The organism is Nostoc flagelliforme FACHB-838, assembly GCF_014698065.1.
Taxonomy (GTDB): Bacteria; Cyanobacteriota; Cyanobacteriia; order Cyanobacteriales; family Nostocaceae; genus Nostoc; species Nostoc flagelliforme_B.
The window spans coordinates 1-57,671 of the sequence record NZ_JACJSI010000031.1; the positions used below are offsets into that span (position 1 = coordinate 1).

The following is a 57,671-nucleotide window of genomic DNA, read 5'->3' on the forward strand; positions in this document are numbered from 1 at the left end:
TAATGCTTGATAATCTCCAGTGCTGGCTTTTCGTTGCAGCCATAGGTTGATTGTGTTTCGACTGATTTGAAAAACTTGCGCTGCTTCCGTTTTGTTCATCCCGTCTAACTCTATTGCCTGAATTACCTTCTGGCGTAAGTCGTAACTGTAAGGTTTTGGCATGAGCTTTCCTTGAGCTGAACGCTTCATCTGTATCTAGTTTTACTTTACTCACTAATTATACTGTTTGTCCTAACCGCCTTGGCGCTTGCTATACTACAAATAATCTGAAATTAGAGCCAGCATTGGCATATAAATTACAGAGTATGGGGCTAATTAATTTAGAAGGCGATGTCTACGACGGGCTACGCCTACGCAGTACTGTTGCGTGTGAATTATATCGTTTATATTTTCGAGAATATCTGAATAAAAGTGAGAGTTTAAATAATAATTGTATTGAACAGTTGTTTTAACGTAAAATTAAACCTGGTAGCACAACGCGAGATTTCATGGCCATAAAGTTTATTCTGAGCGACTATGTTGACCGAGCGATCGCCCAGGCAATTTATGACAAGTTAGAAGATGGTACATTTACAGGTAGAATTCCTGTTTGCAAAGGAGTGATAGCCTTTGCATCGACTTTGCGTGAGTGTGAGAATGAATTACGCTCAACGCTGGAAGACTGGATTTTGCTTGGGTTAAAGCTGGGACATTCTTTACCAATAATTGATAATATTGACCTCAACAAGGAGCCGACTCTTGAGCCGATGGACACCCTGTAAGCGTCGGGATTTTGTGAATAAATTACGACGGATTGGGTTTGAGGGGCCTTACTCTGGAACAAGGCACCAATTTATGGTTTACGCGCAACATCGGCTAACTATTCCCTCTAATGATGAGTATTCTGTACCACAATTGCGGCTGATGATTCGGGAAATTGAGGTTATTCTAGAGCGGGAAATCACGCTAGAAGAATGGAATAGCCTTTAAGATTTGCCTAGAAGCGATGTCTGACGATAACAGCGATCGCTTGTCGATTTACACTTTAAAGTAGAGCCATGTCTCCGACGGGCTACGCCTACGCCAGCTTTTGGCTCAATGATATACCAAAATGAATGCGTGAATTACTCAAATGAGTAAGCAAACTGGGGTTTAAGAAAGTAAAAGCTGCTTTTGTTTGCGGAAAACACCAAAATGCGAGATTAAAAGCTGCTTTTGTTTGCGGAAAACACTAAAATGCGAGATTAAAAGCTGCTTTTGAAGAAGTAAAAGCTGCTTTTGCTTGCGGAAAACACTAAAATGTGAGATAAAAAGCTGCTTTGAAAGAAGTAAAAGCTGCTTTTGTTTGTGGAAAACACTAAAATGTGAGATAAAAAGCTGCTTTTGAAGAAGTAAAAGCTGCTTTTGAATAGTAATCAGGCATTTTTGCTTAATTAAATATGAATTTTAGTCTGGGCGATCGCTCTTTTCAGTTTTATTACGGTACGCTTTGCACAAAACTAGCTTATTCTGGATTTGGGGGAGGCGATCGCTTATGGGTTTACAATCAGAAATAGAGCGCTAGGCTTTACAATATCATCATTGCACCTTAGAGCGATGAAAAAGATTTTGGAGCGATCGTTTATGTTAGGTCTGGAGAGAATTACATTTGACCCTAGCATTATGGCTGGACAAGCTTGCATTCGGGGAATGCGAATTCCAGTTTCTTTAGTGGTAAATTTGGTAGCTCATGGAAAGCTTATAGAAGAAATTTTAAAAGAATATCCTGATTTAGAAGCAGAAGATATTCGTCAATCTCTTCTTTATGCAGCGTGGTTGACTCAAGAACGGGTTTATACCTTCAAAATTGCTTAACAAGTAATAATGAAGTTTTTGGCAGATATGGGAATTTCACTACGCACTGTAACTTGGTTGCGTGGTGCTGGTTATGATATAGTGCATTTGCGCGATGAAGGTTTGCAAAGACTACCAGATAATGAGATTTTAATTAAAGCCCGTACAGAAGGAAGAATTTTATTAACTATAGATTTAGATTTTGCCCAGCTTTTAGCCGTGAGTGGGGATAGTTTACCCAGTGTGATTTTGTTTAGGTTGGGGAACGAAAATTATGATGCAATTAATGAACGGTTGACTCAAGTTTTGAGTGAATGCCAGGAAGATTTAGAGTTAGGGGCAATTATTTCTGTAAGTAATGAAACTTTCCGAGTGAGGCGATTGCCTATATAAAAATAGGCTTGGGTTAAGGCTAAAAACTAAAACTGGCGTAGGTTGGGAAACCTCATTTTACCTCAGAGTTTAGAACACGAAAGTCCGAGTTAAAGCGATCGTGCTTTTCAGTTTTATCACGGTAAACTCTGCACAAAACCTGTAAATTCATATCCCTCTGTAGTCTATTCTTGATTTGGGGAAAGGCGATCGCGCAAATCTGCTAAATTTTCACGCACAGCAATAGTATTGGGATGATTCACGCCTAACCTCTGCTCAAAAATATCTAAAGCTTGGATGTAAAGGGGTTCAGCTTCGCTGTATCTGCCTTGGAAGTAGTAGAGTAACGCTAGGTTGTTGAGGCTAAGTGCGACAGAGGGATGTTCTTCTCCCCGCAGCAGGCGCAATAGTGCTAAAGCTTGGATGTAAAGGGGTTCGGCTTCGCTGTATCTGCCTTGGGAACGGTATAGTTCTGCTAGGTTGTTGAGGCTAAGTGCGACAGAGGGATGTTCTTCTCCCAGCAGCAGGTGCCTGAGTCCTAAGGCTTGGATGCAAAGGGGTTCGGCTTCGCTGTATCTGCCTTGGAAGTAGTAGAGTTCTGCTAAGTTGTTCAGGCTAGTGGCGACAGATGGATGTTCATCTCCCAGCAGCTTGCGGTAGAGTGCTAAAGCTTGGATGTAAAGGGGTTCGGCTTCGCTGTATTTGCCTTGGGAGTTGTAGAGATGCGCTAGGTTGTTGAGGTTAGTGGCGACAGATGGATGTTCTTCTCCCAATCGCTTTTTAGCGACTTCTAGACATTGTTCATACCAGGGTAAAGCTAGGTTATATAATCCCTGACCTTTATAAAATGTAGCGTTGCCGTAGAAAGGCCAAAGTAAATCATCATCGCTGACGTATTCAATGAGATGATTCGCTACTTCAGCTATATGAGGAATGGCGGGAGAAACGGCGGTGATTTGCTGAAGGGTGGGTGTTTCAGGAATATCTTGGCCAACTCTTACCATTACCCGACAAAGCGATCGCTTTAATTCCTCTGCTTGCTCTAAACCTGTAAGCTTATATTGAAAAAACTCCCTCAGCAGTGGATGTAGTTGATAAACTCCCTCATCTTTGCGCTGAAGTAAATGCAAATTCAACAACTTATCATCTCTAATTTCCTCTAACTCTCCCTCGTATTCCTCTATTACAGACTGTTCCACCAACTTCCAAGGTATAGGTGCGGCGGCAAATAAACTCAGCAAACAACCAAGCTGCTTATCGCCGTCCTCTAATTCCTGCCAACTCAACTCAAAGGCTGCTAACACACCCCGTTGTGCTGTCATATCGGCTTCGGGTTTAACAAGTCCGAGTTGTTCTAGTCGTTTGTTCTCCAAACGCCGCAACATTTCTGTGAAAGATAAATCCTGTTTTCGCGCCAAATATCGCCCGACTAATTCCAAACCTAAAGGCAAATATCCCAACCACTCACACAACTGATTTGCAACAGCCAATTCTTGCTCAATTCGCTGTGGTGTTTCTTTAAAAAATGACTTTAATAACTCCAGCGCTGCTTCTGGTTGCAATACATCTAGAGATAATTCCTTTATAGATGCTCCTAAGTGTTGGCGTGTGGTAATCAACACTTTAAACCGGGAAGATAACGAGGGTAAGTAAGGCTTAACTTGTTGATATTCTCCAACATCGTCTAAAACTAGCAGCACATCACCTTCGCGCCAAAGCCGAAAGCAGTATTGCACTTGGGTGAGTAAATCGAAATCTTCTAGTGGGTTTAAGTCAAGCTGCGTTCTGGCAAACTGCACAATTTGAATGCCCACATCTCCAGCCTTTGCCAACAACCAGCAAATTCCACCCTTGTAAGTTTCATGGTGAGCCTTTGCATATTGTAAAGCCAGTTCTGTTTTACCCAGTCCACCCATGCCAGCGATCGCAGCAATTGCCACCTGATTATTTTCCTGCAACATCTGGTAGAGGTTTTGCAATTCAGCTTCACGCCCGACAAATTTCACCACCCTACTCAAGGGTAAATTTTGCGGTGTTTCAGTAGAGGGATTTAACTTTACCTGTTCCTCAACAGGCGGGTACAGTCAGAAGTTATTAGTACCAGTGAAAGTATTTCCCTGAAAGACGTTTTTAATAGAGTCAGCTAACTTTGTAGAATTGATGACGGTTGCGGGTTGCAAGTTTAGTCCATTGGCTAACGCCTGGACTTTAGGCGCTTGGGGATCAGCATTTGCGGCTGCTTCCACTTCTCGCACAGATTGAGCAATTTCGGTATCTGCATCTGCTGCTGCTTTTAACTCCAGCACTGCTTGCCCATAATCTAACGGCTGCTGTAGATTTTGCTGTGTTGCATCCGCTAACAAAGGTAACTTATTTTTATTATGTAGCTGTTCGATTAACTCACGACTTTTGTCTAATGCAACTTCCCCAAGCTTTTCGCCAGTTTTTTCTAGAGCTTTAGTTAAAACTATAGTAGCGATCGCTGTTGCAACTGCTGTTAATGTTACAGGTTCCATAATTTAGTAATAAAATATGACATCGCACAGGGAGATACAAATGCAGTTCTGTATATTCGGAAATATATCACACATATTTAGTTGATATTTTGCACTCTAACAAACCCCTACCCCTTTCCATTCCTTACAATGAAAAGGGGTTTTATTCACTTTCCTTCTTGAGGGAATCTCAAAGTCAACACACCAACTGATGCATGATACCCAACTGCTACCACGCATTAATGCCACAGCCAAAAGAGAAAATGGTAAACAATATTATGTAGATGCCAAAGGAAATCGCTTTCCCAGCGTAACTACAATACTTAATGCCACCAAATCACAAGCAGACAGAGACAGATTATTAAACTGGAAAACGCGTGTTGGTACAGAAGAAGCTACCCGCATTACTACAAGTGCTAGTCGGCGGGGAACCCAAACACACAAACAAATTGAGCGCTACCTTCTTGGACAAAACCCAGTTTGTCCCGAAGTGAGTCGCCCTTATTGGGAGAGTATCAAGCCAGTTTTAGAACAAATCGACACAGTTAGACTGGTGGAAGGCTCTGTTTTTCATCATAATTTGAGCTATTCTGGCAAAGTTGATTGTATTGCCAGTTATCAAGGTATACCCTGTATTTGTGAGTGGAAAACAGCAGACAAACCCAAAGGTTCAATTGAGCATTTATATGAACATCCACTGCAACTTACGGCGTACATAGGAGCAGCTAACGAGTATTATCAAGATTATGGCATTCAGCTAAACCACGCTCTCTTGGTAGTAGCGATTCCAGAAATGCCAGCAGAAGTATTTTGGTTTGAATCAGCAGTCATTAAAGATTACTGGGAGCAGTGGGAAAAAAGAGTTGCTGAATATTGGGAACGCAGAAGCGTTTGGGGTTAATCAGTAGGATTGCATAATTACCAAAAGATTGCATTTCGTAACGTGAAGTAAATTTTCACGAGTAGTAACAATAAGCAATCTAACCTACGCGATATGCAACCTATTATTGGAACCCCTCTCCAAACCTCTCCCCGAAACGGAGAGAGGCTTTTTTTCTTGCTCCCCTTCCCTTGTAGAGAAGGGGCTGGGGGTTAGGTTTGAGATAAAGTCGCACACGGCGTTAACCTTATAATGGCAAGACAGTAATTAACCCAGAAAATCTAGCAAAATCACTTGTGTTGTGAGTGAGTAACTGAGGAATGCCATAAACTAGCATTGTGGCGACAATATTTGCATCATGAACTTGCTTACCACCAATAGTAATTTGCTCCATAAGCGTCAGTAACCTTTTTGTAACTTGAGAACTATCTTCAGCCACCCGAAAGCGGTTATAGAAATAGCGGAGATCCTGAATTACTACTGCAATGGGTAGTGGGTTGACAAACTGTTGCGGACGGGTAAGGGTAGCCAAATATTCCCGCAATATTTGTCGGCTAATCCACAACTCAACCCCTGCATCATAAAAATCTTGGATAGCCTCCATAGCAGCTTGGTGAAATGGAGACTGAATCTGACTAGCGTACACCAAGATATTTGTGTCTAGAAAAACAGGATCACCGTCCCCAATCACCATACATATCCTCACGTCTTAAAGAAAGATTTTCAGGCCAAGGGCCATAATTATGCACAGGAAAGTTTAGAGGAGGACGCTTTTCTTTCTTCTCTGCTTTCTCTGCCAAAGGCTTTTCATCAATTACTATTACCACTTGATGTTCACCCTCTGGAATATCCAATGGTAATTGTGCAGTAATCTTACCATCTTTTGTAACCGTGGCAATTGTTTCTATACTTTTCATACTTACTATTTATATTCGATTAATACATCACTAATTGGTGAAAGATTTGGACACATTTGCATAAACGAAAATATTCGTATAGATAAATACACGATTATTAGTCGTTTGTATAAAGGTCTTCTCTACGGAAAGTTAAACTTTCCGAGACTAATCCTACAGGATAGGCGTAAAATTGGAGATGCGCTTTCTTTTCTTTATTCTCTGTTTTCTCAGTTAAAAGGTTTTCATCAATTACTATTACCACCTGATGCTCACCCTCTGCAATATCCAATGGTAATTGCGCTGTAATCTTACCATCTTTGGTAACTGTAGCAATTGTTTCTATACTTTTCATCTTATTCCTCCTTATTCAAAGTAACTGGGGGACTGGGGATTAGGGACTAGTGATTGGGCTGAAGATGTAGAGGGACAGGAAGCAAGCAGAAGAATGAAAACTTCTTCTTTCCTCACCAGTACCCAGTACCCAGTCCCCAGTCCCCTTTTTCAATCCATTACAGCTAACACAGCTTTCGGCAATAACTTATCTTTAAACCAAACAATTCTGGCGGGGACATCATTTAATTTTACTCCCGCTTTTTCTAAATTAAGTCGCTCGGAAATTGCTAAAATTAAGTCATCACGTCCAGCCCGCCGTACCTGAGAAAACTTCTTTTGTAAATACTCTGGTCGCCAATAACCAACAATTTCTAATAAAAAGGTGCGTCCATCAGCATGAACTAAGCGAAAATCCGGAATCATCACACTACCAGGAATTGGTATCAAATCAACTTCTCGCTCTAACGCCCAACCACTTTTTAACGCATCCCACTTATCAGCAAAGGATGCTTCTAGCATACTATCGTAGGGCTTACCTGGTGGATAATGCGATACCAAACCACATTCGGAATTGAGAGTAAAACGTCCAGTTTTCCAAGTATTTGTATAAGCATCACGAGTTTGGAGAATCGACGAAAGACTCCATTTGGTAACGTGAAGTAAAGCCGGAATAAGTTTAGCGATCGCTAACCCATATCGCGTACTAGGATTAAACAAACTCGTCGGCCCATCTATCGTAATTGTAAACCCGTGGTCAGCATCACCCTCAATATAAGCCATCAATTGAAACAACTTCAAATAGCGAAATAACAGCTTATATTCTCCCGGAACATTCCGGTGAGCATTTAATACAAGTTGACTGGCTTTATAAAATACACCTTGTACCTGAGATAAATTATATCGATTTATCAAATCTGGCGCTGTTGGTGCATCAAATACTGTCAAAATTTTATTTTCAGATAAATCAGCATATAGCCCATTACGAACCTGTTCTAATAAAACTTCCCGTTCAAGTTCTTGAGTTAACTCATCAGCAACTTTGCTCAGAGTAACTTGTGTTGATTCTCGACTAGAAACCGATTTTGCAGCCAGAGAAAACACTCGTTCTCTTAACATTTGCGGTTCCAAAGGACTTACTACCTCAAAAGTGCAAAAACTGCTTTTTAGAATATAAGCTAACCCTCGCTTCACCCGATAATCTGTAGAATCTCCTTCAAAATCAGTCAATTGTCGCTCAAGCACACCTTGAGTCTTCCCCACTGCTGATTGAAAATAATTAATTAACTCAATCGCCAACTCCGAAGTTTTTTGATCAATCTTCAGTCTCTTCGGAATGATCTCCTCTCCGTTTTGGCGATGCATCAGTAAATCTGTCGGTAACATCTGAATTTTGGATTTTAGATTTTGAACTTCCGGTTGAATAATTAATTTCTAACTGTTCCGCAGCCTTCAAACTCCTTTCCTTCCCACTCCCATACACAACCTGTAACTTCCCCTTCTTCTCTTCTTCCTCTCCGCGTCCTCCGCGCCTCTGCGGTTCGTTATTCCTCTCCCCTCTCCGCCTAGCCGAAGTCCCTTCCTCACTCGTATCCTCCGCCACCACCTCATACAAAATTGCCTGCTTATTCTCAATATTCCCCTTCCGTAAAACCCTACCCAATCGCTGAGTATACTCCCTAGCCGAACCCGTTCCCGATAAAATAATCGCAACAGTTGCCGCCGGTACATCAACCCCTTCATTCAACACATGAGAAGCAACCAAAGTATTATATTTACCCTCTCGAAACTTTGTTAATATCTCATGGCGTTCTTTCACAGGAGTTTGATGAGTAATTGCCGGAATTAGTAACTCTTGAGAAATGCGATAAACCGTCGCATTATCAGCAGTAAAAATCAAAATTCTTGCCGGATAATGTTCTGCCAATAAATCAATCAAAATTCGCAACTTCCCATCAGTACCCAAAGCGATATCTTTCGCTTCCCGGTGCGCTAACATCGCCCTACGTCCCGATTGCGATCGCGCACTCATTTGCACGAACATTTGCCAACCTTGCAGACTCCCCAAAGAAATCCGGGATTGCTTTAAAAAATCATTGCGAGTTTGAATTAGTTGATTGTATCTTTCCCGCTCAAGTTGTGATAACTTTACCTTAATTTGGACAATCTCATGCTCTGCTAATGCCTTACCCGCCAAATCTTCAGCGCGTTTGCGATATACTTCTTGACCAATGAGGATATTTAACTCAGCGTGTTTACCATCGCTGCGTTCTGGTGTAGCGGAGAGTCCCAGGCGATAAGGTGCGATCGCATATTCAGCAATCACCCGATTAAAATCTGTCGGTAAATGATGACATTCATCAAAAACAATCAACGCATATTGATTTCCCAACGTCTCAGCGTGAATTGCGGCACTATCGTAAGTTGCAACGAGAATTGCCGTTCTATCCCGCGAACCACCTCCCAGCAATCCCACCTCAGCATCCGGGAAAGCCGCTACCAAGTGTGCATACCATTGATGCATTAAATCTAAAGTTGGCACCACAATTAGCGTTGTGCGTGGCGTTGACTGCATCGCCATTTGCGCCAAATAAGTCTTTCCTGCCGCCGTAGGAAGCACAACGACCCCCTGTCTACCCGCCAGTTTCCAAGCTGCTAAGGCCTCAGTCTGGTGGGGATATGGTTCCATTTCCAGACTGGGAACCAAATCTACAGGATAAAATTGCTTTGCCTCATCGATAAAATTCACATCTTCCGCTTGTAGTGCTTCCACTAGCGATCGGTATCTAATTGCGGGAATGCGGAATTTTTCGACTCTATCATCCCATGTAGCATAATCCATCCAACCTTTGCCGCGTGGCGGTGGATGCAAAATTAATGTGCCGCGATCAAAATTTAGTGTAGGAGTACGAGCCATGAGTATTGGGTATTGGGCATGGGGCATTGGGCATGGGGCATTGTTATTCCCCTCATCTTTCTTATTCCCTTGATTACTAATAACGCGTTCTTAAGCTGAGAAAATGTTTACTCTGATTAAGAAGTGTAAAGTTATGTTACACTCATTTACGAGTCAGAAGTCAATCGTAACTGACATCTGAACAACAGACTAATTTATCAAATATTCCCACAGAACTCACAAAATGACTCTATCGATTCGTCCTGATCTAACTTCTGCCGATCAGGTACTGTCATCTTTAGCGACTGAGCAACAGCAAACTGTAACAGAAGCTGAAATGATGCAAGCTGTGCGTACTTTGCTGATTGGATTAGGAGAAAATCCAGACCGCGAAGGATTAAAAGATACTCCAAAAAGGGTGATGAAAGCTTTACAGTTTCTCACAAAAGGATATCATGAATCATTGGATGAACTGCTAAACGGAGCAGTATTTACAGAAGATGCCAATGAAATGGTTTTGGTTCGGGACATCGACATATTCAGCTCCTGTGAACATCATATTTTACCGATTATTGGTCGCGCTCATGTTGCTTACATTCCCAATGGCAAAGTAATCGGATTATCCAAGATTGCCCGTGTTTGCGAAATGTATGCACGACGTTTGCAAGTTCAAGAACGTTTGACTGTGCAAATTGCTGACGCATTACAAGGATTACTCAAACCTCAAGGAGTTGCAGTGGTAATAGAAGCAACCCACATGTGTATGGTAATGCGCGGTGTGCAGAAACCCGGTTCTTGGACTGTTACTAGTGCAATGCGCGGTATTTTTGCAAAAGATGTCCGGACTCGTGAGGAATTTATGAATTTGATCCGGCACAATTCTAATTTCCATTAAATAGCCTTGAATAAGCTTTATCAAAACAGAATTCAGGAGTCAGGAGTCAGAATTCAGTATGAATTCTGTACGACTGGTGGATGAATCTAGGGGTTTAAGACCCCCGCTAAATCTTCTCTTTCAGAGACGCACTTGCGTTCATTTAGCGGTCTACAATGAGTGGCGGGTCTGAATCCCCCACTCATTGATTCTGACTCCTGGATTCTGGCTTCTGGGTTCTTCTTCAACGAAAAGAAATCACTAATTTATTCAATGCAGCTATGTCAATTAAAAGTGCATGATTTCCGTGGGTTGACTTCAGCCACGCCAGTTGAACATTAGGTATTAAATTGGCCAATTTTTGTTTTTTAACTGGAGGATATAGTATATCAGAATCAATGGCGACGACTAAAGTCTGTTGTTGGATGCTTTGCAGGATAGATTCATAATCTAACAAATTAGGGCTTGTGCGATCGCGTCAACTAATTACACAATGTCATTGCGAGCGTTCGCGGAGCGTCTTGTAGAGAAGCGAAGCAATCGTAGGGGCTGGGATTGCTTCGCTTTATTCGCAATAACTGTAAATATTTTTGTCCGATTACTTATAATAATGCCCACTCCAATGCTTGCATCTCAGCAAGTGAATCGCTAATCACTAACCGCAGAGATTGAACGCCCAAGTAAGTATTCTAATAGTGCAGCTTGCAGATGAACCATATTTTAATTGTAATCTTAGGAAAAGATACACCATAAGGGTTGCCTATTATAGAGTGTTCCTTTCTAATTCGGATTGAGAAGGTGATCAAGAGCGAAGCCGAAAAATCTCAGCAATTAGTTGAAAAGACCTCAAAATCAAAAGAAAAACGTAGTCGAGGTCTATTCCCAAGCCTCGGAAATTGGCAAGTTATTGATATAATAATCAATGAAACTTTTAAATAAATATTAGCACTCAATGCTTGCAAGTGCTAATTTATGACTAACATTTAATGCCTATGACATAGACCAAAACTACACTTTTTGTAGATGTTTTAGTTCCTTTCCAGACGTTAATTTATAAAAATTACATCTTTCTTGTAACTAATTTAAAACTGGGAGTACTGGCATGAAATACACTTTTGATATTGTAGGAGTATCTCCACTTTTGCAGTTTTTTAATCACCAACAGCAAAATGAACAAAAACCATCTCACCAAGGTGTCGAATACTTGGGAATGCATACGTGTACACTAGATACGTTTCTACAATCGGTGGAATCAGTTCCAGAGAAGTGTGGTTGGAATCTGGATCAAGTGGTAGATACCGTTATTAAGTTTTGGTTGAATAACTCAGACAGTATTAGTTATTGGAAAGTATGTTTAAGTAATGCTGGTAAGGATAATTTACTAGTCACAAGATTGGCAGACATAACCGCCTTACAAACTGAATTTGAATCCCTACTACATAAGAAGTGGTGAAGAGATAGGTAGAGCTGAACTGGGGATTGGGGACTAGGACAATTTTCATGGGGATGCAAGCCCCAACCAAATTGGGAAATAGACTCTTTCCAAGTCCCCAGTACCGGAGTAACCCCTGCTTTGCTCAAAATCAATGCTTTTCTGTGTTATTCTCATTTTCAAGTGCTTTGAGAACTTTTAAATACAACTTTTCTACTCTTTTAAAGGGAATCCCAACTCTTTAGCATAATAGAATCCCTCATCTATATTTCTGGCATTAGCTATTTCTTCACATAATTCTTCAGTATAAAATGTTTTTCCTTCAGAAATCTTATAGCTAAATCTACTTAAAAAAAGCTCGAAACCCCTTTATCCTTAGCTATTGCTACTGAGCCAGAAGAATTAAGACTAAATCTGGTATTACGAAAAAAGGTTTTATAGCGGTTTTCGTTTACGTGAGGTACACCCGTAGGGGCACGGCACTGCCATGCCCCTACACATTGTCATGTAATGTTGTACCGTATCTGAATGGGAACTGCTATATTGCCATTTTTAAACGTAATAAGTCCCACGAAAGTGCGCTATATTGCCATTTTTAAACGTAATAAGTCCCACGAAAGTGCATTCTGGATCTACTAAAACTACTGCTCCTATCTCATTTGCTAATTTTTAAATTATAGATGTTATATCATGTTCGGCAAATCACTTATAATATGTCATTGCGAATGCAACGAAGTGGAATGAAGCAATCGCAAAGGTTTGGGATTGCCGCGCTACGCTCGCAATGACATAAGTATTAAGTCGAACATGATATTACAAATGGTTTTTGCATGATCATAAATATCAATCTACCGGAAAAATATTAACTATTTTATAGCAATTAGTTAAGATACTTTAAAACTCAAAAATTGCACTACATATTTATTTATAAACTTATAGTACAAACCTGATAAAAACTTATTTTTATATCTAAAGAAATTATTAAAATTCCACTTTTATAAACTAACTATAAAAAACGCAAATGTTCGCAATACAGCTTTAGCGTAGGCGTGTAGCCTGCCATAGGCATCGCACTATAAAAAATTAAGAGTTTGTAGTTTGTCCTTGCTGATTAATTCTATACAGATTATTGTTGCTTTTTGTCTTTTGAGCTTTTAATAGTATTTTTTAAGACATTTCTATTAATTTACCCACTGATACGGTCTTTACTTATGTGTATGCATACAAATAATGCAAACCCAACAATTGCCAAACTTTCTGCTTGAGGATTATTGTGTCCTGGAAACATCTGCAAATTAAGGCTTTGAGATTCATAGACACTTGAAAATTACAACTTAGTTGGTCTTAAAGAGAGCGCTAAGTGTTGACAATTTATAAATAATCGAATAACAAGGTGGCAGCAGGATAAAAAAAAGCGTTAGTGCATTCTTACCTAGAAATTAATTAGCGCCCTTGATTAAACTTCATACGGATAACATCATTATGCCAGAAAATACGGATAACAAAGCTTCTAAATCAGACAATCAGACTATTGCTTATAAAGAACGCCTCAATTCTTGGGCGATCGCTCGTCTACTTCCTAATACGCAACGGGAAATTGTTGCTCGTTTCCGCAGCCGATCTGATGCTGATGGCTATATGCGGCATCTTCCTCAAGAAATACCCAATGCTTCATACATGGTTGTTTTTGATTGTCAACACCATGAAGCTGTGATTTAAAGTATAAGTATAGGCAATAGACCTATCTTGAAAATAGGGAACAGCTTAAAGATGACAGGGAAAGAGATTTTATTCTCTTGTGCTTGTATAGTGGGTGCTTTCTGCTAACTCTGTTGATAAGCGTCTTTAAGGGACTTTTGAACTTTTGCGATGAAAAGGGAATATTTCAATGAGCTACACAGGTAGGGTGGCACATCTGTGCTACCCTACGAAAATAAATGTTCTCTATAGTTAATTTTTTTATCTGTATCTCACTTGTGCAGGAACCGCTATATTTGATTTGCTCTCCACCCAAAGGTTCAGATTCCCAACTTATTGAAGAAATCGGGGAATTTTAGACATTTGGTGAAATTAAATATGCCTCGTCCAGAAACCTTTTAGAGACGTAGCACTGCTACGTCTCTACATTCATTTCTACCAGATGTCTTTTGTGTTCGTAGTACCTTTGATTTAACCAGACAAGTAAAATTTTGCCACAGTGTACTAGTACCGCAAGGCGGAAGTCAAAAATCAAAAGTCAAAAGTCAAAATGAATACAGTGTAAGCGTTTCCTTGATTTGGAATGGGTAGCTTGTTTATGCCGTGTTGTACTAGTGCTAAAAATTTGCGGCTCTCAAAAAAGCGGTAATTATAATTATAAGTTATTAAGTTTTTTCGCCAATATTGTATACAAATATTTTACTTAAAAACAAATTACGTAATTGCCCTCTTGCTATTGATATTTTAGATTACTTAAAAGTAAAAGTTAGCACAATACAATAAGTCCTAAAAGTGCTAGAGGTTTAATAAGTGGTTAAACAGCACCAATATGACTGGTTAAAAACTGTAATATTTTTCCGTCAAAGAGAATTCCTAACGTTATTGTTGGGGATTTTCTTCTCAATCTCTGTAGTCCTATTTTGCCAGAGACTTTTAATCCCAAATCCGGGGTTATCAACACAAGTAGTATTGATTGTAGGGTTATTAGTTGTCGATGCCCTAATATTATCAATCTATTTTGCCCTAGCGATGAAAGTAAGCAACCAACAGATAACAGCAATAAATCAGGATTTAACCTACAAAATTGTTGAACAAAAACAGGTAGAAATTGCTCTTTGCGCCAGTGAAAATCGTTGGCGACAGTTGTTGGAAACTGTCAAAGTCATCCCTTGGGAATTAGACTTGAAGACTCAGCGATTTATCTATGTTGGGCCGCAAGCGGTAGATTTGTTAAATTATGCGATCGCAGAGTGGTACGAAGAAAATTTTTGGGTTAATCATCTACATCCAGATGACCGAGAAAAGTCTGTTCGTTTTTGCCAAGAAGCAACTGCTAGGTGCGAAAATCACGAATTGGAATACCGGATGTTAGCAGCTGATGGGCGAGTTGTTTGGCTGCGAGACATTGTTAGTGTAGTTCAAGAAGCAGAAACTCCGATCATGCTCAGGGGGTTTATGTTTGACATTACTGATTTGAAACTGCTTGAAGAAACCTTAAGACTGCGGGAGAGAGCACTTGCTGCTGCCGGTAATGGAATCATTATTGCCGACGCCAGACTTGCTTCCCATCCAGTTATTTACGTCAACCATGCCTTTGAGCAAATAACAGGCTACAGTGCTACCGAAATAATTGGCCAAAACTGTAGATTTTTGCAACGCACAGATACCCAGCAACCAGTACTCAATGAATTGCGGTCATCTATTAAAGCTGGAACTAATTGCAAAGTTGTTCTCCGCAACTATCGCAAAGACGGTACATTATTCTGGAATGAATTGAGCATTTCTCCTATCGATGACGAAAATGGCAAGTTAAGTCATTTCATAGGCATTCAGGCAGATATTAGCGATGTCTACGACGAGCTTCGCTTACGTAAGCTTGCCGAAGCTCGTCTGCGTCGGCAAGCCCTCACCTTTGAAAATATGCATGATGGCGTAATTATCACAGATTTAACTGGAAATATTATTGATTGGAATCCTGCTGCCGAAAGTATGTATGGTTATAGCAAAGCAGAGGTTTTAGCTCAAAATACCAGTATTTTGCTACAGCCGGAAGTAGGCGCAATCTTAAGCACCAAAATTAGCGAAACAATCAAGCAGCAAGGACGCTGGTCAGGGGAAATAAACTTTGTTCGCAAAGATGGTAGTGAGGGAATTTCTGAAACAACCATAGTCGCTTTACAAGATGAACAGGGAGAAACTGTTGCCACTGTTGGCATCAATCACGACATTACCGAAAACAAACGAGCTAAAGAGGCTTTACAGCGGCAATTGCATCGAACCCTACTACTTGAACGAATTACTCAAGAAATTCGTCAAAGTCTCGATACCAGCAAAATCTTTGAGACGGCTGCTACCCAAATTGGACAAGCATTTGCAGCTGAACGCTGTCTGATTCACTCTTATATTAACGACCCTACACCCCGAATTCCCCTAGTAGCAGAGTATAGTACACTCCCTATTTACTGCTCCAGCTTGAAATTGGAAATTCCCATGGCCAACAATCCCCATGCCGAGCAGATGATGGCACGAGAAAGTGCGATCGCTTCTCCAAATGTGTATGTTGATCCTTTACTCCAAAAGGCTGAACCTATTTGCCGAGAAATTGGGCTGAAGTCTATGCTATCAATCCGCACCTCTTATCAAGGAGAACCCAATGGTGCGATCGGCTTACACCAGTGCAGCTATTTTCGCCAATGGACACAAGACGAAATTGAATTACTAGAAGCAGTAGCGGCTCAACTAGGTATTGCTCTAGCACAAGCTCACTTACTGGAACAAGAAACGCGCCAACGTGAAGAACTTACCTTGAAAAACTTTGCCTTGGAGCAGGCGAAACGTCAGGCAGAAGCGGCAAATCGGGCAAAGAGTGAGTTTTTGGCGATGATGAGTCACGAAATTCGGACTCCGATGAATGCTGTTATTGCTATGACAGGTCTATTGCTAGATACTGACCTCACGCCTCAACAGCAAGACTTTGTGGAAACAGTTCGCCATAGCGGCGATGCTTTGCTTACCATCATCAACGATATTCTAGATTTCTCCAAAATTGAGTCGGGCAAACTGGAATTAGAAGAGCAACCTTTTGATTTGAGAGCTTGTGTGGAGCAGGCTATTTCTTTTTTAGCTCCTAAAGCTGCCCAAAAGGATATCGAGCTAGTTTACCAAATCCAACCCCAAGTTCCCACTCAGATCGTCGGTGATTTTAATCGTCTGCGCCAAGTCTTAATGAATCTCCTCAACAACGCCATTAAGTTTACTGAAAACGGAGAAGTGGTACTCTCTGTAGAACTGGGTATAAGAGCTAATGGGCGATTGAATCAAGAAACTTCTGCCCAATCCCCAGCCCCTCTTAGAAAAGAACAATTTTTCTACGAAATTCAATTTGCCATCAAAGATACAGGTATTGGCATCGCACCAGAGAAAATAGAGCGGTTATTTCAACCCTTCACTCAGGCTGATGTCTCCATGACTCGACGATATGGTGGCACTGGGCTGGGACTAGTCATCTGCAAACGGCTCAGTAAGATGATGGGCGGCACCCTTTGGGTAGAAAGTCAGGGGTTTATCGGTGGGAATCCTAGCCCTAGATGGGAAAATAAAAAATTATTATCGACGAAGGCAGGAGGAATGCCCTCAGCCTCCAGCTATGTCCAGAAAAAGCAAGAGTTTAAGACTCCCACTGAACTCTCAGTTAGGGCTGCCAAATCATTTGAAGTTGAATCCGCAAGTGAAAAGCTCCTCCTGGCTTCTTCAACTCTTGATTCCCAAGGTTCAACATTCTACTTCACCATTACGACCAAAGTAGCTGCTCAGTCAAAAGAAGCTGAATTAAGCACTTCGCCAGTCCAGCTTGCGCCCAAACGAATCTTGATTGTCGATGACAATTTTACCAGCCGTCAAATTCTTAGTTTGCAAGCAGAGTGTTGGAAGATGGAAACTTATGCTGCTAAATCTGGTAAAGAAGCTTTAGCTGTACTTGCTCAGGGAACGCAGTTTGATATTGCCATTTTAGATATGCAGATGCCAGAAATGGATGGCATTACCCTAGCTCGTCAAATCCGCAAGCAATCTGGTTGTCAAAATCTGCCTTTGGTGATTATGACCTCTTTGGGTAAAATAGAAACTTCGTCTGAGTTTAATGATGTCCAGTTTGCTGCCTCATTGAGTAAACCCATCAAACAGTCTCAACTCTATGATGTTATTACCCGTATTTTGGAAAATCAGGCAATCCCAGCCAGTATTGCTCATTTTCCCGCGGTTGATCGGAATTTAGCCCATCGACTGCCACTGCGGATTCTTCTGGCAGAGGATACGGTTGTTAATCAGAAAGTTGCTCTCCTGATGCTAAAGAAAATGGGTTATGGGGCAGATGTCGTAACTAATGGGCTTGAAGTGCTTAAGGCTTTGCAAAAACAGCCATTCGACGTAGTGTTAATGGATATCAATATGCCTGAAATGGATGGATTAGAAGCAACTCGGAGAATCTGTCAAGAATGGGAAGTGGGTTTTCGTCCCCATATCATCGCTATAACTGCCAATGCAATGCGGGGCGATCGCGAAGTTTGTCTTGCTGCCGGTATGGATGACTATCTTAGCAAACCTATTCAGCTTAAAGAGTTAGCCCAGGCACTCAGCAAATGCCCTCCCCTAAGAAGTTCTGAATTCATTTCTGGCGGAAAACAAGGTAAAATTATCCGCCCAGAATTACAACCTTCCACAAATATTCAACAAAGCAGCAAAATTGATGCCAAAATTCTTCAATCCTTGCGGGATATCGTCAAAGGAGATCGCGTGGTATTTGCTGAATTAATTACATGTTATCTTACAGAAGCACCGAGACTGGTACAAAATATTAGTACAGCTATTACAACTCAGGATATCCAGGCTATATGGAAGACAGCACACCAACTCAAGTCCAGCAGTGCTTCTGTTGGAGCGATCGCCTTGGCGCAGATTTGCAGGGTGTTAGAAGCACAGGGACGCACCAATAAATTAGAAAACAGCCTAGAATTGCTTTCACAACTATATCAGGAATATGAACAAGTTAAAACTGCCTTAGAACAAGAACTTGCGAAGGAAGTACCATGAAAGCCACTGCTCAAGAAAGCCAATCTTTAGTTCTAATTGTTGATGATGAACCTTTTATTCGCCTGATACTACGGCATTTCTTGGAGCGGGAAGGTTATCAAATAGCAGAGGCTCAAAACGGCATAGAGGCAATAAAAGCTTTTAACCAACTGCATCCTGATATCATACTTCTTGATGCCATAATGCCGGATATGGATGGGTTTGAGTGTTGCAGTCAGTTAGAACTTCTTGATTGTAACAAGCACACTCCAGTTTTAATGATTACAGGACTTGAAGATCAAGAGTCAGTTGACCGTGCATTTGCAGTCGGGGCAATAGACTATGTTACCAAACCAATTCACTGGCCAGTATTGCGACAACGGGTAAAACGCTTGATTCAGCAATCTCAGTTACAGCAAAAACTGGAAACTGTGAATCTGGAATTGCAGCGATTAGTTACAATCGATGGATTAACTCAAGTAGCTAACCGCCGACGGTTTGAAGAATATTTTAATCAAGAATGGCAGCGGATGAAACGCGAACAACAGTCTCTCTCACTGATTCTTTGCGATGTTGATTTCTTCAAATTATATAACGATACTTATGGGCATCGGATAGGCGATCGCTGTCTTCAGAAAATTGCTCAAGCCATCAAAGATATTATTAAGCGTCCTGGAGATTTAGTTGCCCGCTATGGTGGGGAAGAATTTGCTGTGATTTTACCAAACACAGACACCGAGGGGGCAACTCATGTTGCCGACAATATTTGCCATGCTGTCCGCACACTAGCAATTCCTCATATAAATTCCCAAGTTAGCCCTTATGTAACCTTGAGTGCCGGGTTTACGACAGAAATTCCTCAGTCAGATTCTGACATGGAAGAAATGATTGCCGCAGCAGATTGGGCGTTGTATCAAGCAAAGGCAGCAGGACGCGATCGCTTTGTGCAAAATATTCTACTACCCAAAAATAAAACTTCCCGCTAGAACTTAAACTTCACATATTTCAACCCTATGTTCAACATATTGACTTATATTTATTCATTTTTGCAGGAAATTTGATTTTGCGGTAAATAAGAAGAACCAGATTATATTTGAATGAAGCTCAAGCCGAAAATCACGATTGCTGCCACTTTTTGGCAATACAAAATCCCCGCATAGATCGGACTAAACGATTAATTATCTAATATTGTCTGATATTCAGTCTCGATAAAAAAACACTCAAGCGCCAAAAGTCCGTGCTTTGGTTGAGCAACATATTAGGCTTAGGTGATTTTTGATGAAAAAAATACCTATGTTGACGAATTTCGACTTACTTCGGCTCCGCTCGGCACGAGTTGCTCAACTCTCGATTATTCAGTTGATTGAGCGAACTTGTACTGAGCGAAGTCGAAGTAGTCGAAACCAACAACTATGGTAATTTTATTACTAGAATTCACCTTACATATAACTTGATGGATGGGCTAAGGTTCGAAGCCCATCCTACTGCGCTTGAGTGCAAAGGACATTCTTATCTCAGTTTGCAGCTTGCGGTAAGTTCTATATTGTAGAAAGTCCCTGGTTTGGGATTAATTGAACGCAACTCCTGGACAAAAGCATTAAATCTTGTATTGCTTATGCCGAAGCCAGCTTCAGCACAAGCAGATAAACCCCCTTCAATGGGAATAGGAGACCCGGCCCTGGGACTATATACAATAAATTTATCAACGGTGCTAGTGCCGACTGCAAACCCGATAACCTGGCGAATTGTTCGCAAAGCGGCATTATCTAAGGCACCACCAATACTGCCAACACTGATATTAACCGCACGATTTTCAGCAAATGCTGGCGCACTAATCGACAATACTGCCCCGACAATCATCAAACAGGTAAACTTCTTCATTTTCCTCTTCTCCAAAAAATTGAAAAACTAATAATTAGGTTTCGATATGAATGAAGTACATCAAAAACTTTGCTATGCAAGTTTTTCAGATATTGTATTGTACCTCACTCGACTGAAAACTTATGTAGGTAAAAAACATGGAATAAGTATTTATTATACTGTTATGCGTTAGTTCTAGTATTATTTTGGGTGAAACACTATTTTATTTACACTCTGTGTTTTAACCTAAAAAGCAAAGGACTATTATGCTCTGTCAAAAAGTCAGATGGTTCATTCCCATAGCCTTAAGTTTACTTAGTTTTGGAGCGAATGTACAAAAAGCAACTGCACAGAGTACGGAGAATAGTTATGAATTCAGTATTACTTACGACGCACTAGCTATCTTTGGCCCAGTCTTTAATGAAGAAAAAAACATTTTAGATGTAGCCGTACTAGGTGAAAGTATTGGTGATGCCCCTTTCGGATTAACTAACTTTGATAGCAGAACTTACGGGCAATTTGACGAGCGCGGAACCCAAATATTCAGTAGATTTGATGCAGATCCATCCGTATTTGGCATAGAAGGCAACCTTCGTGGCGATCGCTATTTTGGTGGTTCTAACGAGTTATTTGGAAGAGCAAGCGATAGCGCTGTCATCGATCTGGTTCAACAGACTATTGTCGGTGGTGGCATTATAAATATCACTGGTGGAACTGGTATATTCGAGAACGCTACAGGCTTAGTAACTTTCACTCAAGAAGACAGGCTGACTCCAGGTTCACCTGATGGTCCCTTAACTTCTAGGGGTGTCGCTGTACTAGATTTCTCTATACGGACTCCTCAAAGAGTTCCAGAGCCAGGAGCGACAACAACGTTACTTGGCTTAGGTTTTACTGGAGCAGCTTTGTTGCTACATCAATATCGTCGTCGGCTTAATAATTTTTAAAGTGAGTTCGACGGGTTGAAAGAACGCCCTTACACAGGAAGCATTAGCGAGTTTTCGGTAATGGTTTCGGTAATATGGGTACAAATCAAGGACGCTGGGCGCGGTAAATATGGTTATATCGATAAAACAGGCAAGTTTGTGATTAGGTTTGACCAGCGAAAGTTATATGGAGGTTCTAAGTTTTCTGAAGGACTGACTGCGGCTGGAGGTAACAGTAAGCTAGGCTACATCGACAAAACAGGAAAGTTTGTAATTAAACCACAATTCGATTATGCCTTTAAATTCGCCGAAGGAATGGCGTGGATCGGCATTGGTGAGAAGTCTGGTTATATCAACAAAACAGGGAAAATTGTCATCCCGCCAAAGTTTACCAGTGCTTCCGATTTTTCTGAAGGACTAGCATCAGTCAGTATTGACAATCAAAGAGGCTACATTGACAAGACAGGAAAAATGCTTATCTCCCCACAGTTTGATTACACTGCTAAGTTTTCTGAAGGGTTAGCATTAGTTAGCGTTGGTAACAATTGTGGTTATATCGACAAGACCGGAAAAATGATAATTCAGCTAAACCAGAGTTTGGCTTCCATGATTCGGGATTCTGCTAGATGTAGAGTCAATTGGCAATAGAGAGTTCGCTTTTAGATCACGTAGTATTGGAAATGGGAAAAAAGCACAAAGTGAATGGAAGGACGATGGATTGTGGTGGCGATCGCTCCAAAATCCAGTAGTAGTGCTAACTGGGCTACTCCCTCTATTGTAAACTCGCAGGGTAGCTTCCGCTGCAACAACTCTAGGAACTTGCTACCTTGCTTTTGCCTAAGACTAAATTGATACTCTTGATCAGTAACGTCTAAAAATCTACCCCTCTTTTGAGTTCTACACCTTGATTTGCATAGTGTTTGTGGCAATAAACCTCTGAGTGGACGCTAGCCAAGTCGAAGTATGCGGGTGGATTTTGGCAGCGGCCAGTGATAATGATTTCGGTGTCGCGGGGTTTGCGGAGTAAAGCTTGCACAATAGGTTCAACCGGGAGTAGTTCTAAATCAACGGTAGGATTTAGTTCATCAAGAATAATAGTTTTATACAACCCAGAGGCGATCGCAACTTTTGCAATTTCCCAACCCCGTTCGGCTTCTACATAATCTAATTCTTGCCGGGAATTTCGCCAGACGATGGCATCTCCACCACAGCGTTGATGATCCACTACTTCTGGATATGACTGCTGCAAAGCAGCGATCGCTGCATCTTCTGTGTAGCCACTACCACCTTTAAGCCACTGCATAATCAGCACACGCGTAGATCCTGGATGATTGATTCCCCTACCAATTGCTTGTAAGGCTTTGCCCAAAGCACTAGTAGACTTACCTTTACCAGCACCAGTATAAATTTCAATCCCTTCCAGGAAAAGAGCTTTAGCTGTTGGGTGGTGATGAGGTTTCATTTCTGAGTGCAAATCTGCAATATCCAGCAACTTTTGCGGTGCGGCGCGTCCGGTGGCGATGATTTCCAACTCTTGAGGTTTGGATTTTAATGTCTTTACCACTTCATCCACTGGTAGCAAACCCAAATCCAGAACGGGGTTAATTTCATCTAAGACGACAACTGAATATAGTCCGCTAGCGATCGCACCTTTGGCTACATCCCAACCCCGCATCGCCTCATCTCGGTCAAAGGTGGTAATTTCTTCTGGGCCAAAAAATTCGGCTCTTCCAGTGCGAACCTGGTCTATTAAATGGGGAAACCCGCGCTGCAAAGCTGCGATCGCCCCATCTTCATCATAATCACGTTCTGGCCCTTTTAAAAACCGCAGCAGTAAAACGCGGTTAGAATTGCTAGGCGCATTTATTCCCAAGCCAATGGAGCGCAAAACTACTCCCAAAGCCGCTTGAGACTTACCTTTACCCAGACCATCATAGACGTGAATTTGACCAATGAGCCGTTCCTGACGCACTTGCGCCGTGCGAATACCGATACCGTTCCTTATCATCTCTTGAAAAGCTATAACGTGGCAGTCTTTAATCTTACCTAACGTCTTGTACTCTCAAATAGAAAAACTGCTCCTCTAGTGCAACCGTACAATGTTCAGTTTGATGTATTAATAATATCAATATGAAATACTGTTACACCAGCATAGTAAAAAACAAGAACAATGGCATAATTTCTCCCATTACCCTCAATATCCTTCGGTTAATGAATTTGTTGGTTGAGGCAGGCAGGGGCTAAGAAGAATCACTAAACAATACTTCTCTTTCTTCCCCTGCTTATCCAAACTGTATTGCCATCACCCTCACTATCCCAGTTATACTCACTACAGTTAACCCTTACCCTTGACGATTTATGCCTGAAGATTGGATGCTTCCTACGATTTTTCCCATTGGTGGGATTCTGTTTGACTTTTTATTTGTACTAATAGCCATCCCCATCGAAGCTTATGTTTTACACTCTCGACTAAAATTTGACAAAAAAACCAGTATTTTTTATGCCATTTCTATCAATCTGTTTTCTAGCGTAATTGGTTGGTTAATATTTTTTTTCTCAGAACCAATATTGCCAATACAGGTGAAATCAGAGTTAATTAATTATATGCTTTTTAATAGTTTTAAATTGGCAAATACACAAGTTTTAATTATTTTAACTGCCTGTATAATTTTCTTTGCGACTTTTTTGATGAAATATTTCATTTTAAAAATTTTACTATTATCCTTACATGAGCCAGTTGCTAAAAAACCAGATGAGCCTAAAATATCACCGCGGCAACTAAGGCGTCGTTTTAGCAGAATTACTTTCCAAAATACTAATTTAGTTACCACTATATTAATAGCAAATTCTCTAAGCTATACTGCAATAACTATTATTTTATTATTTCGCTCAAAATAGTAATAAGTTAGTTGTTGAAGTTAGATAAAAATTAGTGATTATTAATCAGTTTTAGGGAGGAATATGAATACGCTACTTAAAGATGTATTTGGGCTTTTTAAATTTGCTGAAGGGTTTTATGCGGGAATTAGGAAAGTATTAGTTCCACCCAAAGCATATTCTTGGCAGACATTTATATATACGAGTGTTTTTTCTTGGGTACTTTCATATTTTGCTACAGGTTATATTAAAGATATAATTGCCTTTTTTGGTTGGTTATTTTTAATTGCTGGCACAGCTTGGTATACAACCGAAGATCCTTTAAGAGTTCCTGGTACTTTTATGCCAGTTGGGGCAGTGATTACCGGATTCTTAGTCAGTGTTTTTGCATTTGGAGATCAACGGGATGTAATTACAGCAAGGACAATCGTTTTTTGGCCAACAATTTCAGCACTAATTACGGCGATACCAGAGTTTATTGAAGGAAATGATACCGATGCTAAAGCTCGCATTCCTAAGCCAGAAGACCGCCAAAGAATCATAATTTTAGTTGCTAGTAGTATGTTACTAAGTTGCTGGATTCAATTCTACTTTTTGGTGGATAGTTGGTCACGACAATATCCAAGTTTGCATGCAGACAATTTTGAACGTAGCACCATTGTTGTTAGAGTAGAAAAAGCAGCCAAAATCCCAGAAAATGGTGCTTTAGTTCTAGAGAAACTTCAGCCAATAATAGTAGAAGAAATAGCTGGAAGACCTTGGTCGGAAGTAGAGAAATGGCTGCTACCGAAAAATGTGCAACAGCGCGTAGGAACTCTGGGTAGAGAGGTAATTCAGAAGAACCTAAGTAAATATAAAGAAAAAGAACTGTGGCGCGTTGAACCGCGTGTAGCTAATACTAAATCTGGTATTTCGTCTGAATATATATTAGATTTACTAAGTATTTGGATAGGCCCAAGTTCTAATCCACAAGGATATTATTTTAAGAAATCTTGTGTGATTAAAGAATTAGTTACAGCACCCAATAATCCAGAGAATAAGGCTACAGTTGCAGAAATTGAATGCGAGCGCGCCAGTAAATTTATTGCTGGCTCACCGCCTTTGCAACAACAGTGAAGCTGGTGAGTGGGGTAGGGGAAGTAGGGGAACAGGAGAAAAAATGCCCCATGCCCCATGCCCAATTTCTAATCCCCAATGCCTAATGCCCAAAAAAAATGACTATTAACAGAATTTTTGTATTAGCAAAGAATGTGTTTCAGGAAGTGGTACGCGATCGCGTCCTATATATTATTGGTTTTTATGCCTTAATACTTGCCGCTGCCTTCCGCGTCCTTCCTGAATTCGCAGCTACGACTGAAGACAAAATGTTTTTAGACTTTGGGATGGCTGCAATGAATGCCATCGGGTTAATCATTACGATATTTGTTGGTACGGGACTGGTTAATAAAGAAATTGAAAAACGCACCATCTTGGTGTTAATTGCTAAACCTGTCAGCCGCAGCGAAATTATCGTTGGCAAGTACTTAGGTTTATCCGCAGTACTAGCTGTACTTGTCGCCACAATGACAGCAATTTATTTAGGATTTCTGCAATTTGGTAATATTCCTCATCCAACGGCGAGCATTCTAATTGCTGCGATTTTTTTATTTTTGCAATTGTCATTAATCACCGCTGTGGCTATTACCTTCGGTGTTTTTACTGCATCTTTGCTAGCGACTGTTTTAACCTTTGCGGTGTATTTAATCGGAAATATTACACAAGATTTAGTACAACTTGGGCGTCTTAGCCGCAACCCTGGTATGGAACGTCTAACTCAAGGTTTGTTTCTCATCTTGCCAAATTTATCTCGATTAGATTTGAAAAATGATGCCGTTTATGGTTTGCAAGCACTACCTGACACAACTGCACTGATTACAAATGCTGGTTATGGCTTACTTTATAGTGCCATGTTGTTAGCGATCGCTATTTTGATCTTTTCAAAGCGCGGATTTTAGTCATTGGGTATTGAGGCAAGCAGGGGAGAAAGAATTACTAGTTAACAAATTTTTTCCCCCTTCCCCTGTTTATCCGAACTGTATTGCTTACACATTTACAAGGGTTGAGTGCCTTGCATAGATGCTTTTTGTGCAATAGTTTTCATGCGAGTCGCTCTGCTTTTACGGATACGTTCACTTTTGCGAACTCCACCAGCCATCTCATATTCGCGGCTATCTTTGCCGTATTTAAAGCCGATTCCCATAAGCATTTTTTCGGAGAAAGTACCCAAGGCTTGTTCTAACTCTTCAATTTCTAGTTTGGAAGAGTCAATCGTGGTGAGAACAGTATTATGAGCTTCTAACTTGCTGCGTAATTGCTCAATTATTTCTGTCAGTGTTTTTAAATTACAAGTATCTCCAAGATCCAAATTGACATCAATTGCTTTAAGTCCAGCAAATCTTAACTCAGCATTTTCTAGAACGCGGGATGTACGTTTTCTCAAAGGCATAAATTTAGTTACTTGTAACATTTATACAGTTACTATGCCCTACTAATAATACATTCTGCTTCAGCAAAATCCACAAAAATAATTATACTTTTTATGAGAGAACCACTGGTAAATTCTCTTAATTTAGCTAAAGCGTTTATCTAATCTTAATTACAGCTTGAGCATTTATAACTACAGAAGAAACTGTGTTAACTACAGAAGAAGCTGTGTTAACTACAGCTTGAGCATTCATAACTACAAAAGAAGTTGTATTAACTACAGCTTGAGCATTCATAACCACACAAGAAGTTGTATTAACTACAGCTTAAGGATTACTTATCATACAATAAGTATCTATAAGTAATGCTTAGTTTGTATTAACTACGGCTTAAGCATTACTTATAACAGTTCCCGCATGGATAATATCAAGTTTGGATAATTTAGTTCAAAAAGTGCGCGTTAGCCTTTAAATATCTACTTGTTGAATTTCTTAGCTGGGCGTAAGTTCTTGGTTTAGCGTTCAAATTAACAATTTTGCTTCTGAAAAGGATAAACGAGAACTTTTACGCAATAACATCACCCAAGCTGAAAAAAATTGTGGTTACAGCTAAGAAGAAAGCCCCATACAGAGCATGGAAACGAAATCACAAGATTATTTCACTTTGACAGGGCTAATTCTAACTAATAAATAACTATCTGAGGTTGCTCAATTGTGCCATCAGGCATGATAGTATCCCGCAACTTTGCATAAATAAAATTTGTCTTCCAAAGGTTTGCCTTACTCAAGTTTGCCTTGGTTAAATTTGCCCATGTCAAGTCTGCACTAGTTAAGTTGGCCTCAGTCAAATTAGCTTCTAGTAATTTTGCTCCTGAGAGATTTGCTCTTGAGAGATTTGCAAAACTTAAGTTAGCTTCAATCAGCGATGCTTCAATTAATTTAGCTTCTCTTAGGTCTGCTTCTCTCAAATCCGCATCACACAAAGAAGCACCCCAAAGATTACTGCCTGTTAAGTTCACCCGCCATAAGAAAGTTCCGCACAAATTTGCTCGTGTTAAATCAGCATTAGCTAAATTGGCTTCACATAAAGAGGCTTCATACAAATTAGCGTCACGCAAGCTAGCTTGCATCAAATTTGCCCCACTTAAATTAGCACGATTCAGAACACAGCCAGACAAATTTGCACCACGCAAATCTGCTCCGATGAAGTTAATACCGCTTAAATCAATTCCTTTCAGGTCGATTCCATTCAAGTCACATCCACTGAAATCTCGGCGCTGAAAATATTTATTTGTGATTTGACTTAAAATAAATTCCTGTTGATCAGCATAATTTTTCATGGTATTCACCTCTGGGTGTAATTTATCTCAAAGATCGAGTGTGATAGTTACCGTATATTGAGAGTACACCGCAAACGGAGATTAGCTCACTAAATAATCAAAAATAAATTACTAGAAAATCCCCAATCACCTGAAAATGCGTTTTTTTAGTGGTTTTTAAAACAAAAAATGCTGACATAAGTCAGGAAATATTTATATAACAAAAGTCATGTTGCTTACTGCAAATTCAAAACTACCATAAGTAATATTAATAGCGTATCCTTTTGTTGCTTTCACTACTGCGTTTTTTGATTTACTTGTAACCAAACTTCTAAACTAGCAAGCAACCACAGCTTTACCCCATAACGACTCCAAGTATCTCCTTGATAATTTAACCAATTACGAATTGGCAATTGGTTCAAGTAAGGAGTGATATATGCATTTCGATTAAGCAATAAATCTCTAGCTTCTTGTTGCCAATATTTCCGAAATCCTAACTGCACTGGTACCATCATGCCACTTTTGGGACGATGAATAATTGCGTCTGGTAAAATATTTGCGCTCATCGTTACCGCAGCGTCTTGTAGAGAAGACTTACCGGAGGTAATCGCTTGCTTTAAAACTGCTTTTTCTTCCACTCCAGAAAGCTTATACTCTGGAGGTATCTCCATACTTAAGTCTACTACTCGTTGGTCGAACAAAGGAGAACGACCTTGTAAAAGGGCTGCTTGAGTTAAGTTACTAACTTTGGTCAAAATTTGGTCAGCACCTTTAAATTTGATGTTCATCGCCATCAAACGATTCAGATAGTTAGCTTGGGAATATAAATCTTCTTCAAAAACCCAAGGTGCTGTTTGTACTGCTGCCCAAACTTCTGGTTTTAAAAGTTGCGGTAAGTCAACAGCACACTTTTGGAAGGAAATTAAATAAGCTTGCAAGGCATCCTGATTGGTGACAGATCCATATAAACTATTAATTAGCATTGGCTGATTTTTTGGCCCACCAAAACAAGGGTCGCCACCTTCACCATTTAAAATTACTTCTACGTTTTCTCTTGCCAGTCGTCCCAGCAAAAGGTTGGGAACAGTTAGTGGGTCGCCAATGGGGTCATCTAAATAGGCCATTGTTTCCGGCAGGCGTTCCCACATATTCTTAAAAGTAATTTCTAAAATGTGGTGCTGCGTCTGGCAATGGGATGCCACGAGACTAGAAAATTCTAATTCATTGGGACATTCAGAACCAAAATGAATCGAGAAGGTGTGAACTGGTGCTTTGTGGAATTTTGCGACTAAAGCAGTGATACTGCTAGAGTCCAAACCACCAGAAAGAAAAACCCCAACGGGTTCATTTGCTGGTGGTAAATATTCTTGAACAACTTGGTCTAGGAGTTCTCGCAAGCGATCGCCATGCCATTCTAAGGGTTGATCTATTGCTATAATCTTTTGTTGAAGCTGCCAATAAGCTGTAACTTTTTGGTCAGGAAATTCTAAAACGGTTCCAGGTCGCAGTTCTCGCACCTGTTCCCAAAGCGTTCGTTCTCCGGGAACAAAGGCACAACAAAGATAATCTCGCAACGCCACCAAATCTAAATCGGCTGAACGATGGGGTGCTAAAGTTCGCAGTTGAGGCGCAATCCAACAAACCGAACCAGTGGTAGTGTAATAGAGAGTACGAACACCGATGCGATCGCGAACTAACTTCAACACCTGTTTTTCTCTATCCCAAACTACTAGCCCAAACATCCCTACAAGTTGCCTGAGACATTCAAAGCCCCATCGTTCCCAAAGATTGGCAACCAGTTCTAGAGAACTTCCTTGAAAGCTATCCGGTTCAATTCCTAACTTTTGCAGCAACTGCACTTGGTTAGTTAACCAAATATCACCAACAACAACAAATCGTCCTCCAGAACTGATTGCTAATTTTTCCGTCAGAAATTCAGAATTTCCACCTGGTAAAATTACAAAAAATTTTTCATCTTGCCAAGCTATATTTTCATAATTTGCATCAACTCTCCCCCAAGCTACGCGCCAGGTTGCCTTAGTCTTGATGAACTCGATTTTACGAGATTTACGATTTTTAAACGCATCAAATAGCATGGGAAATTTTCAACGCATAATCATTAATTTTAAGGCATTGCTAAATGCAGTTCTCATTTGCATGAATGAGGTACACGGGTAGGTTAGCACATTTGTGCTAACCTACGATGATATATGTTATTTGTAGTTAGACAAACGCTGATACATATAGATTTTTTGTAGGAAACATTGCTTCTACTACTTTTCAGATATATGTATTTCCAGTTGGAGGCTTTCTCTCAAGCTGCTAAGGTAAGCTAGCAGCGCATAAATAAAAATGACAATTCCGGCCATTTCCAAAAATTCTTCAACAACTATGCCTGTTAAGGTTATTGCGTTGCGTCGCCCAAAATCTTCTCTCAAAAGTCCACCCACCATTTCCATAACTAAGGTTCCACTTACATAAACAACTGCGGCAATTAGAAATAAATACCGAGTTTTGTAAGGGAGATGGAACCAAAATTTTAGATATTTAAATGCAAAAATTCCTACGAAAATAGTCCCAGGGATAACCCAGGTTTGGAAAAATAGAGGATAAAGATTAAGCGATTCTCGCACTGACGGAATGATCAAAATTTCGTGAAAACTAAATGCTTCATCCAAACTCAAATATAAAAATATAAAATATAGGGTTTTCCAGTAAGAAAAATGGCGGTCTTCCGTCTTAATAAGACTAATTACTTTAAGTAATGCAGAACAAAACAATAAAGAGAACGCAGAATACCAGGCAGGAATATTTAACTCTCCATCTAGGCTAAATAGTTCGTAAAACCATTTTGTAGCTGGAAAAGGAAACTCTGAGAGCCAGAAATAGGCACTTAGAGCGCCTGCTACGGTGAGGCACATAACAGTGAGAATTAAACGTCGAGCAATTGTTTTAGCACAGAGGTGAATTGCTAAACCCATACTATAACTTGATACTTGCTTCATACGCATATTGAGCTAATTTATTTTATATATAACAATTATTAAGAAATTATCTCATGTAAGTAGATACTACAAGCTAAAGAAGCTACGTAGCTTTGAAGCTGCCACTGATTGCTCCCAAGGAAATCAGAGATTTGGAGTGGGACTTAAACCGTTGCTAACTATTACAGAACGGTGGCTATAGCGGTTCCCATTCAGATGCGGTACAAGATTATATTGCCAAGGAAGCAGAAAAAAGTTAGTAATTTTGTCTAACAACTAAGCCCAATACAATTCAGTTAGGGTTAAAACTCTTTGCCAAAGTCAATTTTTTTAACGAACCGCATACTCCTACGGAGAAGCAAGCTACGCGTTAGCGTCTCCCCTTCTCCCAAAAGGAGAGGCTAGCGCCAAGAAAGAAGGACGCAAAGGACGCAAAGAGAAGAAAGAAATACTTAACCCAAGCATATTGCAACCAAGCCTTAATCTTTTAGTAATAAGATAAATACTAGCCTGTCAAGTTTAAATTGATAAGTAAGCAAGTTCGTAGTCAGGACTTTAATCTTTATTTTTAAGCACTAAAGTCCTGACTACAAATCTTTAATTATTCACGTCCACCTACTTAGTCTAAAAGTGGTTGTTCCTCTTGTTAATTTAAAAAATATTGCCTAGCAAACATGACTAACTCAGCACCAAGCCGTTTGGGTGAACTCGCTAACCTGTTTTTTAAACTGGGTGTCATTGGCTTTGGAGGCCCGGTTGCCCATATTGCCATGATTGAAGATGAGGTGGTTAAGCGGCGTCAGTGGTTAACAAGAGAGCATTTTCTGGATTTGCTGGGCGCAACTAACCTAATTCCTGGCCCAAATTCCACAGAAATGGCTATCCATATAGGATACATCTATGCAGGATGGCTGGGGCTGATTGTGTCAGGCGTTTGTTTTGTTTTACCTGCGGTTCTAATTACTGGCGGGTTTGCTTGGGTTTATGTTACTTACGGTACTTTACCCCAAGTCGCTCCCTTACTTTATGGCATTAAACCGGCTGTTTTAGCAATTATCATTAATGCCCTCTGGGGCTTGGCAAAAAAGGCTGTAAAAACTCGCCAATTACTAGTGATTGCTTTGGCTGTAGCGTTACTGACGTTGTTATTGAAATTAAATGAAGTAATTGCCCTATTAATTGGGGGATTGCTGGGTATGGTTTGGTTACATTCTGGTGATAAAAACGACAAACCAGGAGATAAAGCCAACTTTCTGATTGCTAGTCTCAGCACGGGTGCAACTTTGAAGGCATCGGCGGCTGTTGCTGCATCGGTAACTACTGTTTCTGCAATCAACGTTTCTTTATGGCAGCTGGGCTGGTTTTTTCTCAAAGTCGGTAGTGTCTTGTTTGGTGGTGGCTACCTTTTGGTGGCTTTTCTCCAAGGGGGATTAGTTGAAGAATACGGCTGGCTGACACAACAGCAATTATTAGATGCGATCGCAATTGGTCAATTTACTCCTGGGCCAGTACTGTCCACTGCTACGTTTATTGGTTATATCATTGCCGGCATACCTGGCGCAATTGTTGCCACAATCGGAATTTTTCTACCTTCTTTTGTTTTTGTTGCTGCCCTGAATCCCCTAATCCCACGGTTACGGGCTTCTTTTTGGACTAGAGCATTTTTGGATGCTGTGAATGTTAGTGCTGTAGCGCTAATGGTTGTTACTACCCTGCAACTGGGGATAGCAACTTTAACATTACCACAAGCCCCGTTTGTAGATTTTCTTGGACTGGCGATCGCTATTGTCTGTGCCATTTTAGCTGTTCACTTCCGCATTAATGCTGTATGGCTAGTCTTTGGTAGCGCTTTAATCGGATGGGGTGCTTCACTCTTGGGCTACACTCAATGAAATTGTAGGTATTCTAGTAGTCTGCCAACCCAAAAATGTTGGGTGAGGGCTGGGGAAAGGGGTAGGGATTTAAAACCTTTACCCTTTACCCCGCCAATTTCACTTGGCGAACTACTAGATTAGCCTAAGTGTTTTTTCTGCTTCAAGTCTTGTATTATTTATATCACTCATTTTTTTTGCCGAAGTTTTTCGGCAATGTTTGTACAGGGTGCTTTTTTAAGTCGCTACTACTACCAGCACTTCCCAAAATCCGATGAGTCGCAGGTCTGAATCCCCGACTAAAAAATTGCTGAATTCTGTTAGCGCAGCGGGACGTACCCCATTCTGCCTTCTTCTTCCATGCTTTGCAATGTTTACTGCATAAAATTCCATATTTTTGAAAATCTTAAAGAAATTTAAACAATTTCATATTAAGAAGGAATGATACTATTTTTCTTTCGTCAGATATATAAAATAGAGTTAATCATGTTTAAGTATATTTCATGATAAATTTATAATTAATATCAATGTAATATGTGAGTATTACAAGTATCAAAGAGATTTGATCCACAAAATTATAAAGGTATATATTATGTCCATTATTGTTGGTACCCCTAACAATGACTTTTTGTTGGGTACTAGTGATGACGATCAGATTTCTGGTCGTGGCGGCAATGACAATATCTCCGCCGGTCTTGGAAATGATGTCATCGATGGTGGGGATGGCAACGATACGTTGGCTGGTGATGGCGGCAATGATACCTTCAAAGGTAGTCAGGGCAACGACAGCATTGATGGTGGAGTTGGCACGGATACCGCAGACTACAGCAAACTAGGTCAAACCATTACCCTATCAGGTGTAGGGATAATTGATAAAGGTAAATTAGGCACAGATACAGTCTTTAAAGTAGAAACAGTTATTGCTGATGCTACTGTTACCAACAACACCATAGATACATCCCAATCTTTGTCTGGAGTGCTTACGGTTGCTGATCTAGAAGCCAAAACTATCTCTGCCCTTAATGTTCCTGATTTGGGAACATTGACATTTAATGTAATCAACTTCGATAACGTCATCGGCACAATTAACAACGACAGCATTAAGGGCGATGGCCAAAATAATCAATTATCTGGTCTGGATGGGGATGATCTAATTGATGGTCGAGGTGGCAATGATCTGATTGATGGTGGTGCTGGTAATGACGCATTGTTCGGTGGTGCAGGTGATGACACCTTTAAGGGTGGTCAGGGCAACGACAGTATTGATGGTGGAGATGGCACGGATACAGCAGACTACAGCAAACTAGGTAAAACCATTACCCTCTTAGGCGTAGGAACAGTTATCAAGGCCGATGGATTAGGGCAAGACCAACTATTGAAAGTAGAAACGGTAATTGCTGATGCTAAAGTTTCTAACAACACGATAGATGCTTCTCAATCTTTGTCTGGAGTAGCAGCGATCGCTGACTTGCAAGCCCAGACCATTTCTGCCCTCAATGTTCCTGTTTTGGGAACATTAACATTTAACGTAGTCAACTTTGATAATGTCATCGGCACCAATGAAGATGACACCATTAAAGGCGACGGCCAAAATAATCAATTAACTGGTCTGGCTGGGGATGACCTAATTGATGGTCGAGGTGGCAATGACCTGATTGATGGTGGTGCTGGTAGTGACACATTGTTCGGTGGTGCAGGTAATGACACCTTTAAGGGTGGTCAAGGTAACGACAACATTGATGGTGGAGTCGGCACAGATACCGCAGACTACAGCAAACTAGGCAAAACTATCATTCTCTCTGAAGTAGGGACAGTTACAAAAGCTGGTGGATTGGGGCAAGACCAACTCTTAAAAGTAGAAAAAGTTATTGCCGATGCTAGTGTTACTGACAACACCATAGATGCTTCCGAATCTTTAGCTGGTGTATCAATCACCATTAACCTACAAAGCCAAACGTTAACAGCCAATAACGTTCCTGACCTAGGGGCATTGTCATTTACTGTAGTCAACTTTGATAATGTCATCGGCACCAATGAAGATGACACCATTATTGGTGATAATCAAAGTAATAAATTAATAGGTAATGGTGGCGATGACACATTTAGGGGAAGTCGAGGTAACGACAGCATTAATGGTGGAGATGGCTTTGATATCGCAGACTACAGCAGCTTAGGCCAAAAAATAACCCTATCAGGTGTAGGGTCAATTACTAAAGCTGGTGGTTTCGGAACAGACACAGTATTTAAAGTAGAAAGGGTAATTGCTGATAACAGTGTTGCCAACAATACCATAGATGCTTCTCAATCTTTGCCTGGGGTAGCTGCCGTTGCTGATTTAGAAGCCCAAACTATTTCTGCCCTGAATGTTCCTGATTTGGGAACGTTGACATTTAATGTAGTCAACTTTGCCAATGTTATCGGCACAATTAATAATGACAGTATTAAGGGTGACGGACGAGATAATCAATTAACTGGTCTTGCTGGTGATGATCTAATCGATGGCAGAGGTGGCAATGACCTCATAGACGGTGGACAAGGCAATGACAATTTGTTTGGTGGTGCAGGCGATGACACCTTCAAAGGCAGCCGGGGCAACGATAGTATTGATGGTGGGGATGGTTTTGATACCGCAGACTACGGGAAGCTAGGCAAAAGCATTACTCTGTCAGGCGTAGGTAAAATCACCAAATCTGGCGGCTTCGGCACAGATACAGTTTTTAAAGTAGAAACAGTTATTGCTGATGCTAGTGTTGCTAATAACACTATAGATTCATCCCAATCTGTTGCTGGTGTGTCTGTCATCGCTAACTTACAGGAACAAACTATCTCTGCCTTTAACGTTCCTACTCTGGGGACAATAACATTTAATGTACTTAACTTTGATAATCTCATCGGTACAAATACAAGTGACAATATTACTGGCGATAGTCAAGATAACCGATTAGAAGGTAGAGATGGTAATGACACTATCTCTGGTGGTTTCGGTAATGACTCCATCATCGGTGGACTAGGTAAGGATACTCTTATCGGTGGACAAGGTGCAGATAAGTTTATTTTCAACAGTTTTAGCGAAGGTATTGACACCATCAAAGATTACAACTTTGGTCAGAGTGACGTAATCCAAGTTTCTAAAGTAGGGTTTGGTACTACTAACAGTAGCGACTTTTTCTACGACACTTCTAGTGGTAACTTGTCTTTCTTAGGAAATCAATTCGCCTTCCTTGAAAACTTATCATCTAATGTAAGTATTCAGTTAGTCTAAAACTACTACGAGTTACAACTCCATTACAAGTCAAAGCTTTTTACAGTTTGTTGTGGAAGCAGTAGCTCGTCAGGGCAAACGCATCTAAATTACTCTTGATCACAACGAAGGTTAAGAACCAACGAAAAAATCAGGATTTCGAGCTTGATTATTTTTTAACCCCCAAAGCGATCGCCTAAAACTTTCGCAATAAGCAAAACTTAATGACATTGATTTTAAATCTATTCTCAATAAAGTATGCTTATTGACATGATGCGGCCGCCCTGAGTAGCTCGTAGTTTAACAATAACAAATCTGGCTTGTTACAAACACAAGCAATTATGTCTGTAATTACGGCTTAATTTGTGTTGCAAAAGTGAAACTAGTAATATTTTGAGTTACATCGATTCTCGCTAACTAGTTACAGACAAATTTTTGCAACACAAATACTAAACAAGAAATGTTTCATATATTTCAATGTATGTTAATAAGTGTGTGCAAAAATATTTCATCTAATGATACTGAATGATATTATTTTAGTAATTTAAGGAATAATTCTTGTGGTATTTGGAATCAATAAAATATTTAAATCATCTGTAAAACATCTACCAGCCATTACAGCGATAATAACGGTTCTCCCATTACCAGTTGAAGCGGTTACATTTCTAGTAACTGAACGCGCGGCTTTAGGAGGGAATGACGAAGTTAATTGGGGAAGTTTAGGTAAAGTATTTAATCCCCGGGTTCCTGACTTTTCTGTTTTTTTACCTAACTCTTTTTCCATCACATCCCAAGATGGTTTAAGTTTAGATGTAAATATACCTCCAAGTAATAACCCTCGCGTTACTCCGCCCTTTATCTTTCAAACATTACCTTCTCCTGGCATTCGGAGTAACTTTGCACCAGGAGATTTTATTCTCTTCGGAGGTATAGATCCAACAGGTTTTATCCCTCTTCCCCCTGGTACTCCTGATCCTGGTACTAAGGGGAACGGCAGTCCATTGACCATTAATTTTGCCCAACCTGTTTTTGGTGCTGGTACTCAGATAGCTGTAGATACTAGTCAGTTAAAAATTGAAACTTTTATCAGCGCTTTTGATAATGCCGATAACTTGTTGGGTAGTTTCTCAATTCCAAATATTTCGTCTTTAGCATTAGATAATTCAGCAGCATTCTTAGGGATTCGTAGTGACACTGCCAATATCTCGCGGCTCGTTTTTAGTAGTTCTAATGAGGAATTCGGCTTGGCCATTAATCAGGTAAGCATTTTTGCAGTTCCAGAACCAACTTATACCTTAGCGATATTAGCTTTTGGTATTTCCGGTGCTGTTTTAAAATTACGCCAACGCACTTGAAATTTTTGCTGTGTCGAAACATTTCTAATTTAATAAGTTAGAGGTTTCGGCCGGGCAAATGTATATAAAATATAAGAATCCTTTAATAGCAAGGGTTAAAAAAAATATGTGCGTTTGCCCTGGAGTTTTCGGACATACTCAAACTTATACAAGTACGCAAGTTCCACATAATCCTTATCTTTAGTCAAATTGAAGTCAATGTTATACAAAGAATTTGAATTAATTATAGACGCTAAGATACAAAAAGCTATACGAAAGCACGAAATGATAGTTGCTTGCATTAGTAGTATTATTGGCTTGATTTTTATAATGGGTTTGTTCCATGCCATTATGCTCAACCACATTGAAATTAAAACGCTTTGTTCATACTAATTAGTGGTTGTATTCAATGAATTTTGCTGATTAAGCATTTTCTGATGTCTATAAAAATCAATCGAAAGTACACATATTTGTTATAAATGGAAATTGCATTTATGGAGAGTAAAAATAATAGCAGGGCTATATTCGTCTTATTTTTGACTGTATTTATAGACTTGCTCGGCTTCGGAATTATCTTGCCGATATTGCCTTTATATGCTGAACAATTTGGTGCAAAACCTAATGAAGCGACTCTACTTGTAGCTGTCTATTCTTTAATGCAGTTCTTATTTGCACCCTTGTGGGGCAGCTTTAGCGATCGCTACGGTCGCCGTCCGATTTTGTTATTCACTTTATTCGGTTCTGTAATTGCATACGCAGGCTTAGGTTTTGCCAACTCATTATGGATTTTATTTATTGCTCGTAGTCTTGCGGGTATTATGGCAGGGAATATTTCTACTGCTCAGGCGTACATAGCAGATATTACCACACCAATTAATCGAGCTCGTGGTATGGGCATGATAGGAGCAGCCTTTGGTCTTGGTTTCATTCTCGGCCCGGCAATTGGAGGTCTTCTGATCGGGTCAGATCCAGACAACGCAAACTTTCATCTACCGTCGTTGTTCGCAGCCGGATTATCTTTATTGGCATTGCTTTGTGCTTTGGTGCTACTTCCAGAATCTCTAAATTCTGAGACTAAAGCCAAAATACAAGTTTATCGCCAGCGTCAGCGACGGCTGAACTTGCAACAACTATCACAGCGTCCACAGTTTTGTGTGCTTGTTGGCATCTACTTTTTAGTAACCTTTGCTGTTGCGGCTATGGACTCTACATTGGCTTTATGGTCTAAGCAGCAATTAAACTGGGGCCCTCAACAAACTAGTTATCTTTTTGCCTTCATGGGGATTGTCAGCACAATCGTTCAAGGAGGACTCATCGGATTCCTCAAGAAACAATTGGGTGAAATCAAGTTACTTACTGTGGGGATATTGGGGTTAGGTTCAGGGTTACTACTAATTGGATTCTCACAAAGCTTAATTTTATTATTGGTCGCAACTACACTTGTGGCGTGTGGAATTAGTGTTAGCCAACCCATCTTGAACAGCCTGATTTCCCAGATGACAGCCTCAGAAGAGCAAGGGCAAATATTAGGAATTGCCAGTTCTTGCTCTGCGTTGGCACGCATTGGTGGCCCAACGTGGGCAGGGGCTAGTTTTATGAGATTTGGCAGTTCTGCTCCTTTTTTAAGTGGATTTTTGGTATTGCTGGTAGCTTTGACTCTTAGTTTGCGAGTAACTAAAACCGCATCTGAAGCAAAGACAGAACGTGTTGCCTAATAATCTAGGTTTTAGAAGATATTTGAAAAGTCCTATTTTAGGTATCAGAACGTTTTAAATCCTCCTAAATCCTCCTTCAAAAGGACGACTTTGAGAAGGTTATTCCCCTCCCTTTTAATTACGAATTACGAATTATGACAGGTCGCCGAGTATTATTTTTAGGCATCTTTATAAGCATCCTCCTCACCTACGCAATTTGGATTGGTGGGAGCATTCCTGCAAGCATAATTAAACTTCCTGATCAAGGATTAAATTGGTACTACTGGAAGCTTCCCAACCCGACCTTTTGGAGTCGAGCGACGGCTTGGGGTATGTACCTTGGGCATCAGTTTAGCATCTGGGCGTGTATTTTGTGGGCGCAGCGATCGCACTTAAAATACAAATCAGCGTTGCACCCAATTAATTACCTCATGCTTGCGATTAATGGTGCATTCATCGCTTTACACTTTCTCCAGACCTATATTTGGTACGATGCTCTAGCTCAAGATACTTCAATTTGGGCTTCTCAAGGTGCGGTTGTCCTTTTACTGGTCTTCGTACTGATTTTAGAAACACCTCGACGCGGTTTGTTTTTTGGCAATTCTGTTCCATTCCATCAACAGTTTTTGCAAATTATCAAGCTGTACCACGGCTATTTTTTCTCCTTCGCCGCTATCTATACCTTCTGGTATCACCCAATGGAAGCAACTGTGGGGCACTTAATTGGTTTCCTCTATATGTTCTTACTTCTGCTCCAATCGTCGTTAATCTTTAACCGCACCCATGTAAGCCATTGGTGGACATTCACTTTAGAAATTTCAGTGGTTTTACATAGTGTCGTTGTGTCGTTGATGTTAGGACAAACCAAGTGGCCAACATTCCTATTTGGTTTTCTTGGCATTCTGGTGCTTACTCAGCTTCACGGTTTACCTGTGGGGATATGGACTAAACGTACTATCTATGGAGCCTTTTTAGTCAGTGTACTGGCCGTTTACGGACTGACTGAACGCGGCTTGGGCAGAATTTACGAAATAACCTATATACCTCTGATTGAGTTTGGACTGGTTGGCGTAATTTACTTAATCTTCCTGCTCATTTTATGGACAATTTCTCGTTTACCTGTCAAGACGTAATAAGCTGAAAAACATCTAACATCAAGTTCGGATAAGTTAGTTATGATTCCTACAGTGCCGCCCTAATTATGTAAGTTAAATGCACAACAGCTTATGATGTCCATTAATATAAATTCAAATTTGGACAAAGGGTACGAACCGACGCTCTAGTTTTGGTCAGCATGAAGTTAGACAACTGCTAAATTATTCAAGCTGCCTTTATAGCCACTAATCTCAATCACAGCATCTGTGAGGGCAGAGAATCCATTAGTATTATCGTTGAGTGCCAGAAAAGTCTGCCCCTTATTGCCTGTACCAAGGGTAAAAGTTGCCGCACCTTTAGCGACAAAAGCAGTTGCAGTCAATATCTGTTGTACATCGAAAAGATTTAGGCTCGCAACAGTGCCAAGTTGAACTAAATTAGCAGCGCTAACTGCATACAACCCATCAATTTTATCTTGAGAAATATTCAAGTCAGTTATTTTATCAAAGCTAGATAGCAGCGAATCACTCAGACTGTTAAACACAAATTTATCAGCGCCATAACCGCCTGTGAGAATATCACGCCCAGCATCACCATTGAGGATGTCATTACCATTACCACCAACTAGTTTGTCATTTCCGGCTAATCCAAGAAGTTTATCGTTGCCGTTTTTGCCGGAAATTTGATCGTTACCAGCTCCACCAGTGAGTTCATCTGCACCGTTACCACCATTTAAGGTAATCTTTGGCACATTTCCGTCTTTGGTGGTTTTGCTAGTTAATTGACCATTGGTATCATACAGATAAGTGGCAACTGCATCAGTAACGCCATCACTGTTGTTGTCAATATCTGCGGAAATTAGTTTGCCATTGCGATCGTAGTTGAAAGTGGTAATCTCATCAGGGATGCCATCATTATTTTTGTCAGCTACCTGTGCAGTCTGTTTGCCGTTAGCGTCGTAACTGTAAGCGGTGACTTCATCAAAGCTGCCATCATTATTTTTGTCAATTTTTTGTGATGTCAGCTTGCCGTTAAAATCGTAGCTGTAGATGCCAACTGCATCAATTACACCATCATTGTTGAAGTCATAGCTGGCGGATGCACGTTCAGAAGTAGAGGTTTGGACTTCATCAAGTTTGCCGTCGCCGTTGTAGTCTATCCTCAAGGATGTCCTGTTGCCCTTGGCATCATAAGTAGAGGTGTAGACATAATCCAGTATGCCGTCTGCTTGGTAGTCACGGCTCAAGTATGTCAGGTTGTCCTTGGCATCATAAGTAGAGATTTGGACATAATCAACTTTGCCGTCTGCTTGGTAGTCTGCCCTCAAGGATGTAAACTTGCCATTAGCATCATAAGTATAGGTTTCGACATAATCAACTTTGCCGTCTCCGTTGTCGTCACGGCTCTCGGATGTCTGGTTGCCCTTGGCATCATAAGTAGAGGTTTTGACAGAATCCGGTATGCCGTCGTCGTTATTGTCATAACTTATGGATGTAAACTTGCCCTTGTCATCATAAGTAGAGGTTTCGACATAATTCGGTATGCCGTCGCCGTTGCCGTCACGGCTATGGGATGTTTGGTTGCCCTTGGCATCATAAGTAAAGGTTTCGACATAATCCGGTATGCCGTCGCGGTTGTAGTCACGGCTATCGGATGTCAGGTTGCCCTTGGCATCATAAGTATAGGTTTCGACAGAATCCGGTATGCCGTCGCCGTTGTAGTCACGGCTAAAGTATGTTTTGTTGCCATTGGCATCATAAGTAGAGGTTTCGACATAACCCGGTATGCCGTCACCATTGATGTCAGAGCTATAAGATGTCTGGTTGCCCCTGGCATCATAAGTAAAGGTTTCGACAGAATCCGGTATGCCGTCGGCCTTGTTGTCATAGCTCACTGATGTCTTGTTGCCCCTGGCATCATAAGTATAGCTGTAGACAGAATCAACTTTGCCGTCGCCGTTGTCGTCAGAGTTCTGGGATGTCAGGTTGCCCTTGGCATCATAAGTAGAGGTTTAGACATAATCCAGTATGCCGTCGCCGTTGTCGTCAGAGCTATAAGATGTCTGGTTGCCCTTGGCATCATAAGTATAGGTTTTGACATAACCCAGTATGCCAGCATCGGCGTCTTTGACGTCACGGCTCTCGGATGTCAGGTTGCCCTTGGCATCATAAGTATAGCTGTAGACATAATCAACTTTGCCGTTGCTGTAGTTGGTATGGATTTCAGATGTCAGGTTGCCCTTGGCATCATAAGTATAGGTGGAGACAAAATCAGGTATGCCGTCGCCGTTGTTGTCATAGTTTACGGATGTCCGATCATAGCGGTAGGTAATAACTGAGTCTATTATCCCATCACCGTTGTTGTCTGTCCTCTCAGATATCACTTTGCCATCGATATCGTAAGTGTAAGTTGTGGTTGAGGCCATAACCTTGTGTTCCTTATCTATTTGATTCTAGTTGTGTACTGCTAAGTATTTTCTACTAATCGCTATGTTCTGCAAAATCTTTTTATACTTAATTATAGATTGTTAGATGTCTTTTTGCTGCATCAGTTATGAAAATGACAATAAGTTTTGAGTCAACTTTTTAATCAATATTAACGCCGTGTGCAACTTTCTCTCAAACCTAACCCCCAACCTCTTCCCCACTAGCCTTAGGGAGCAAGAATCAAAGCCTAAAATATTTACAGTCATTGCGATCGCAATGACATTGTGTAATTAATTCTGTCTTACTACTTATTTAGATGCGATCGCCCTATAGCAAGATTCTTCTTATGATACGGCGTTGCTGATTAGATGTATGAATCTTGGTGTAGAGACGTTGCATTGCAACTTCTCTACAAGGGTTTTTAAATCACGCAAAATCATTTTTATACCTGAATTCAGCAACGCTTATGATATAATATTAACTCTAAACTAACATTAAAAAATTCACAATTTTACAAATTCACGCGATGTGCAAGTTATTCTTAGAACCCCTCTCCAAACCTCTCCCCGAAACGGAGAGAGGCTTCGATTCTTGCTCCCCTTCCCTGCGAGGGAAGGGGCTGGGGGGTTAGGTTTGAAAGAAAGTTGCACACGGCGCAAATTCACAATTTTACTCACCATTACTAAGAATTTTTTGCTGTTGATAACGCAGTTTAAATTGCTGTTGTTGTATTTTATGATCCACAATAGGTTCAGGATAGCCAACAGCATGACGTTCCAAAGATGGAATTTTCCCAGTAACTAAATATTCTGTATCTATAGACCGCAATTCTGATACCCATTGCCGAATATATTCCCCCTCTGGATCAAATTTTTGTGTTTGACTGGCTGGGTTAAAAATCCGCACAGGTTTAGGATCCATGCCGCTAGAAGCACTCCATTGCCAACCGCCATTATTGGCAGATAAATCACCATCAATCAGGTGCTGCATAAAGTATTTTTCTCCCAATTGGGGATTAATTAGCAAGTCTTTGGTAAGAAAACTAGCAACAATCATTCGACAACGGTTATGCATCCAGCCGCTTTCATTCATCTGACGCATTGCTGCATCCACAATAGGGTAGCCAGTTCTCCCATCACACCAAGCTTGGAAGTGTTCTTCGTTAGTTTGCCAAGGAAAGTTTTTGAAAGTGTCGCGGAAAGCACCATCAGCTAATTCGGGAAAGTTATACATTGCGTGTTGATAAAACTCCCGCCAAGCTAATTCTTGTTGCCATGTGCGAATATTAACTGCTGTTTCTTGACTGCGGCTATTTTCTAATGCTTCTAGCGTGGCTTGCCAAATGGTGCGAATGCCAATCACGCCAAATTTCAAAGCTGCACTCAGCTGCGATGTTCCTTCCACTGCGGGGAAATTTCGCTGTTCTTGATATTCAGTAATAGCTTTATTAGTAAATTCTTCTAACCGTTCTTGCGCCGCCGCTTCTCCCGGTGAAATAATCAATTCTCCATCCCAAATAAATCCTAAATCTTTCGCTGAAGGTAGCGTTATAGCTCCTGCAAGTTTGGCAATTTCTTGTTCTGCTTCTGTTAACCCCTCAACATTTTGCAGAGTTTCTACTGGTTGAGCCTTCGGTTTGGTAATCCAATTTTTCCAGAAGGGGGTGTAAACCGTGTAAGGTTGATTGCCACCAGTTCGTAATTGCTCTGGAGAGTTGAGAATTTGATCCCAGTTTTGGTTGAGAAACTCAATGCCTTTTTCTGTGAGAGAATTTATAACGGTGCGATCGCGTTCTTGCGAATAAGGTTCTACATCCCAATTCCAAAAAACAGCTTTGGCATTTATTGCTTCTGCTAAAGCTGGTATCGCTTGTACAGGATTGGCATGGAGTATTAGCAACTGGCTACCAACTTGAGCATATCGCTCTTGGAGTTTCTGCAAACAGCCAATCATATAAGTTATTTTCACAGGAGCAACATCATCCCGTTCCAAGATATTCGGATCAAGGCAAAACACACCTACCACTTTCGGACTGCGCCGTTTTGCCGCAGCCAGTCCCGTATTGTCAGAAATGCGTAAATCGCGCCGATGCCAAAACAGAATTAAGTCAGACATTCCATACTACATATAGTTCACCCGTACTAGCTTAAATGCTAGTGGTACCAATGAACATCATTCTGGCGATAAATTTATTCTGAAATGGGGATTGGGGACTGGGTGTAAATCAAATCAACAGGAGTCACTAAAAAATTAAACCCCGGCTTGTCAATCGGGAATAGTGGCTTCTTAACTCAAAGTTGAGTATACTCTTCTTAACAGTTAATTAGTCTTTTTGGTTATGGCTAACCTACTACTTGATGACGGTACGATTGAGAGCGATTTAGGCAAAATAGTTCATGAGCTTGCGCCTCTTGGGATTCAACTCAGACACTACGACCCAGGAACATCGCTTCTCTTTCCTAACCTACTAGACCAGGACGTTTTAACTGAGTCTGAGCAACGTTATTGTGTAGAACTTCATAACAGCGTCTTTGAATTTATTCAGCAAGAAAATGGCGCTCTCTGGTGTGACTTGCTAAATGTGCATCCAGGTTCCTTCAATCTTCACCACCTGATAGCAACCTACGGACGTTACCATACTCATCCTGCGGCTGAACCCCTCTATGTGTTGGCAGGAGAAATGATTTATGGCTTCGTGCGACCTGATGGCAGCCAGGTACAGCTTTTAGTTCAGGCACAAGACTATCTTTATATCCCCGCCGATGTTGAGCATTGGTGCAGCCCGACTGCATTGTTGAATTTCAAAGGTGTACGCTATTTTGCAATAGCCGAAGGTTGGATTCCAAATTATACAGGTACTCAAGTGAGTGATTCGATCCAAAAGCCGCGTTAAAGATCATTGAGCTTGTAGCTATCTGTGATTGTTATTACTTTATATAGCCCTAAACTCAATGTCCATTGATAACGTTTGCTACTATCTTTTAGATCAGTATCCTAATGTGGAATAAAATGCCAAACTGTTTCAATGATATTTTTTGCTAAACCCAAGTTGAGTTAACTTAGAAAATGTCGTTTTGGGATTATTTGGGATTAGAGAAAAATATCCTGTGAAAATTCAGATTGGTGGTGGGTTGCGACGAATTTGGTCTTTTGGCAGAGTAATTACATTGAAAGCCTGCCATTTGGTTGTAACGTACTTAAATTTACCAATACCAAAGTCTTTATTAGTAGTCCAGTTATTCCACCGTGCATTTAAATTGAACCAGTAATCGCCCCCTTCACTAAGAACATAGCGAGCCTTAGAGCGATCGTCAGGCTTGTTAACATCGTCTACCACAAGTCGAGCTTGAACTGTGGTAAACATCCCCATTACATCAATGGGATTAATAGATGCCCGCCCAGGTGGCCAAAAGTGGAAGTTGTAACCATTACCTGCTTTGACAGAGATACTTCCGTCAGGCTCATATCTAATATTGGCTGGTTGATTGATGTCCCCTACGTAATCTTCTCTATAGGCAGCACCTTCAACTCTCGCAGAACTTTGGAGAATATGCCACTTTTTATCTGTCTTACTCAGATAGTAAGCCTTAATATTTTTTATCTGTACACGGGTATTAGTTGCTGGATTACCTTTAGACGCTTCATATAATTGTCCCCATGCTGTCATTGCTGTAAAAGTACCTGGATCAGCACTACCTACCCGTGGCTTGGTAGCCCAATTATAAGATAAAGGAACTCCGTGTGGTATGCCCTCATGAGGTGGTTGCATATCATAAATAATGGTTTCAATAGAGTTGATTGGTTTGGGTGTCTGTGAATCTACTCTGTAGGAAAAGCTGCTAGTAATTATTGCAGTAAATATACATACTATAAATAATAAAAACTTAGCTTTCCTAAGATTAAATCTAAGGATTAACACGGGATTTATCAAGATTTAGTGCCTAAATACTGTCAGTTTGCAGTCATTTTTATAACACACTAATTTTTAAATAGCAATTTAAAATAGTAATTATGCAAATGGCACATTTGATAAAACTACAATACTTTTGTACTATTAAATGGCTTGGTACTCAGTGCTTTTAAGCTACGCGTAGCATCTCACTGAGAATAGACTGAAACTTATCCTGCAAATTTAGCTTCTAAACTTGCTTCTACTTAATTGGCGGTGGGTTACGACGAACTTGGTCTGGTGACAGAGTAATCATATTAAAAGCCTGCCAGTTCCTTGTAACGTACTTAAATTTACCTATACCGAAATCTTCGTTTGTCTTCCAATTGTCCCACTTTACAGTTAAGTTTAACCAGTAATCGCCACCCATACTTAGTAAGTAACGAGCCTTAGAGCGATCATCAAGTTTTTTAGGATTGTCAACTACAAGCCTGGCTTGAACTGTGGTAAACATCCCACGCACATCATAGGGATTAATTGTGGCTCTGCCAGTTGCAGGCCAAAAGTGGAAATTGTAACCATTACCAGCTTTGGCCGAAATACTACCATCTAATTCATAACGAATATCTGCGGTTTTATTGATATCCCCTGAAAAATCTTCTTTATAAGCCTTTCCTTCAACTTTTGTTGAACTTTGGAGAAGATACCATTTACCATCCGACTTGCTGAGGTAGTAAGCCTTGATATTTTTTATTTGAACACGGGTATTAGTTGCAGGATTACCTTGAGCTGCTTCATATAGCTGCCCCCAGGCAGTCATAGCTTTGAATTGTTTCGGGTTTTTGCTACCTACACGAGGTTTAGTTGCCCAATTGTAAGACTTGGGAACACCACGTGGCATCTCCTCATGAGGTGGTTTCATATCTTCAATGATAGTTGCGATTGAATTAATTGATTTTGGAGTCTGTGCGTCTACTGTGTAGGCAAAGCAGCAGGCAAGTACTATAGTAAAAAGACAGAGCAGAAAGGCTATTTTTTTGACACGCATATCACTAATTTTTAATAATTATTTCAAAAAGCGAGAATGTCTGTTGCTGAACTGATGTTATAGTTTCTAAAATAGTGCGTTTAGCACCATAGGCAGTAATTATCAAGGATATATTTATATTTTGCATAAAAATTCGCTGTAATCTAGTAAATAAGTCAGTAATTGTTGCTAAATCAAACTGAACCAAAACTAATCGCCGAGTTATAGGATTCAAAAGTATCACATATAAGATGTTAAGCTAGGATAAGAGTTAAAAACAGGGGAATTAATTAGCTTATCTACTCTAATCACTTAAGGTTTTTGATTTTGCCAAAAGCAAATTTATTTATCCAAGGAACGAAGGCAGCCAAAGCCAAATTGCTAAATAAAACTACGAAAGCAACCCAAAAAATTCCTTTATTAACCAGCAACACAATAGAGATAATAAAGATGAGAGTGAATGTAGAATCTATCATCAAAGAGATTCGGGTTTTATCAACTGCATTTAGTAGTAGATAAGATGCCCAAGAATATATTTTTGGAATGTTAGACAAGCAAACTAAAATCAATACTGGGATTGCTGGAATCCACTTTTCTCCAAAAATAATTGGTACATAAATAGGTGATAGAGAAGCTTGCAATAAAATAATTGGAATTAGAATTGCAGAAGTTCTTCTCAGGCTGCCAAAATATCGTTCTTTGAACTGTGCATAGTTATTTTTAACTTCACAGATATAAGGAAAAAGAGGAAGCATGAATGTGTAAAGAATACTATTTGTGATTCCAGAACCTGCATTAAAAGCGAAGTAATATAATCCAAGCGTCTCGATTCCCAGATATTTGCCAACAATAAGATAATCGATGTTTAATCGTACTCTATTTAGCAGATCGTTAATCAGTAGATTGCCACTAAAGCCAAGAATTTCTCGCCATCGTTCTAAGGTAAAACGAAGCGGAGGTCTCCAAGGATGATATTTCCAAGTGATAATAATCCAGATTGGTGCAGTTAAAAGCATTGGCCAAATAATTGCCCAAATACCCATTCCCAAGAGGGCAAATGTTGCAGTTATAATACTTGAAACAATTGCGATGACAACATTACAGGTTGCTGTAGCTTTAAATCGATTTTCTCGTTCAATTAAGGTTAGATGAGTGACAAACAGTGGATAGGCTAAATAAGTGAAAGCAACAGCGAACAGCGGTAGCGTAAGAGTCTGATCCTGAGAAAAGTAAGGAAGAAGGAATGCAACCAGGCATTGAATGATGAAGAGCGAACCACAGGTAATCCAATTTAACCAGTAGGCTGTATTGCAAATAGTTTTTACATCCTGCTCATCTGCCTGAATAATTTTGGCACCAACACCTCCTTTAAGTGTAAATACTTGGAAAAAATCGCAAATGGTATAGATAATTGCCATCAATCCATAGTCTTGTGGGCTAAACATCCGTGCCAGTATGACGGTGCTGGCTAACCGAATGAGGCGATTGGCTATCTCTGCACTAGCCATCCAGCCAACATTGCGGATATATTTACCTGATAAAGTTTTTTGGAGTCTGGCAATTAACATGAACTGTTCCTTCGTTTTGGCTGTTTAGCATTAGGTAGTTGGTTCAGATCAGCAAAATAACGTCTGGGCAAAAAGCTTTGTAACTGCTTACCTCAGGCAAATTCGTTTAGCTATGAGTGTCAAATGGGTTCTATAAACAACTGTCATTAGTCCGTAGTCTTGGGGGCTGAACATACGAGCTAGAGTAATCGTCGTTCCTAAGCGGAAGATACGATTCGCTAGCTCTGTTCCCCCTAACCAGCCAACATTGCGAATAAACTGACCGGATGATATTTGTTTGAGCTTATTGATTAGCATCACAATAGGGAAATAAGGGAATGAAATCTTTTTCTGTAAGCTCTAGTTAGAGCGTATAACCTCAATTTGTCACCAAGTTCCTAGATACCAAGGGTAGGTGGCGGTACAAGTTGGAGTAGAACCCTTCAGGAGACAATCGTTGTTCCCAAATTCTTCGACACTCACTCTGTAAATCTAAAAATTCCTGTGGTTGAAGTTTTTCATGAAACTCAGCGACTTTCTCTGGAATCAACGATATTTCATTCTCTTCTACCCAAACACAGTATTTTTTCCAGTCGATCTCGAAATCATAGGGAAGGACACAATTTGAGTTTACAAAAACTGGAATTCGACCACAGGAAAGAGCTTCATAAAAGCGAAAAGAGAAGTTTCCATATCCTCGACAGCAGAAAATATAATCACTGTTTATCATATTCTGAAAGTATTCTTCCCGAACCTGCCTCTGCAAATTCGCATTCTTTTCGTTAAAAAAAGGCTGCTCTCTTATAACAAAATTTGTTTTTACTAATGAGCTTTTAGATAAAGTAGGTAAAGCCTTAAGCCGGATAATATGGCCAATATTGTACTTTGGCGCTTGTGGTTTATGGAAAAACTGTTCAGTTTTATACAAGATAGATTTTGCATAAGTTTTGAGGCTTATGTTTGCTGAGAAACCACAGAAACCTACAGTTGGTTTAACTGGCTTCTGCCGTAGTATAATCTGATTATTAAAATAAGTTTTGATAAAATCCTCACCCCAAGCTGGCATGGCGAAGTCATTCTGTTTTCTAATGGAAGCGTACATCGATTGGCGGAATATCAAATCGCAGTGAGTGGGGAGATTTGTATAGGAGTGGTCACCGCCAAAGAAGCTTATGGTTTGCTTTCCAGCCTGCTGTCCTTTTTCTAAAAACTTTACTAACTGAAGTTTTGTTTCTAGAGTTTCTACCTCTGCCCAGTTAAGGGGCACGATTGCTACATCAGCTTTCTCTAGAGAAGAGAGTTGAAAAATAGACTTGCCAATTTTGATATAGTTATCAAAACACTCACTCCAGGGATAACATCCATTTTTCAAAGCGTTAGACTTAACTGAAGGTATGCCCCAGAACGGATAAAGTATTGGTTCAGATGCTTTTTCTTCTGGGGAGGAAATATACTCAGAAAAAATACTTAACTTCATTGAATTAATCTCCGTTTCTCTATTTGATAATTACTAGAAGTTCAAAAAAGTATGGCTTAGGTAATTTTGGGTGAAAGAAAAAATCCTAGAGCTAGGCACAGATATGAATGGAGTAGCTACCTATTCTTATGTATCCTCTGATTCATGAACACATCACGCAGTTGCTTACCGATTACTTCAGGTGAAAAGCAGCTCTCAGCATGGTATTTGGCATGCTGCCCCAACTTTCGACCCCAAACCTCATTGTCTAAAACCCGACCAAGTGCCGATGCCAGCGACGTTGCCTCACCACGAGATACGACTAACCCTCCAGACGCCTCGCCCCCCTCAAAGATATCAATTACACCAGGAGCATCTGCAGCAACTACAGGTAAGCCACAAGACATCGCCTCAATTGGCGCTACGGGAAAGCCTTCTTGTCGAGACGGTAACGTGTAAACATTAGCTGCCGAGAGGTAGCACTGAATTATCTTGCGATCGCTCACAAATTCGTTGAGCCATAGCACGCCCTTTAACTGCATGGTGTCAAGGCGTTGACGCAATTGCTCGGCATCACTTCCCGTTCCTACCATTAGCAGGCGCAAGTCTTGATCGGGACGCTCACCGCAGATTTGCTGCCAAGCCTCTAATAAGATATCTAATCCTTTGCGTTCGATCTCAACTCGTCCATGCCACGCAACCACTTTGGCATTGAGGGGAATACCAAGTGCTGCTCTTGCCTCAGTGCGATCGCTTGCTTGCCAAGTTGTTACATCTACGGGGTTGAAAATCCGGGCTATTTTGTGAGAAGGTATCCCGTAACGAGATTGAATTCGCCTAATCTCAGTTTGTGTTGCCACGATCGCACCTGTACAAGCCCGAAACGCCAGTCGTCGTGGCAGAACTTCGAGAAAGCTTTGAGTGCGATCGCCTCCTTGGAAAGTGGCAAATACTGGTAAACGCATCATTTTTCCCAGAACTACGCAACTGTCGAAGCGAGCATACTCATACTCTTGACACAATATTGCTTGACAATTCTCACGCCGCAGTTCTCTAGCTAACAAACTTAGAGGTGTAGAAAGATACGTTCCCAAGCTCTTAACTAAATCCTTAATGGGTGTAAGCAGAGAACGGCGAATTGTACTGTCATCCTCAATATCCTTAAAAGATTGCACATCGCTTGCTCCATAAAGATTGAGTGAATTACGTCGCACAGCGCGATAGGTATGATAAATGCCAGAAGCAGGCAGCACGCAAATCAAAGCACCAGTAGGTACATGAGTAAAACGCGATGGCTGATCGACACGAGCAGATATGCAAAACAGTACCGTCCTAACACCGACTTGTTTAAGAGCATTGATGTAGCCGAACATCCAGCTACCGACAAACTCTTGACAAAACGTCTCGAAAGAAATGTTGAGACTATCTAAAAAATCATCAATTAAATCGTAACAATGCAGTAAGGCGATCGTTGGCTCAGAGGGTTTACTCAACGAAGATAATTCCCCATCGTGTTCTACAGTCAGATGTAAACCAGAGAATTTGTTCATGCTTCTAACCTCGGATCGCTTAGAGTCAAAGGTTTTTTCATCAACTGTAAGAAATAATTAGCAACTTTAGCTGGGAGAATTAGTTTCAAAAGCAGCTTAATGAATAATTTTTGAGTTGTTTTATCTAGTAAAACTTGAGGTTTGAGGCAAATTGCTGACCATAAGTGTTGCTGGGCTTGGCTAATGCCACTGGTATCACCACGATGTTGCAAATACAGACCAGCGAAATAGATATGGAAACTTACCATAGTAGAATTTTTCAGGTATTGAAGTTCTGGAGGAGCTGCTTGATATGCTTTTTCCATTGCGATCAGAGCAACTTTTTTCATCGCTTCAACTTTAGATGACATCCCCCCAAGTGTTCGACGATAAAGTATCTGGTGTTGAGGTATCACAACAAAATACCAACGAGTTGATAGCCGCAGCCAATAGTCCCAGTCTTCACAACCAGGGCAAGTAGGATCAAAACCTCCAGTAGATTCCAGCGCTTGCCTACGTATCAGAGTGTTTGAACCATTATGAATAAAATCGCTAACTAACAACTTTTCATAAACATGACCGGAAAAAGCATATCTAGGTGATGGCAGAAATGATAAAGGTTTTCCTTGTTCATCTACATCCATAAAACAAGTCCAGCTATAAGCAACTCCTGCTTTTGGATTATGTTCTAAGGCCATTAATTGTAGTTCCAACTTATCGGCTGTCCACAAATCATCGGCATCAAGAAAGGCAATAAATTCACCAGTTGCATGAGATATACCACGATTTCGAGCTACTGGAACCCCACCATTTTCATAGGAAAAAATCTGTAAGCGCTCATCTTGAATACTCTCAAGTATTTCTACAGTCCTGTCTTTTGAACCGTCATTAATTACAATTAACTCAAAATCAGAAAAACTTTGTTTCTGAACAGATTCGATTGTTTCTGCTATAGTTTTTTCGGCATTATAAGCAGGAATAATCACAGAAATTTTGGCCATATTCTCACTATCAATAATTACTGCTGAGATGAGGGATCAACGTGCGATCGCTACTATGCGCTGACGCAGAGTATAAACATAGGATAAAAATCTTTGGTAACCATCAGGTCCAAATTGCCGCAATAGAGTAATCGCAATACTCAACCGCACAAATTCTTGTGAAAAGCAAAGCCAAGGGTAGTAAGCCAAAGCTTTTGCACGAAAACTAGCTGCATTTTCCCAATCTTGAGCACTGCTTTGTAAAGCTTTCCAAGCTAAACAGAGATTAGCAGAACCATAGCTTCGGTTTTTCAAATACTGCAACTCGGATGCTTCAGCAGAGAAAGCTTTTTCGATCACGATCTCAAAACTTCGTGCCATCGCTTCCCAATTTCTGGATGCACTACTTGAGGATTGCCGATAGTAAACCAAAGGTTCCTTCACCACCTTGAAAGGATAGCGAGATGCCATGCGTAGCCACATATCCCAATCTTCAAGATATGAGCCTAAGTTGCGATCAAATAGTCCGACAACCTCAAAGCAGGAGCGACGAACCATTGCTACACTCCCACACTCAACAATGTTGTGTTCAGTCAGCTTTTTCCAAACATCACCCTCAGCCTGATTTTTAAATACCCTGCCCGTAGGTTTACCTGTCTCATCAATGAATGCAACCCAGGTGTATACCAGCGCAACTTCTGGATTTCCTTCGAGAACACGCAGTTGTTTTTCTAGCTTAGTTGGTTCCCACAGGTCATCAGAATCTAAGAATGTTATGTACTCTCCTTTGGCATGAACGATTCCTGTATTGCGTGCTCCTGATAAACCTTGATTTTCCTGATTAATCAGCCTCACCCGTGGGTCTTTTATCTGAGAAATCCATCGCTCAGTTTCATCCGAACTACCGTCATTAACAACTATTACTTCAAAGTCAGTAAAGGTTTGGCTAAGAACATTTTCCATAGTTTCAGGAAGATAATTCATCGCATTGTAGGCTGGTATAAGCACAGAAACTTTTGGCATCTTTAACTATTACAAAAACTTATTAATAAATATTCAAACAATTTGTTGTACAAAATTTGATACCATACTAATTTTCATTCTTGAGGTGTTACAGAATCTGCTTCGTATTTTATACAATCTGATTTATCTTGTTTAACTATAAAATCTTTTTTAAATGCAATTCCCAATATTAACAAACCAGGCCAACAGACATAAGCTAAAGGTTCTATACTTTCGCCAAAAGTGAAGAAGAACATAACTAAAAGGATACTTAATCCAACCTTTGCCTGTTCATTAGTGTAAGCTTTAATCAGCAAATCGATAAAACTCCATAAGAAAGCTACTGCTAAAGCAATAAAGCCAATTAATCCATGAACATACAAAATTCCAAACCATTCATGGTGAGAACCTATCGGTTTGTATCCCACTATTGCTGGTCCTGTTGCCTCAATGCGACCATGTCCCCAGATTGGAGCCTCGTTCCACCAAGCCTCTTGCGCCATACGCGCTAATGTAGCCCGTACTTCTGAAGAACCAGAACGAGCTTTAGTAAACTGATAATTAAAATTTTCTAAAGTACTAATCAATGTTGATGAAAATATGCCTAGCAAAGTACTAACAGCCCCTGCCAATAAATGTACCCAAGGACGGGCAAGATTCATTAATATCCACATCGATACTAAAACCAATGGGAGGCAGAGCATAGCTAACCTAGATACTGACCCAAAAATCATTGTAACAGCACCAACCATCCCCAACCATCGCCACTTTTTGTTAAGTTCCTGTTGGGCAATGCAGAAGTAAATATTACCTACTAAGCCTAAAGCAGGAGGCCAGGGAGCAAACAATTGCAAGCGTGTTTGGTTTTCATCAATAACATAAAATAAATAGATTTTATAACTATCGATTACTCCTCCAAATACTTTTAGAGGAGAAACATAAGAAAAAATGGGAATTTTTAATAACTGAGCTAGGCTACAGATGCTCACTATAATTAAGCTTTGTAAGCATAAGATGCATACGGCTCGATAAATTATTTTGGAACGTATATTGAGGTGACCTATTAGAGGAAATAATGCTAACAGTCCCCAATTTCTATACCACATTAATGATGATTTTAGGATTTGGCTTATTTCTAAATTAAAATTTAAGTGCCCGACAATTAAAGCTACTTCTATAACCAGCATGGCAATAATCCATACCCAAGCTGATGGAGAAATAGCAATTTTTTCTGCTAGAGGTGTCTTTTCAGTTTGATTCCAGCACTTTCTGAGTAGATAAAATGTTAAGAAAGATGCTAATAAAGTTGCACAAACGTACTGTGCGCCTAACAAATAAATTGGATAAGTGCCAATAATGTAATACCAAACTAGAGATTCTGGAAGGTTTTGTGGCTTGATGGAAATTTTGCTCACGGGTGATTTAGGAAATAATGACTAAAATAAAGGGTAAAGATGATTTCAGACATCTGATTTAACTTTCCGACTTTTACTGCTGACAAGACCTAGCGATACTATTCCTGTGGTTAAGAAAAAAGAACCTAGAGATGTACCAAGCAGTACAAACTTTCTCTTAGGTGAACTGGGTTCTTCTGGCAGGCTAGGCTTAGACAATACGGACATTGATGGATAGGAAGCAGAGATATTGGAATTGCTTAGATCAAGCCTAGTTAAAGTTGATGAAAAAACAGCTTCTCCTATGCGAACATTTCGTTGCAGACTGTCCAGTTGTGATTCTTTCTGGGATAGATTTGTGAGCCTTGATTCCAGTTCAGCAGTCTGTTTTCCTAACTCCTGTGCTTGAGCTTGAAACCCTTTCTGTTGTCCTTGAAATGATATTAATTCTTGAAAGAGAACTGCTCGCTCTGAGGATGAGCTAGATGAGCTACCACCACTACTGAGAGTTAATTGTTCTATGGTTGCTTGAGAGACGGGCCGACCCAGCAGCGACTGAGCTTTTTGAATTAGTGCTGTACTAGTTGCATCCTTTTCCATCTGCTTGGTAATTACTGCTGGATGCGTTGGCAAATATTTAGCGCTTAAACTCGCTAGCTCTGCACTAACTTTGCTGTACTGAGCTAAATACTGTTGGCATGAGGGATTTGATTGCAGCACTAAAGCATCTACAGCTTCTTGAGAAGATAAGCCTAAACTGGCTGATAATTGCCTAAACCGAGCAGTTACTTGTTCTAGTTGCGCTAAGGTCTCAGCTCGTTGCCGCCGCAAACCTTCAAGGTTGACTGATACATCGCGCAGTTGCTCAGTTGCACTTAAGCCTGATTGAGCTTTGTAGTTTGAGAGGCGTTTTTGAGCTACTTGCAATTTTTGTTCAGCTCCACTGAGGACAGCTTGCAACCGACGGTTTTGCTGAATAATTTCCTCCTTTCTAAGTTGATCTAATTTTTCTTCCAAAGCTTTATTAAGGGCTAACGCTTTTTTCTGAGATTGTTCCGGTGTATCTCCTTTAATCTCGAACTGCATCAGGTTGGTATTATCGAGGATTTTGATCTGAGGTTTACCGAACTTTTCTACAGACATATTGAGATGATTAGCCGCAGCTTGTAAAACTTCATTAGTTTCAGCTAGATATTTATAGTTTTGTCTGGGGTCTGAAGACTGGCTGCTATAAGGAGAATCGCTGGAAGAAGAGGCTTCCCCGATTCCCGGTAAAGTGATATTTGTAGATGACTTAGCTCCAGGGAGAATAATCTTCCACTCACTAGAGTAAGTAGGAGGTGTTTTTTTGAGATAAAGTAAAGCGCCACTCCATATCATCCCATTAGCTAGTAGCCATATTGGCAAATAAAGTTTCCAGCTTTTTTGTCTCCAGGTTGAATGGGAACGAGAATTATGGATTACTGTAAAATCAGACATTGAGGGATTCCCATTATTTAAAGACAACTACAAAATTATCATTTTTTATAATTTTAGTTAGTTTTTGCTAAATCGTCTGTTCACGAATTCCTCTATAAATTGCTATGAAAAACACTAATACCAATTCTGTATGAAGATGCATAGAAAGAACCCCACCGCCTTCGGCACCTCCCCGATACTTTGGGGAGGTTGGGAGGAGTCAGAATAATGTGCAGCTTCAGATAAAATTGGTATAAACTGCTGTTTACTTACTGCCATAATACTTGCTTTATTCCCTTCGTCTGATCTAGCTATGGCTTGTAGTCATTAGTGAAGTGCTTTCCCTTTTAAATTTCTCTCACTGAAAACTCCTCTTTTGGAGTTTTAGTGAATTCACTAGGTAAGCCAGAAATTGCTCCATACAGTCTCAAGTTGTCAGCAGTAATCCGATCCCAATTGTAATTTATCTGTACATACTTTTGTGCATTTTTAGCCATTGCTGCTAATTGTTGGGGGTGATGAATTGCCCAGTCTAAGGAATTAAT

At 40.4% G+C, this 57,671-nt stretch carries 51 protein-coding genes (1 of these 51 running past the window's edge); 23 read left to right on the forward strand and 28 right to left on the reverse strand.

Translation table 11 applies throughout. The features are described from left to right. Nucleotides 1–162: IS630 transposase-related protein (locus H6G97_RS16840; protein WP_190938912.1), on the reverse strand; the 162-nt coding region annotated here is incomplete at its 3' end. Nucleotides 163–266: 104 nt separating this feature from the next. Here H6G97_RS16840 and H6G97_RS16845 point away from each other — a divergent pair. The 5 genes from H6G97_RS16845 to H6G97_RS16865 all read left to right on the forward strand — a co-directional run bounded on the left by H6G97_RS16845 (nt 267) and on the right by H6G97_RS16865 (nt 2,205). After that, nucleotides 267–452, forward strand: a complete 186-nt coding sequence (locus H6G97_RS16845; protein WP_277883301.1) for a hypothetical protein — start codon at nt 267–269, stop codon at nt 450–452. Nucleotides 453–488: 36 nt separating this feature from the next. After that, entirely contained in the window at nt 489–761 is a 273-nt protein-coding gene (locus H6G97_RS16850; protein ID WP_190941891.1) for a type II toxin-antitoxin system HicB family antitoxin, read from the forward strand. Between the two features lie 73 nt (nt 762–834). Beyond that, nucleotides 835–969: a hypothetical protein gene (locus H6G97_RS54765; protein ID WP_277883299.1), complete on the forward strand. Its 135-nt coding sequence runs from the start codon at nt 835–837 to the stop codon at nt 967–969. A 606-nt stretch (nt 970–1,575) separates the two neighbouring features. Next, nucleotides 1,576–1,833 (forward strand): DUF433 domain-containing protein, encoded by a 258-nt coding sequence (locus H6G97_RS16860; protein WP_479684969.1) that lies wholly within the window; start codon nt 1,576–1,578, stop codon nt 1,831–1,833. Between the two features lie 9 nt (nt 1,834–1,842). Continuing rightward, on the forward strand, nt 1,843–2,205 hold the full coding sequence (locus tag H6G97_RS16865) for a DUF5615 family PIN-like protein (protein ID WP_190941893.1): 363 nt from the start codon (nt 1,843–1,845) through the stop codon (nt 2,203–2,205). 164 nt (nt 2,206–2,369) lie between these two features. On the opposite strand, the gene H6G97_RS16870 is transcribed toward H6G97_RS16865, so the two are convergent. Then, nucleotides 2,370–4,193 carry a tetratricopeptide repeat protein gene (locus tag H6G97_RS16870; RefSeq protein WP_190941894.1) on the reverse strand — a complete coding sequence of 608 codons (1,824 nt, stop codon included), beginning with the start codon at nt 4,191–4,193 and terminating at the stop codon, nt 2,370–2,372. 75 nt (nt 4,194–4,268) lie between these two features. Beyond that, a complete protein-coding gene (locus tag H6G97_RS16875; protein WP_190941895.1) occupies nt 4,269–4,700 on the reverse strand; it encodes a hypothetical protein in 432 nt (143 codons plus the stop codon). A gap of 190 nt (nt 4,701–4,890) precedes the next feature. On the opposite strand from H6G97_RS16875, the gene H6G97_RS16880 reads away from it, so the two are divergent. After that, nucleotides 4,891–5,580, forward strand: coding sequence for a PD-(D/E)XK nuclease family protein (locus H6G97_RS16880; protein WP_190941896.1), 690 nt, complete (start codon nt 4,891–4,893; stop codon nt 5,578–5,580). A 226-nt stretch (nt 5,581–5,806) separates the two neighbouring features. On the opposite strand, the gene H6G97_RS16885 is transcribed toward H6G97_RS16880, so the two are convergent. From H6G97_RS16885 to H6G97_RS16905, 5 genes are all read right to left on the reverse strand, one after another. Beyond that, nucleotides 5,807–6,253 (reverse strand): type II toxin-antitoxin system VapC family toxin, encoded by a 447-nt coding sequence (locus tag H6G97_RS16885; RefSeq protein WP_190941897.1) that lies wholly within the window; start codon nt 6,251–6,253, stop codon nt 5,807–5,809. After that, complete coding sequence (locus tag H6G97_RS16890) at nt 6,234–6,476, reverse strand: hypothetical protein (RefSeq protein WP_118168039.1); 243 nt, start codon at nt 6,474–6,476, stop codon at nt 6,234–6,236. Before H6G97_RS16890 ends, H6G97_RS16885 begins: the two co-directional genes overlap by 20 nt. A gap of 97 nt (nt 6,477–6,573) precedes the next feature. Next, nucleotides 6,574–6,810, reverse strand: coding sequence for a hypothetical protein (locus tag H6G97_RS16895; RefSeq protein WP_190941898.1), 237 nt, complete (start codon nt 6,808–6,810; stop codon nt 6,574–6,576). A gap of 149 nt (nt 6,811–6,959) precedes the next feature. Then, entirely contained in the window at nt 6,960–8,174 is a 1,215-nt protein-coding gene (locus H6G97_RS16900; RefSeq protein ID WP_190941899.1) for a DUF790 family protein, read from the reverse strand. Further along, a complete protein-coding gene (locus tag H6G97_RS16905) occupies nt 8,104–9,705 on the reverse strand; it encodes a DEAD/DEAH box helicase (protein ID WP_190941900.1) in 1,602 nt (533 codons plus the stop codon). Before H6G97_RS16905 ends, H6G97_RS16900 begins: the two co-directional genes overlap by 71 nt. 223 nt (nt 9,706–9,928) lie before the next feature. Between H6G97_RS16905 and folE the strand changes: the two genes are divergently transcribed. From folE to H6G97_RS16935, 6 genes are all read left to right on the forward strand, one after another. After that, a complete protein-coding gene (folE, locus tag H6G97_RS16910; protein ID WP_190941901.1) occupies nt 9,929–10,579 on the forward strand; it encodes a GTP cyclohydrolase I FolE in 651 nt (216 codons plus the stop codon). A 1,081-nt stretch (nt 10,580–11,660) separates the two neighbouring features. Then, the gene (locus H6G97_RS16915; RefSeq protein WP_190941902.1) at nt 11,661–12,011 is read left to right on the forward strand and encodes a hypothetical protein; all 351 of its coding nucleotides are present in this window, start codon (nt 11,661–11,663) and stop codon (nt 12,009–12,011) included. 1,461 nt (nt 12,012–13,472) lie between these two features. After that, nucleotides 13,473–13,709, forward strand: coding sequence for a hypothetical protein (locus H6G97_RS16920; RefSeq protein WP_190941903.1), 237 nt, complete (start codon nt 13,473–13,475; stop codon nt 13,707–13,709). Nucleotides 13,710–14,498: 789 nt separating this feature from the next. Next, nucleotides 14,499–18,776: a PAS domain S-box protein gene (locus H6G97_RS52510; protein WP_338421734.1), complete on the forward strand. Its 4,278-nt coding sequence runs from the start codon at nt 14,499–14,501 to the stop codon at nt 18,774–18,776. After that, on the forward strand, nt 18,773–19,741 hold the full coding sequence (locus H6G97_RS16930) for a response regulator (protein ID WP_190941904.1): 969 nt from the start codon (nt 18,773–18,775) through the stop codon (nt 19,739–19,741). Before H6G97_RS52510 ends, H6G97_RS16930 begins: the two co-directional genes overlap by 4 nt. A gap of 292 nt (nt 19,742–20,033) precedes the next feature. Continuing rightward, complete coding sequence (locus H6G97_RS16935; RefSeq protein ID WP_190941905.1) at nt 20,034–20,174, forward strand: hypothetical protein; 141 nt, start codon at nt 20,034–20,036, stop codon at nt 20,172–20,174. Between the two features lie 90 nt (nt 20,175–20,264). On the opposite strand, the gene H6G97_RS16940 is transcribed toward H6G97_RS16935, so the two are convergent. Beyond that, nucleotides 20,265–20,636: a hypothetical protein gene (locus H6G97_RS16940; protein WP_190941906.1), complete on the reverse strand. Its 372-nt coding sequence runs from the start codon at nt 20,634–20,636 to the stop codon at nt 20,265–20,267. A gap of 245 nt (nt 20,637–20,881) precedes the next feature. Here H6G97_RS16940 and H6G97_RS16945 point away from each other — a divergent pair, with 245 nt between their 5' ends. Together H6G97_RS16945 and H6G97_RS16950 are read left to right on the forward strand one after the other, a co-directional pair. Further along, a complete protein-coding gene (locus H6G97_RS16945; protein WP_199349426.1) occupies nt 20,882–21,562 on the forward strand; it encodes a hypothetical protein in 681 nt (226 codons plus the stop codon). Nucleotides 21,563–21,622: 60 nt separating this feature from the next. Continuing rightward, a complete protein-coding gene (locus tag H6G97_RS16950; protein ID WP_190941907.1) occupies nt 21,623–22,189 on the forward strand; it encodes a WG repeat-containing protein in 567 nt (188 codons plus the stop codon). 223 nt (nt 22,190–22,412) lie between these two features. Here H6G97_RS16950 and H6G97_RS16955 read toward each other — a convergent pair whose 3' ends face one another. Beyond that, entirely contained in the window at nt 22,413–23,549 is a 1,137-nt protein-coding gene (locus tag H6G97_RS16955; RefSeq protein WP_190941908.1) for a cob(I)yrinic acid a,c-diamide adenosyltransferase, read from the reverse strand. 350 nt (nt 23,550–23,899) lie between these two features. On the opposite strand from H6G97_RS16955, the gene fraC reads away from it, so the two are divergent. The 3 genes from fraC to H6G97_RS16970 all read left to right on the forward strand — a co-directional run bounded on the left by fraC (nt 23,900) and on the right by H6G97_RS16970 (nt 26,412). Continuing rightward, entirely contained in the window at nt 23,900–24,439 is a 540-nt protein-coding gene (fraC, locus tag H6G97_RS16960) for a filament integrity protein FraC (RefSeq protein ID WP_190941909.1), read from the forward strand. Nucleotides 24,440–24,502: 63 nt separating this feature from the next. Further along, nucleotides 24,503–25,534 (forward strand): septal junction protein FraD, encoded by a 1,032-nt coding sequence (gene fraD / locus H6G97_RS16965; RefSeq protein WP_190941910.1) that lies wholly within the window; start codon nt 24,503–24,505, stop codon nt 25,532–25,534. Nucleotides 25,535–25,632: 98 nt separating this feature from the next. Further along, nucleotides 25,633–26,412 carry an ABC transporter permease gene (locus H6G97_RS16970; RefSeq protein WP_190941911.1) on the forward strand — a complete coding sequence of 260 codons (780 nt, stop codon included), beginning with the start codon at nt 25,633–25,635 and terminating at the stop codon, nt 26,410–26,412. A 95-nt stretch (nt 26,413–26,507) separates the two neighbouring features. On the opposite strand, the gene H6G97_RS16975 is transcribed toward H6G97_RS16970, so the two are convergent. The 5 genes from H6G97_RS16975 to H6G97_RS16995 form a co-directional block, all read right to left on the reverse strand. Then, nucleotides 26,508–26,924, reverse strand: a complete 417-nt coding sequence (locus tag H6G97_RS16975) for a hypothetical protein (protein ID WP_422394190.1) — start codon at nt 26,922–26,924, stop codon at nt 26,508–26,510. A gap of 115 nt (nt 26,925–27,039) precedes the next feature. Next, a complete protein-coding gene (locus H6G97_RS16980; RefSeq protein WP_190941912.1) occupies nt 27,040–27,183 on the reverse strand; it encodes a hypothetical protein in 144 nt (47 codons plus the stop codon). Between the two features lie 380 nt (nt 27,184–27,563). After that, on the reverse strand, nt 27,564–28,220 hold the full coding sequence (locus H6G97_RS16985) for a pentapeptide repeat-containing protein (protein ID WP_190941913.1): 657 nt from the start codon (nt 28,218–28,220) through the stop codon (nt 27,564–27,566). Nucleotides 28,221–28,495: 275 nt separating this feature from the next. Continuing rightward, nucleotides 28,496–30,295, reverse strand: a complete 1,800-nt coding sequence (locus H6G97_RS16990) for an asparagine synthetase B family protein (RefSeq protein ID WP_190941914.1) — start codon at nt 30,293–30,295, stop codon at nt 28,496–28,498. 177 nt (nt 30,296–30,472) lie between these two features. Next, the gene (locus H6G97_RS16995) at nt 30,473–31,204 is read right to left on the reverse strand and encodes a hypothetical protein (protein ID WP_242054961.1); all 732 of its coding nucleotides are present in this window, start codon (nt 31,202–31,204) and stop codon (nt 30,473–30,475) included. Nucleotides 31,205–31,857: 653 nt separating this feature from the next. Here H6G97_RS16995 and chrA point away from each other — a divergent pair. The 5 genes from chrA to H6G97_RS17020 all read left to right on the forward strand — a co-directional run bounded on the left by chrA (nt 31,858) and on the right by H6G97_RS17020 (nt 40,456). After that, nucleotides 31,858–33,075, forward strand: coding sequence for a chromate efflux transporter (chrA, locus tag H6G97_RS17000; protein ID WP_190941916.1), 1,218 nt, complete (start codon nt 31,858–31,860; stop codon nt 33,073–33,075). Nucleotides 33,076–33,646: 571 nt separating this feature from the next. After that, the gene (locus H6G97_RS17005; protein ID WP_190941917.1) at nt 33,647–36,316 is read left to right on the forward strand and encodes a beta strand repeat-containing protein; all 2,670 of its coding nucleotides are present in this window, start codon (nt 33,647–33,649) and stop codon (nt 36,314–36,316) included. Nucleotides 36,317–36,855: 539 nt separating this feature from the next. Further along, nucleotides 36,856–37,650, forward strand: coding sequence for a hypothetical protein (locus H6G97_RS17010; protein WP_190941918.1), 795 nt, complete (start codon nt 36,856–36,858; stop codon nt 37,648–37,650). 473 nt (nt 37,651–38,123) lie between these two features. Then, nucleotides 38,124–39,344 (forward strand): MFS transporter, encoded by a 1,221-nt coding sequence (locus H6G97_RS17015; RefSeq protein ID WP_190941919.1) that lies wholly within the window; start codon nt 38,124–38,126, stop codon nt 39,342–39,344. Nucleotides 39,345–39,478: 134 nt separating this feature from the next. Next, a complete protein-coding gene (locus tag H6G97_RS17020) occupies nt 39,479–40,456 on the forward strand; it encodes a hypothetical protein (protein WP_190941920.1) in 978 nt (325 codons plus the stop codon). Nucleotides 40,457–40,623: 167 nt separating this feature from the next. Here the strand turns inward: H6G97_RS17020 and H6G97_RS55380 are convergent, their stop codons facing one another. The 3 genes from H6G97_RS55380 to H6G97_RS17040 form a co-directional block, all read right to left on the reverse strand. Next, a complete protein-coding gene (locus H6G97_RS55380; RefSeq protein ID WP_190941921.1) occupies nt 40,624–42,312 on the reverse strand; it encodes a bluetail domain-containing putative surface protein in 1,689 nt (562 codons plus the stop codon). A 117-nt stretch (nt 42,313–42,429) separates the two neighbouring features. After that, entirely contained in the window at nt 42,430–42,843 is a 414-nt protein-coding gene (locus H6G97_RS17035) for a hypothetical protein (protein WP_190941922.1), read from the reverse strand. Nucleotides 42,844–43,513: 670 nt separating this feature from the next. Continuing rightward, the gene (locus tag H6G97_RS17040) at nt 43,514–44,959 is read right to left on the reverse strand and encodes an FAD-binding domain-containing protein (protein ID WP_190941923.1); all 1,446 of its coding nucleotides are present in this window, start codon (nt 44,957–44,959) and stop codon (nt 43,514–43,516) included. A gap of 223 nt (nt 44,960–45,182) precedes the next feature. On the opposite strand from H6G97_RS17040, the gene H6G97_RS17045 reads away from it, so the two are divergent. Continuing rightward, nucleotides 45,183–45,737 (forward strand): acireductone dioxygenase, encoded by a 555-nt coding sequence (locus tag H6G97_RS17045; protein ID WP_190941924.1) that lies wholly within the window; start codon nt 45,183–45,185, stop codon nt 45,735–45,737. A gap of 222 nt (nt 45,738–45,959) precedes the next feature. On the opposite strand, the gene H6G97_RS17050 is transcribed toward H6G97_RS17045, so the two are convergent. The 10 genes from H6G97_RS17050 to H6G97_RS17095 all read right to left on the reverse strand — a co-directional run. Further along, a complete protein-coding gene (locus H6G97_RS17050; protein ID WP_190941925.1) occupies nt 45,960–46,613 on the reverse strand; it encodes a hypothetical protein in 654 nt (217 codons plus the stop codon). Between the two features lie 382 nt (nt 46,614–46,995). Beyond that, on the reverse strand, nt 46,996–47,655 hold the full coding sequence (locus H6G97_RS17055) for a hypothetical protein (RefSeq protein WP_190941926.1): 660 nt from the start codon (nt 47,653–47,655) through the stop codon (nt 46,996–46,998). Nucleotides 47,656–48,068: 413 nt separating this feature from the next. Then, on the reverse strand, nt 48,069–49,328 hold the full coding sequence (locus tag H6G97_RS17060; RefSeq protein ID WP_190941927.1) for a lipopolysaccharide biosynthesis protein: 1,260 nt from the start codon (nt 49,326–49,328) through the stop codon (nt 48,069–48,071). Nucleotides 49,329–49,686: 358 nt separating this feature from the next. Next, nucleotides 49,687–50,784 carry an exostosin domain-containing protein gene (locus H6G97_RS17065; protein WP_190941928.1) on the reverse strand — a complete coding sequence of 366 codons (1,098 nt, stop codon included), beginning with the start codon at nt 50,782–50,784 and terminating at the stop codon, nt 49,687–49,689. 116 nt (nt 50,785–50,900) lie between these two features. Next, complete coding sequence (locus tag H6G97_RS17070) at nt 50,901–52,313, reverse strand: glycosyltransferase family 4 protein (protein ID WP_190941929.1); 1,413 nt, start codon at nt 52,311–52,313, stop codon at nt 50,901–50,903. Further along, on the reverse strand, nt 52,310–53,293 hold the full coding sequence (locus H6G97_RS17075; protein WP_190941930.1) for a glycosyltransferase family 2 protein: 984 nt from the start codon (nt 53,291–53,293) through the stop codon (nt 52,310–52,312). The genes H6G97_RS17070 and H6G97_RS17075 overlap by 4 nt, the downstream gene beginning before the upstream one ends. A gap of 36 nt (nt 53,294–53,329) precedes the next feature. Then, a complete protein-coding gene (locus H6G97_RS17080; RefSeq protein WP_190941931.1) occupies nt 53,330–54,295 on the reverse strand; it encodes a glycosyltransferase family 2 protein in 966 nt (321 codons plus the stop codon). A gap of 74 nt (nt 54,296–54,369) precedes the next feature. Further along, nucleotides 54,370–55,461, reverse strand: a complete 1,092-nt coding sequence (locus H6G97_RS17085; RefSeq protein ID WP_199349428.1) for an O-antigen ligase family protein — start codon at nt 55,459–55,461, stop codon at nt 54,370–54,372. Between the two features lie 273 nt (nt 55,462–55,734). Continuing rightward, nucleotides 55,735–57,147, reverse strand: a complete 1,413-nt coding sequence (locus tag H6G97_RS17090) for a GumC family protein (protein WP_190941932.1) — start codon at nt 57,145–57,147, stop codon at nt 55,735–55,737. A 326-nt stretch (nt 57,148–57,473) separates the two neighbouring features. After that, a protein-coding gene (locus tag H6G97_RS17095) for a glycosyltransferase family 4 protein (RefSeq protein ID WP_190941947.1) crosses the window boundary here: on the reverse strand, nt 57,474–57,671 show its end. The gene runs 978 nt beyond the window's last position; only the last 198 of its 1,176 coding nucleotides appear in the window; its start codon lies beyond the right edge, outside the window — the gene reads right to left on this strand; it ends in the stop codon at nt 57,474–57,476.

What these genes read in the sequence shown, in the direction of transcription:
- H6G97_RS16850 (WP_190941891.1), top strand. Translation starts at nt 489, where the DNA reads ATGGCCATAAAGTTTATTCTGAGCGACTATGTTGACCGAGCGATCGCC.
- H6G97_RS54765 (WP_277883299.1), top strand. Translation starts at nt 835, where the DNA reads ATGGTTTACGCGCAACATCGGCTAACTATTCCCTCTAATGATGAGTAT.
- H6G97_RS16860 (WP_479684969.1), top strand. Translation starts at nt 1,576, where the DNA reads ATGAAAAAGATTTTGGAGCGATCGTTTATGTTAGGTCTGGAGAGAATT.
- H6G97_RS16865 (WP_190941893.1), top strand. Translation starts at nt 1,843, where the DNA reads ATGAAGTTTTTGGCAGATATGGGAATTTCACTACGCACTGTAACTTGG.
- H6G97_RS16875 (WP_190941895.1), bottom strand. Translation starts at nt 4,700, where the DNA reads ATGGAACCTGTAACATTAACAGCAGTTGCAACAGCGATCGCTACTATA.
- H6G97_RS16880 (WP_190941896.1), top strand. Translation starts at nt 4,891, where the DNA reads ATGCATGATACCCAACTGCTACCACGCATTAATGCCACAGCCAAAAGA.
- H6G97_RS16885 (WP_190941897.1), bottom strand. Translation starts at nt 6,253, where the DNA reads ATGGTGATTGGGGACGGTGATCCTGTTTTTCTAGACACAAATATCTTG.
- H6G97_RS16890 (WP_118168039.1), bottom strand. Translation starts at nt 6,476, where the DNA reads ATGAAAAGTATAGAAACAATTGCCACGGTTACAAAAGATGGTAAGATT.
- H6G97_RS16895 (WP_190941898.1), bottom strand. Translation starts at nt 6,810, where the DNA reads ATGAAAAGTATAGAAACAATTGCTACAGTTACCAAAGATGGTAAGATT.
- H6G97_RS16900 (WP_190941899.1), bottom strand. Translation starts at nt 8,174, where the DNA reads ATGTTACCGACAGATTTACTGATGCATCGCCAAAACGGAGAGGAGATC.
- H6G97_RS16905 (WP_190941900.1), bottom strand. Translation starts at nt 9,705, where the DNA reads ATGGCTCGTACTCCTACACTAAATTTTGATCGCGGCACATTAATTTTG.
- folE (WP_190941901.1), top strand. Translation starts at nt 9,929, where the DNA reads ATGACTCTATCGATTCGTCCTGATCTAACTTCTGCCGATCAGGTACTG.
- H6G97_RS16915 (WP_190941902.1), top strand. Translation starts at nt 11,661, where the DNA reads ATGAAATACACTTTTGATATTGTAGGAGTATCTCCACTTTTGCAGTTT.
- H6G97_RS16920 (WP_190941903.1), top strand. Translation starts at nt 13,473, where the DNA reads ATGCCAGAAAATACGGATAACAAAGCTTCTAAATCAGACAATCAGACT.
- H6G97_RS16930 (WP_190941904.1), top strand. Translation starts at nt 18,773, where the DNA reads ATGAAAGCCACTGCTCAAGAAAGCCAATCTTTAGTTCTAATTGTTGAT.
- H6G97_RS16935 (WP_190941905.1), top strand. Translation starts at nt 20,034, where the DNA reads ATGAAAAAAATACCTATGTTGACGAATTTCGACTTACTTCGGCTCCGC.
- H6G97_RS16940 (WP_190941906.1), bottom strand. Translation starts at nt 20,636, where the DNA reads ATGAAGAAGTTTACCTGTTTGATGATTGTCGGGGCAGTATTGTCGATT.
- H6G97_RS16945 (WP_199349426.1), top strand. Translation starts at nt 20,882, where the DNA reads ATGCTCTGTCAAAAAGTCAGATGGTTCATTCCCATAGCCTTAAGTTTA.
- H6G97_RS16950 (WP_190941907.1), top strand. Translation starts at nt 21,623, where the DNA reads ATGGTTTCGGTAATATGGGTACAAATCAAGGACGCTGGGCGCGGTAAA.
- H6G97_RS16955 (WP_190941908.1), bottom strand. Translation starts at nt 23,549, where the DNA reads ATGATAAGGAACGGTATCGGTATTCGCACGGCGCAAGTGCGTCAGGAA.
- fraC (WP_190941909.1), top strand. Translation starts at nt 23,900, where the DNA reads ATGCCTGAAGATTGGATGCTTCCTACGATTTTTCCCATTGGTGGGATT.
- fraD (WP_190941910.1), top strand. Translation starts at nt 24,503, where the DNA reads ATGAATACGCTACTTAAAGATGTATTTGGGCTTTTTAAATTTGCTGAA.
- H6G97_RS16970 (WP_190941911.1), top strand. Translation starts at nt 25,633, where the DNA reads ATGACTATTAACAGAATTTTTGTATTAGCAAAGAATGTGTTTCAGGAA.
- H6G97_RS16975 (WP_422394190.1), bottom strand. Translation starts at nt 26,924, where the DNA reads ATGTTACAAGTAACTAAATTTATGCCTTTGAGAAAACGTACATCCCGC.
- H6G97_RS16985 (WP_190941913.1), bottom strand. Translation starts at nt 28,220, where the DNA reads ATGAAAAATTATGCTGATCAACAGGAATTTATTTTAAGTCAAATCACA.
- H6G97_RS16990 (WP_190941914.1), bottom strand. Translation starts at nt 30,295, where the DNA reads ATGCTATTTGATGCGTTTAAAAATCGTAAATCTCGTAAAATCGAGTTC.
- H6G97_RS16995 (WP_242054961.1), bottom strand. Translation starts at nt 31,204, where the DNA reads ATGAAGCAAGTATCAAGTTATAGTATGGGTTTAGCAATTCACCTCTGT.
- chrA (WP_190941916.1), top strand. Translation starts at nt 31,858, where the DNA reads ATGACTAACTCAGCACCAAGCCGTTTGGGTGAACTCGCTAACCTGTTT.
- H6G97_RS17005 (WP_190941917.1), top strand. Translation starts at nt 33,647, where the DNA reads ATGTCCATTATTGTTGGTACCCCTAACAATGACTTTTTGTTGGGTACT.
- H6G97_RS17015 (WP_190941919.1), top strand. Translation starts at nt 38,124, where the DNA reads ATGGAGAGTAAAAATAATAGCAGGGCTATATTCGTCTTATTTTTGACT.
- H6G97_RS17020 (WP_190941920.1), top strand. Translation starts at nt 39,479, where the DNA reads ATGACAGGTCGCCGAGTATTATTTTTAGGCATCTTTATAAGCATCCTC.
- H6G97_RS17035 (WP_190941922.1), bottom strand. Translation starts at nt 42,843, where the DNA reads ATGGCCTCAACCACAACTTACACTTACGATATCGATGGCAAAGTGATA.
- H6G97_RS17040 (WP_190941923.1), bottom strand. Translation starts at nt 44,959, where the DNA reads ATGTCTGACTTAATTCTGTTTTGGCATCGGCGCGATTTACGCATTTCT.
- H6G97_RS17045 (WP_190941924.1), top strand. Translation starts at nt 45,183, where the DNA reads ATGGCTAACCTACTACTTGATGACGGTACGATTGAGAGCGATTTAGGC.
- H6G97_RS17050 (WP_190941925.1), bottom strand. Translation starts at nt 46,613, where the DNA reads ATGCAACCACCTCATGAGGGCATACCACACGGAGTTCCTTTATCTTAT.
- H6G97_RS17055 (WP_190941926.1), bottom strand. Translation starts at nt 47,655, where the DNA reads ATGAAACCACCTCATGAGGAGATGCCACGTGGTGTTCCCAAGTCTTAC.
- H6G97_RS17060 (WP_190941927.1), bottom strand. Translation starts at nt 49,328, where the DNA reads ATGTTAATTGCCAGACTCCAAAAAACTTTATCAGGTAAATATATCCGC.
- H6G97_RS17065 (WP_190941928.1), bottom strand. Translation starts at nt 50,784, where the DNA reads ATGAAGTTAAGTATTTTTTCTGAGTATATTTCCTCCCCAGAAGAAAAA.
- H6G97_RS17070 (WP_190941929.1), bottom strand. Translation starts at nt 52,313, where the DNA reads ATGAACAAATTCTCTGGTTTACATCTGACTGTAGAACACGATGGGGAA.
- H6G97_RS17075 (WP_190941930.1), bottom strand. Translation starts at nt 53,293, where the DNA reads ATGGCCAAAATTTCTGTGATTATTCCTGCTTATAATGCCGAAAAAACT.
- H6G97_RS17080 (WP_190941931.1), bottom strand. Translation starts at nt 54,295, where the DNA reads ATGCCAAAAGTTTCTGTGCTTATACCAGCCTACAATGCGATGAATTAT.
- H6G97_RS17085 (WP_199349428.1), bottom strand. Translation starts at nt 55,461, where the DNA reads ATGCTGGTTATAGAAGTAGCTTTAATTGTCGGGCACTTAAATTTTAAT.
- H6G97_RS17090 (WP_190941932.1), bottom strand. Translation starts at nt 57,147, where the DNA reads ATGTCTGATTTTACAGTAATCCATAATTCTCGTTCCCATTCAACCTGG.